Genomic DNA, 56,654 nt, shown 5'->3' on the forward strand with positions numbered 1-56,654 from the left:
GGATACAGCCTTCATGGGTCTCACCTCCTCGCGTTCTCTCACGGCTGCCCAGACGGTATCAGCCGGGGTCGGTCGGCCCAACGCATTTATCCGGAGCTCGTGGTACCCATGCCGGCCCGGAAGGGCAGTTCGGCGCGGAAGACGGGCGAGGAGATCCCGGAGCTTGTTCCCCAGCTGTGTGCCCAAGCAGGCAGTGACGTGTCCCCTGTGGATCTCGACCGCAGCATGAGTTCAAGGCGGCAGGGTCAGTTCGGTCGGGCCAGCGCTCGTTCGAGTATCTCTTTGGGCACCGGCTCATCGCTGAACGCCCGCACGGCCCTACGTGGCGTCGGTCAGTGGCTTTCGGGGGTAGGCGCGGAGCACGAGGGATGTGGTGACGGGGCCGTAACGGGCAAGGGCGTCGACAACTTCTTCGAGTCGTCCTGCCTGCGGGCAGTGGACGTCGAAGATGAGGCAGTCTTCCCCGGTGACTCTGAGGGTGGAGGCGATTTCGGGGGTCCGGGAGGCGAAGTCAAGGGCGCGTGAGAGCTGGGCGTGCGTGGTGCGCAGCCGGATGACCGCGTGAATGTTCAGCCCGAGGGCTACCGGGTCGACCACGGCCCGGTAGCCGGTGATGACGCCGTTCTTCTCCAGCCGCTGGATGCGTGCGCTGGCCGCGGGTTGCGAGAGTCCGACGCGGCGCCCTATCTCCGCGCCGGTCAGCCGGCCGTCGGTCTGGAGCAGGGCGAGGATGTCCCGGTCTATCCGGTCGAGTGATTCCATTGTCGTCCGCACCATTTTCTTTGAGATCACTTGCGCCACTGCCACCGCCCTGATGCGTCCAACAGAATCTGCGCCAGGTGCTCCCGTGATCGTAGGGAGCGACGAGTGAAGTGGGGGTGGACAGTGGCCGCGTACGTCATCGTCCCGGGCATCGACGGCTCGGACGGACAGCACTGGCAGACCTTGTGGGAGCGACAGTGGGGCACCTCGGCGGTGAGGATCTCCCCTTCCTCGTGGTCCGCCCCCGACCTGGATGTCTGGGTCGACGCCGTCCAGGAGGCGTACGACGACGCTTACCGGCAGGACAGCCATGTCGTGCTGGTAGCCCACAGCCTGGGCTGCTGGGCGGCGTCCACCTGGCTGACCAAGAACCCATCGAGTCCGACAGGCGGCGCGTTCCTGGTCGCGCCGCCCGACCCGCACGGGCCGGCGTTCCCACGCCAGGCGGCCGTGACGTTCACCGAGGTGTCGGCACGACCACTGCCGTGCCCGGCCCTGGTGGTGGGCAGCGCCGACGACCCGTACTGCACCCCCGAGGCAGCCGCCGGCTTCGCGGCGCGGTGGGAGGCGCGATGGCACCTCGCGGGCGCCTGCGGACACCTCAACTCCGCCAGCGGCCTCGGCTCGTGGCAGTACGGCCGTGAACTCCTGGACTCGCTGACCGAGCAGTGATCAACCACTTCGTTGGCACGGTCACCGTGGAGTGATCTGTCTCACGCGCTGTCACAACCGTCGAGCGCGCGGTGTCTTGAGGGCGCACGCCCGGAGACGAACGAAGGAGACACCATGACTGAGCACAGCAATGTGACCGTGATCGGTGGCGGGTACGCCGGCGTCATGGCGGCCAACCGCCTGACACAGCGCGACGATGTGACGGTGACCCTGATCAACCCGCGCCCGGATTTCGTCGCACGGCTCCGCCTGCACCAGCGGGTGGCCGGGACCCACGACGCGGTCGTCAACTACCAGGACATCCTGGGCAAGGGCATCCGGCTGGTCGTCGACACCGTGACACGGATCAACGCTTCCGGGCGCCGCGTGACCTTGGCGAGCGGCGGCAGCGTCGGCTACGACTACCTGGTCTACGCCGTGGGCAGTGGCAGCGCCGATGCGCGCGTGCCCGGAGCAGCCGAGTTCGCCTACCCGATCGCCACCCTGGAGGAGGCGCAGCGGCTGCGGCCGGTTCTCGACGCCGCGCCCGCCACGGCCGTAGTGACCGTCGTCGGAGCCGGTCCCAGCGGCATCGAGACCGCCGCCGAGCCGGCGGAGCGGGGCCGCCGGGTGATCCTGGTCTGCGGAGGTCCGCTCGGCCCGTACCTGCACCCTCGGGCGCGACGCGCGGTTGCCGAGCGGCTGGCCAAGCTCGGTGTGACCGTGCTCGACGGCCCGGACACGAAGGTGACGGCCGTGACCCGCGATGCCGTGCGGCTCAGCGATGGCCGCGAGCTTCCGAGCGACATCACCATCTGGACCGTCGGATTCGGCGTGCCGGACCTGGCCGCGCGCAGCGGGCTGAGCACCGACGCCCTGGGACGACTGCTCACGGACGAGACGTTGACCAGCGTCGACGACGAGCGCATCGTCGCGGCCGGGGACTCATCGGCGCCATCCGACCTGCCGTTCCGGATGAGCGCCTATGGCGCGGGGTGTCTGGGCGCACACGCCGCCGACACGGTGCTCGACCGGATCGCGGACAAGCGACCGGCACCCATCGACCTGTCGTTCCCCGCCATGTGCATCAGCCTGGGCCGTCGCGCCGGTGTCTTCCAGCTCGCCAACAAGGACGACATCGCGATGAAGCTCTACATCGGCGGCCGCCCCGGCACGAAGCTCAAGGAGGTCTCCTGCACGTTCAGCGTCAAGCATCTGGCGGTCGAGGCACGCAAGCCCCGTTCGCACCACTGGCCCAAGGGCGACAAGCGTCGGCAACTGCTGCATGCCAGGCGCGCCGTGGCGCCGACCACGGCCGAACGGACAGCCTAGGCGGCCGGCGGCCACGCAGGAGGGGATCGATACATGAGTAGCCACGCCACTGACCCGGCGACCGAGGCCTTCGTCGCCCACCGCAACCTGCTCTTCACCGTCGCGTACGAGATGCTCGGATCGGCGGCCGACGCCGAAGACGTCCTCCAGGAAACCTGGCTGCGCTGGGTCGACGTCGACCTGGCGCGGGTAGGCGACCAGCGCGCTTATCTGGTCCGGATCACGACCCGGCAGTCCCTCAACCGGCTGCGGAGCATGACGCGCCGCAAGGAGGCGTATGTCGGCTCCTGGCTGCCCGAGCCGATCCTCACCGCGCCGGACGTGGCCGAGGATGTCGAACTCGCCGAGAGCGTGTCGATGGCGCTCATGCTCGTCCTCGAAACACTGTCGCCGACCGAACGTGCCGTCTTCGTACTGCGCGACGTCTTCGACGTCGACTATGACGAGATCGCGGCCGCCGTCGACAAGAGCCCCGCGGCCGTCCGCCAGATCGCCCACCGTGCCCGCCGGCACGTCGACGCCCGCCGCCCCCGCAAGGTGGTCTCCCCGAGCGAGACCCGGGCAGCCCTGGAGTCGTTCCGGCGCGCGCTCGAAAGCGGAGATCTGCAGGGCGTCCTTGACGTGCTCGCCCCCGAGATCGTCTTGATGGCCGACGGCGGCGGAGTCAAGCAGGCCGCGCTGCGGCCGGTCATCGGCGCCGACAAGGTGGCCCGCTACATCCTCGGCGGCACCGGCAAGCGCGGGGGAGGGATCACCACCGAGCCCGCCGTGGCCAACGGCAACCCGGCACTCGTCGTCCGCTTCAACGGCGAGATCGACGGTGTCATGGCGGTCCGCGTCGAGGACGCCCACATCATCGGCCTCTACTACGTCCGCAACCCGGAGAAGCTGACCCGCGTCGACTCCGAGACCCCGCTCACCCTGCGATGATCACCGGTGCCCCTTCGAACCAGACATCGTGGAGGTTCTGATGCAGATCACCTCGTTGCCGCATCTGGATGAGCACACGACGGACATTGCGGCGGGAGCCGATGATGTCTGGCGCAGCCTTGCCGCAGAGCTGGACCGGTCCTTCTCTCATCCTCGGGCGGCGGGTTACGCGAGACTGGTCGGAGCGGCTGAATGCACGACATCCGGGCCGCGGCCGCTCGCCGCAGGTTCGACGTTTCCCGGTTTCCGGGTCGTCGCCGCCCTCCCTGGACGGGAGTTGGTACTCCAGGGCCGCCATCGCTTTTCCTCATACGCCCTGATCTTCCGGCTCGATGCCGACGGCCCGGGCCGATCACGGCTGCGCGCCGAAAGCCGAGCCACCTTCCCCGGCCTGGCCGGCGGCGTCTACCGATGCCTCGTCATGGGAACCGGTGCCCACGTGGTCGGCATGCGGCGACTGCTTTCGGCAATCCGTCGCCGATGCGAGTAGGCAAACCCCGACCAAGGAGTAACACCCGATGAGCCTGCGCTCCGGATTCGCACTCGCGGGTACGGCGATCGCCCTGCCCGTCCTGCTGAACCGCCACCGCGGCGAGACGATCCCCATGGACGCCCGCGCCAGGCGGGATGCGCCCGGATCCTTCGTCCGCCTCCGCCGTGGCACGACACACGTCATGGTGGACGGCCCCGAATCAGGAGAGCCGGTCCTGTTCGTCCACGGGGCGACCCTGTCGCTGTGGGTGTGGGACGGACTGTTCGAGCGGCTGGCCCGGGCCGGGTACCGGACCATCCGTTTCGACCGGTACGGCACCGGCTTCAGCGACCGTCCCGACATCGACCACGACCAGGCACTGTTCGAGGAACAGATGACCGACCTGCTGGAGGCGCTCGGCGTCGACCGCCCGGTGACGCTCGTCGCGCTGGCGTTCGGCGGCCCGATCGCGGCCGAGTTCGCCGTGCACCATCCCGAGCGGGTCGCCGGGGTGTGCCTGGTCTCTCCCGACGGGTTCGCGACCCCGCTCAACCTCGGACTGCGCCTGTCCCTGCTGCCCGGGATCGGTGGGCCGTTCTTCCGGCTGACCGGAAACCGGGCGTTGAAGTCCCGCCTGCCCGGCTACTCCCGCGACCCGCGCGTGGTCGCCCGCGTCCAGGCGCGTCTGCTGCCGGAACTGCGCTACCGGGGCTTCAAGCGCAGCCTGCTCTCCGCGCTCCGCAACGTCCCGGTCCACGGCGCCGAATACCTGTACCGGTTCCTGGACACGCGCGACATTCCCGTCCAGGTGGTGTGGGGGCGCCGGGACCCCATCACCCCGATGCCGCCGGACGAGGTCCTGCGCACCGTCTTCTCCCACGCCGACCTGCGCGTGCTAGACGGCGTGGGACACCTGCCGCACTACGAGCGCCCCGACGAGACCGCCGCGATCATCCTGGACTTCCTGCACAAGGCGGTCGCGGACCGCCATACCGCGCCCTGAACCGGGTCATAGCCACGGCACGGAACGCGACCTCGTCGTGGACGCGGGCCTGGGCGTCGCGGGCCTGCGCCGGCACATCCCCGGCATGTTCGAGCGGGACCCGCTGGTCGTCCTCACCCACGCACACCTCGACCACGTCGGCGGAGCGCACGAGTTCCGCGAACGCGCGGCCCACAAAACCGCCGCGGAGGCCCTTGCACAGGGCGTACCCGCCAGCCTGTACGGCCCCGAGCTCTACAAGGAACTCGGCATGGATCCGACCGGAGAAGACCTCCCCGGCCTGCTGATCGACGCGCTGCCCCACACCGGCTACGACCCTCGCACCTACCGCGTGGAGCCGCTCACGGTGCACCGCCCCCTCCAGGACGGGGACGTGATCGACCTGGGCGGTCGCTCACTGACCGTCCTGCACCTTCCCGGACACACACCCGGCTGCATCGCCCTCCTCGAAGAGGACACCGGGGCACTGTTCACCGGCGACGTCATCTACAACGGCCACCTCATCGACGACCTCCCCGAATCCGACCCGCCGACCTACCGGCGCAGCCTGGCACTCCTGGCCGACCTGGACATATCCATCGCCCACCCGGGCCACGGCCGCAGCTTCGACGGACACCGCCTGCGGGAAGTGGCACACAACTACCTGAGCGCGCCCCACGGGTAGGCCCGCCGCGGTGCCGGGCTTTGTCGGACGAGCGACGCCGAACGGGGTGTCTCCGTGACCGAGGCGACCATGGAGTACAGCACCAGCGCTGATCCGCGGGCCGACAGCAGCGACCTGCTCGGTCCCCTGGGCCCCAGGAGAGGAAGGTAGCGCGCAGGCCATGGTGCCTGCCGGACGCCCGACGCCAACCGGCTGGTGTTCTCCGCGATGGACCGGGGGATGGTCGTGCGGACGTCGCCGTCCGTGAACGGCGCCGACGCGTCCACCATCCCGGTAGGAACCCTTTGCGTTTTGATCTGCTGGGCCACCGGGGACGCGCGGTCGAGGCGCGCAGCCCCGCGAGGACCAGGTCGAGGTGGCGCAGGTGCGGTGTCGGTGCGGCGGCGGATCTCCTTGTTGAGCCCGGAGGTGTGCGCTGGTCGGTTAGGGTCGCCTCGTGACGGGCGAACCGGCTCCGTCGCCGTGAAATTGATCGGCCTGCGGTGCATCGTGGCTGTGCAGCAGCCGGTGATGCGTCCCCGTTGTGCCCTGATGTGCCCTCGCGCTGGGTGATCTGGGTAAAAGCGCAGGTCAGAGAGGTGTTGTGGGGGCACAATGCGATTGAGAGTGGAGTTCACCACCGAACCCTTCGATCTCGACGAGGCGCCCGCGCACGCGCTGGTCGCCCGCGAGGTCATCGAGGCGGCGAAACTGGACGCGGTCGACGTCGGTCCGTTCGGCAACACCGCGGAGGGCGGTGCCGACGCGGTTCTCACGGCCGTGGACGCGCTGCTGCGCCAGTCCCTGCAGGCCGGCGCCACCCGGGTCTCGCTCCAGGTCAATGTGATCGAGGACGGGGAGGACGACCGGTGACCGGGGACGAGCCGTTCATCGCGGCCGTGAAACCGCTGGTCGATGCCATGGGCGGGGAGATGATCCCGACGGACGAGGCCGGCCCCGAGGACGTCGTCCTCGCCTGGGAGGGCGTCGACGTCGTCGCCGTACGCCTGCCCCAGCTCGCCGACTCCCTCGATCACATCCTGGCCGCCATGGAGCGCCGTCAGGGCCGGCCGCTGGCCGATCTGGACCGCAAGGCCAAGCAGGAGGTCGTACGGATACTGGAGGCGCGCGGCGCCTTCGCCGTGCGGCACGGCGTGGAGACCGTGGCGAGCGCACTCGGGGTGAGCCGCTTCACCGTCTACAACTACCTGAACCGGGAGAAGGGGGCCTGAGCCCGGCGATCCGGGATCCGTCGAGTTACCCGGAATTTTCAACAAAGTGTTGACGCCGTGTTTCGGAGAGCGTTAGCTGTTCGCAGCCCGTTCAGCACGAAGGCCGAAACCGGCCACGGAGGCTCCCGTGACTTCGACTTCCACGCCCCCGGGCCTGGCCCGGTTCAACGACCTGGAGGAGAGCGCGGCCCGCGCCGCCCTCCACGAGGCGTGTGCCTCCACCGAGTGGGCCCGGCGACTGCTCACCACCCGCCCCTACGCCACCCCCGACGAGCTCTACGCCGCCAGTGACGCCGCCATGGCCGAGCTGAGCACCGCGGATCTCGAGGAGGCGATGGCGGGGCACCCGCCGATCGGGCGCCCCAAGCCCGGCGACCCGACCTCCGCGCGGGAGCAGGCCGGCATGGCCGGCGCCGCCGACGAACTCAAGGCCGAGATGCTCGAGCTCAACCTGGCCTACCAGGAGAAGTTCGGCCATGTGTTCCTGATCTGCGCCACCGGCCGGACCGGTGAGCAGATGCGGGACGCGGTCAAGGAGCGGATCGGGAACGCGCCGGAGCAGGAGCGGGAGATCGTCCGCACCGAGCTGGGCAAGATCAACCGCATCCGACTGGCCCGACTCGTCGAAGAGGACGCCTGACACCATGAGCACCAGCACCACCGCCTCCGTGTCCACACACATCCTGGACACCTCGATCGGCCGCCCCGCCGAGGGCGTCGCCATCCAGCTCAGCGCCCGTAGCGGCCGTGCAGCGGACTGGCAGGCGCTCGGCGGCTCCGCGACCGACGCCGACGGCCGGTGCAAGGACCTTCCGGACCTGCCGGAAGGCACCACACACGTACGGCTCGACTTCGCGGTCGAGGCGTATTTCTTGCAGTTCGAGAACAAGCAAGCCGATGCGCAGCAGGACGCCCCCGCGAATCGGGACAGCGGACCTGGCGTGTTCTTCCCGGAGGTGGCGATCACGTTCGCCGTCGTACCGGGCGAGCACTACCACGTGCCGCTGCTGCTCAACCCGTTCGGCTACTCCGTTTACCGAGGGAGCTAGCTAAATGCCCACCATCCTGGGACAGAACCAGTACGGCAAGGCCGAGAACCGAGTCGTAAAGATCACGCGGGACGGCGCCACCCACCACATCAAGGACCTCAACGTATCCGTGGCGCTGAGCGGCGACATGGAAGAGGTCCACTACTCCGGCTCCAACGCCAACTGCCTGCCGACCGACACCACCAAGAACACGGTGTACGCGTTCGCCAAGGAGTACGGCATCGAGTCCGCCGAGCAGTTCGGCATCCACCTCGCCCGCCACTTCGTCACCTCGCAGGAGCCGATCCACCGCGCCCGGATCCGGATCGAGGAGTACGCCTGGGAGCGGATCGAGACCTCCGACGCCAACTCCAAGTTCATCGGCGCCGACGAGGTCAAGCACTCCTTCGTCCGCAAGGGCCAGGAGACCCGGCTGACCCAGATCACCTACGACGGTGAGAAGTGGGAGGTCGTCTCCGGTCTGAAGGACCTGGTCGTGATGAACTCGACGAACTCCGAGTTCTGGGGCTACGTCAAGGACAAGTACACGACCCTCCAGGAGGCGTACGACCGCATCCTGGCCACCCAGGTCTCCGGCCGCTGGCGGTTCAACTGGACCGACGACGAGCAGAAGATGCCCAACTGGGAGAAGTCCTACGAGCAGGTCAAGAAGCACATGCTCCAGGCCTTCGCCGAGACGTACTCCCTCTCCCTGCAGCAGACGCTGTACCAGATGGGTGCGCGCATCATCAACAACCGCAGCGAGATCGACGAGGTCCGCTTCTCGCTGCCGAACAAGCACCACTTCCTGGTCGACCTGGAGCCCTTCGGGCTCAAGAACGACAACGAGGTCTACTACGCCGCCGACCGGCCCTACGGCCTGATCGAGGCGACCATCCTCCGGGACGGCTGTGAGCCGAAGATCCCGGTGGACATGACCAACCTCTGACCCACCCTCCTTTTCGGCACCCGTGACCGGGGAACGCGCCTCTTCGGCCTCCCCGGTCACGGCACTCAAAGCTCCTAGGGTCCTGCCGTGCCCTCCCGCTTCAGTCCACTGAGTCGAAAAGGACGAATCATGGCAGCAGACCAGCGCATCGTCATCGAGAACTGTTCGATCGCGACCGTCGACGCCGACGACACCGAGTACGCCTCCGGGTACCTGGTCATCGCCGGCAACCGCATCGAGGCGGTCGGCGCAGGCAAGCCCCCCGAGGGCCTGGAGAACGTCGTACGCCGTATCGACGCCACCGGGCATCTCGTGACCCCCGGCCTGGTCAACACCCACCACCACTTCTACCAGTGGATCACCCGGGGCCTGGCCACCGACCACAACCTGTTCGACTGGCTCGTCGCGCTCTACCCCACCTGGGCGCGCATCGACGAGCAGATGACCTACGCGGCCGCGCAGGGGTCCCTCGCCATGATGGCCCGCGGCGGTGTCACCACCGCCATGGACCACCACTACGTCTTCCCGCACGGCACCGGCGACCTGTCCGGCTCGATCATCCGGGCCGCCGCCGAGATGGGGGTCCGCTTCACGCTGGCCCGCGGCTCGATGGACCGCAGCGAGAAGGACGGCGGGCTGCCGCCGGACTTCGCCGTCGAGACGCTGGAGGGCGCGCTCGCGGCGACCGAGGCGACCGTCAAGCAGCACCACGACGCCTCCTTCGACGCCATGACCCAGGTGGCCGTCGCGCCCTGCTCGCCGTTCTCCGTCTCCACCGAACTCCTCAGGCAGGGCGCCGAGCTGGCCCGCCGCCTCGGCGTGCGCCTGCACACCCACGGCTCGGAGACGGTCGAGGAGGAGAAGTTCTGCCACGAGCTGTTCGGCATGGGCCCGACGGACTACTTCGAGTCCACCGGCTGGCTCGGCGAGGACGTGTGGATGGCGCACTGCGTCCACATGAACGACTCCGACATCGCCGCCTTCGCCCGCACGAAGACCGGCGTCGCCCACTGTCCCTCGTCCAACGCCCGTCTGGCGGCGGGTATCGCGAGGGTCCCCGACATGCTGGCCTCCGGCGTCCCGGTCGGCCTCGGCGTCGACGGCACCGCGTCCAACGAGTCCGGCGAACTGCACACGGAACTGCGCAACGCCCTGCTGATCAACCGTCTCGGCGCCCACCGCGAGGCCGCGCTCAACGCCCGTCAGGCGCTGCGGCTCGGCACCTACGGCGGCGCCCAGGTCCTCGGCCGGGCGGAGCAGATCGGCTCGCTGGAGCCCGGCAAGCTCGCCGACGTCGTGCTGTGGAAGATGGACACCCTCGCGCACGCCTCCATCGCCGACCCGGTGACCGCGCTGGTCTTCGGCGCGGCGGCCCCGGTCACCGCGTCCTTCGTCAACGGCCGGCAGATCGTCGACAACGGCCGCCTGACCGCCGTCGACGAGGACGCCATCGCCCGCTCCACCCGCGAGGAGGCCCAGCGCCTCACCCGGATCATGGCCCAGGCCTGATCCCCACCGACACGTCGGGGGCCGACTGGCCCGCCGACAAACGTGGCGGTCGCCCCGTACAGGCGGCCCGCCACAGAACTCGGCGGACCGGCCCAACGACCGGTCTGCCGGAGGCAGGTTGCCCCGTGTGGGCGGCTTGCTGGAGGACTTGGCAGGTTGCCCTGTGTGGGCGGCTTGCCGGAAGACGCGGCGGGCGCTCCGTGCGGGCGTTCGTCGAAGGTCTCGGCGGATCGGATCATGCGGCCGGTCTGCCGGAACGCTCCGGCTGGGAGGGACGGCTCCCGGCCGGGGTCCGTGGACCCGAGCGGGGTCCACGGCAGCCGCTCCGGGGCGCGTGCGGACGTACGCGCCCCGGAACGGTCACCCTCGACCCGCTCGATCGCCACCCCCGTCCCGGTCCCGCACGACCACACGCACCACCTCCATGAAACCCACGTCATCGACGACGTGTTAGCCGCTCGGAGGAGCCGCCGTGGCCGCCCATCCTGTTGACGAGAAACTCCCCGCCCTCAAAATGGCGACCAGCGGCCTGCAGCATGTGGCCGCCATGTACGCGGGAGTCGTCGCCCCACCCCTGATCGTCGGCGCGGCCATAGGCCTGTCCGGCAAAGACCTCACCTTCCTCACCGGAGCCTGTCTGTTCACCGCCGGGCTCGCGACCTTCCTGCAGACCCTCGGCTTCTGGAAGATCGGCGCCCGGCTGCCCTTCGTCAACGGCGTCACCTTCGCCGGTGTCGCCCCCATGACGGCGATCGTCGCCTCCGCCAAGGACAAGTCCGACGCCCTGCCGATGATCTTCGGCGCGGTCATCGTCGCCGGCCTCCTCGGCTTCCTCGCCGCCCCCTTCTTCAGCAAGGCCGTCCGCTTCTTCCCGCCCGTCGTCACCGGCTCGGTCATCACCCTGATCGGTGTCTCCCTGCTCCCGGTCGCCTTCGGCTGGGCCCAGGGCCCGAACCCCGCCGCACACGACTACGGCTCGACGACCAACCTCACCCTGGCCGGCACCACCCTCCTCATCGTCCTGCTGCTGCGCCGCTTCACCCGCGGCTTCGTCAAGCAGATCGCGGTCCTGCTCGGCCTGATCATCGGCACACTCATCGCGATACCCTTCGGCGGCACGGACTTCAGCCCCGTCGCCCACGCCGACGTCGTCGGCTTCCCGGTCCCCTTCCACTTCGGCGCCCCGACCTTCCACATCGCGGCGATCCTGTCGATGTGCGTGGTGATGGTCGTCTCCATGACGGAGTCCACCGCCGACATGCTGGCGCTCGGCGAGATCGTCGAACGCCCCGCGGACGAGAAGACCATCGCGGCCGGCCTGCGCGCCGACACCCTCGGCTCCGCCCTCAGCCCGCTGTTCAACGGCTTCATGTGCAGCGCCTTCGCCCAGAACATCGGCCTGGTCGCCATGACGAGGATCCGCAGCCGCTTCGTCGTCGCCGTGGGCGGCGGCTTCCTGGTCCTGATGGGCCTGTGCCCGATGGCCGCCTCGCTCATCGCGGCCGTCCCCCGCCCGGTCCTCGGCGGCGCCGGCGTCGTCCTGTTCGGCTCGGTCGCCGCGAGCGGCATCCAGACCCTGGTCCGGGCCGGGCTGGAGAAGGACAACAACGTCCTGATCGTCGCCGTCTCCCTCGCGGTCGGCATCATCCCGATCACCGCGCCGGGCTTCTACCACGCCTTCCCCGAGACCGCGAAGATCGTCCTGGACTCCGGCATCTCCACCGGCTGCGTCACCGCCGTCGTGCTCAACCTCGTCTTCAACCACCTCGGCAAGGGCAAGGAAGCCGAGGACGTGACCCACCCCATGGAGGCGGGGCAGGAACTCACGGCCGCGCACTGAGAACCGGCGCGGGGTACGGCGGCGGCCGTACCCCGCGCCGCCGTATGCGGCAGTCTTGGGCCCATGCCCATGAACGAGTCCGGCCGTGTCGAGGCCTTCAGCGACGGCGTGTTCGCCATCGCCATCACTTTGCTCATCCTGGACATCAAGGTGCCGAAGGCGGGCGAGCACGGCGGCCTGTGGCAGTCGATCGGCGCGCAGTGGCCGTCGTACGCCGCCTATGTGGTGAGCTTCCTGGTCATCGGCATCATGTGGGTGAACCACCACCAGGTGTTCAGTTACGTCGCCCGGGTCGACCGGACGCTGATGTTCCTGAACCTGCTGGTGCTGATGGTCGTGGCCGCCGTGCCCTGGCCGACCGCCATGCTCGCCGAGTACCTGCGCGAGGACACCGCCTCGCACGCGGCGGCCGCGGTCTACAGCCTGGTCATGGTCGCCATGGCCCTCGCCTTCCAGGCCCTGTGGTGGCATCTCACCCGCACCGGCCACCTCTTCGACACGCGCGTGGACACCGCGGCGGCCCGGGCGACCCGCGCCCGCTTCGCCCTGGGCTCCCTCGGCTACCCCCTGACGGTGGGCCTCGCCTTCGTCTCCGCTCCCCTGACCCTGGCCGCACACGGACTGCTCGCCCTCTACTACGGCTTCAATCAGGTAGCGGTACCGCTCCGCCGGGACCCGGCCACGCCATGAGGTTGGCCAGCAGCTCCGCCTGCTCGATCGCGTCGTCCAGGGCGTGGTGGGTGTGCCGGCGCCGGGAGAGGAGAGGGCGCGGCATCGTGCCCTTGGCCACCGCCCGCAGCGGCAGCCCGGCCTCCGGATAGCCGCACATCACCGGCTGGGCGCCCGTGCTCACCTCGCGCACCCACGCGCTGAACTCGGCGAGTGCGACGGCCGGTTCGGCGCCTCGCACCACCAGCCGGTCCCGGTCCAGGCCGCTCACCGCCAGGGCCTCGGGGACGAAGTCGTCGGAGATCGGCCGCAGTTCGCGGTAGAAGGTCAGCTGTTCGGGGTCCGCCGGGGTGAAACCGCCGGCGTCCTGCGTGCCGGCCACGGCAGCGCCGATGCTCAGCATGGAGTACGGCCCCGGGATCGGCCCGTCGGCCTCGATGTCGACGGAGATACAGCGGCTGGGTTTGACGCGTCGTGCGGACATGGCCCCGCAGCATGACAGCCACCGGCTGGGCCGCGCATCCGAATTCGGGCGCCCATCCGGCATTCAGGTGCGCATCGGCATTCGGGCGCGCATCCGGCGTTCAGGCGCGCGCGCCGCCCGCCTGGCATGGGGTGAGCGCGGGCAGCCGGCCGGTGAGGTACGACCGGGGCGGGACCCCCATCAGGGCGCGGAAGTCGGACGTCATGTGCGACTGGTCGAAGTACCCGGTGGCGGCGGCCAGTTCGGCCCAGCGGGCGCTCCCCGCCCGGGTGACGAGCGTACGCACGCGGTCGATACGGGCGTAGTGCTTCGGGGAGACACCGACGCCGTCGGTGAACAGGTTGCGCAACTGGCGTTCGCTCACGGCCAGTTCCCGGGCCACGTCCCGGACCTGGGCGGGCGCCCGGTCCTCCCGTACCGACAACGCCTCCACACCCGCCCGCAGCAGCGCCGTGCGGGCCGGATCCACGGCGTCGGAGAGCAGCCCGGGCAGCAGCTCGGCGAGGTGCGGCACCGCCTCCCGTGGATCCAGCCACCGCACCTCACGCGCGAACCGGCGTGCCGCACCGCCCGGCAACCCGTCCAGCGGCACCACCCGGCCGACCAGCCCGGCGGCCGGAACACCCAGCAACGCCCGGGCCGTACCCGGCGCGAGGCGCAGCTCCACACACGAGATATGGCCCTTGCCCTCGTGGTAGGTGGCCCGCACTCGTGGCCCGACGGCCAGCACGTCCCGCCGCCCGTCCGCCGCCACCCGCAGCACCACCTTGGTCACCGCGTCGGGCAGCTGGACGAACGTCCCCTCGGCCGGCTCGGTGAAGGTCAGGGCCCGCACCCCGGCGATCCAGGGACGCAGGGCCTCGGGTGCGGTCGGCAGCAGCTCGGCGGTGGTCATCGGCACCCTTCCACCGTAAACGCCCGGCACCGCCGTCCGGGCGGCCGGCCGTGCCGGAATTTCCAAGAGACCGGCACCTCCGGCAGCCCATCGTGGACCTCATGATTCTGGTGACGGGTGCCACGGGCACCATCGGGAGTGACGTAGTACGACAGCTGGCCGGGCGCGGTGCGAAGGTGCGCGCCCTCACCCGCGACCCGGCGAAGGCGCGGGTGCCCGCCGGGGTGGAGGCGGTGCGCGGGGACTACCGCGACCCGGCGTCCCTGGAGGTCGCGGTGGCGGGTGCGAGTGCCGTCTTCCTGCTCCGCCCGCCCGGCCCCGACGAGGGACAGGACGCGGCGCTGGTCGCCGCGGCCCGGGCCGCGGGCGTGGGCCGGCTGGTGAAGCTCTCCGCCATCGGCACCGGCGACACCGCTACCGGCTCCTCCGGGCTCTGGCACCTGGAGGGCGAGCGGGCCGTACGGGACAGCGGGGCCGCGTGGACGGTGCTGAGGCCGTCGTCGTTCGCCTCCAACACGCTGACCTGGGTCCAGGCACTCCGGGCGGGCGAACCGGTGCCCAACATGACCGGGGACGGCGCGTCGGGTGTGATCGATCCGCGCGACATAGCCGAGGTGGCGGTGCGGGCCCTGCTCGACGACGGGCACGCGGGGCGGACGTACACCCTGACCGGGCCGGAGGCCATCAGCGTCCCCGGCCAGACCGCCGTGCTCGCCGGCGTCCTGGGCAGCCCGGTCCCGGTCCGGAACCTGTCGCCGGACGAGACCCGCGCGTTTCTGCGCACCGCCTGGGGCTTCGACGGGGACCGGGCGGAGGGCATCCTGGCCGGCGTCGCGTTCGTCCGTGACGGAGGCAACGCGGTGGTCACCGAGGACGTACCCGAGGTGCTGGGCCGGTCGGCCCGGTCGTTCCGCGAGTGGGCCGAGGACAACAAGAAGAGTTTCGAGGGGAGTTGAGGAGCGGACCGGCTCCGGGCAGGAGTGGTGAGGGCGTCGGCCTGCGGCGCTACAGGCCGAACAGGGCGAGGTCCGTGGTGAGTTCCTCGAACACCTCTCGCGGATCGGTGACCAGCTTGCGCTCGTTGAGATTCAGCAGGCCCCCGACCGCGCTGATCTCGGCCGCCACTGTGCCATCGGCCTTGCGTATCTCCTGCAGGATCCGGAACGTCTTGCCGCCGCTCCACTCGAACTCACAGGTCACATCGACCTCGTCGCCCGCGAGCAGTTCGCGTCGGTAGCGGATCGTCGTCTCCAGCGCGACCGGCCCCACGCCCCGGCCGACAAGCCGCGCCTGGCTGATCCCCGCTGTCTGGAGCAGCGTCCAGCGGGCGTGCTCCGCGTAGTTGAGGTACACCGCCTGGTTGAGGTGGCCCTGGACGTCGGTCTCATAGCCGCGGACGGTCACACGGACGGAAAACGGTTCGCTCACTGGTCGCCCTTCTCGCATTCGAATCGCCGATCCACCGATCTTGACACGCGGCTCACGCCCGGCGCGGCGAAGCCAGCAGATAGCGCACCCTCGTACGCGGCTCCGTGTACTCGCCGGCCTGCCAGCCCGCGCGCTCCAGCGTGAGCGCGCAGGCCGCCAGGCTGTCCGCGTCCGGCGCGTACACGGCGACCGCCTCCGGCTGCGGGGTCGCACGCACCCGGTATCCGTCCGCGCCCCCGCCCGCCGGTCGGTGCCCGGCCGCCTCCAGGGCCAGGGCCGCCGCCCGCACCAGATGCGTGCGCTCCCAGCCGCACGGCCGGTCCACGGCGCCGTCGGGGTTCGTCATCCGCCGTAGCTCCAGCAGCCCCTGCCAGGCGCCGTGCACCTCACGCAGCCGCGCCGCAGCGTCCGCCGGCGCCGCCTCCTCGCCGCCGACCCGCGCCGCGAACACCCCCGTGTCCGGCGCCGGTTCCTCCGCCGCCGCCTCGGGCACCGCCTCCCGTATCCGATGGCCCGCCGGGGTCAGGAAGTGCTCGTGCGGTGGCCGCGGGTGCCGGAAGGCCAGCCCCCGCTTCACCAGGGCCGCCAGCTGCGCCTCCGTACCGCGCAGCCGCCCGGTCACCGGATCGGCGGCCTCGATCACCCGCCGCAGCGCGGCACTCGGCGCTCGGGTCACGGCGCGCTCCTTCCGATGCCGTCTCCTGTCCCGGGACGCCCGTCCGGCGGCCCACTTCGCAGAGTACGGTCCGGGTCCGACAACGTGGACTTCGTCCTTCCAGGCCCCCTACTCCAGCGGGCGGATGTTCCACCCCGCCACCACCGGCCGCCCATGCTCCGTGCCCAGCCGGCACAGGGCTCCCGTCGCCAGCTGGAACAGGGCCCCGTGCTGGGGCGGGAGGCCGAGGCGGCGGGCGGCGAGGACCCGGAGGAAGTGACCGTGGGCGATCAGGACGACGCCGCCCTCGGTGTCGGCGAGGGCGGCGTCGGCCTTGGCCAGCATCCGGTCGGCGCGCTCGCCGACCTGCTCCGGGGTCTCGCCCGGATGCTCCGGCGGTCCCGGCGCGACCCCGTCCGTGAACAGGAACCAGCCGGGCCGGGTCCGCTGGATCTCCACGGTGGTCACACCCTCGTAGCCGCCGTAGTCCCACTCGCGCAGGTCGGCGTCGACCCGCGCGTCCGGGATCCCGATGAGCTCGGCGGTCTCCCGGGCCCGCCGCAGGGGGCTGACGAACGCGGCCCCGATCCGGTGCGAGCGGATCAGCGGCACCAGCCGGCGTGCCTCCTCCCGGCCGTGCGCGGTGAGGGGCACGTCGGTCCAGCCGGTGTGCCGTCCGGACCGCGACCACTCGGTCTCGCCGTGCCGGACGAGAAAGAGGTCACCCACGTCAGCGCCCTTCCCGCTCGTCTGTCAGCACGGTGTCACAGGGCACCGGCGCAGCGCAGGACGGACTCCGCCAGACGGCCGTTCTCCAGGGCGGCGCCCACCCCGGAAGGGAAGCCGAACCGGCGCCGGGTGTAGGCGTACGCGATGCCGTTCGCCGGGTCCGCGAAGCCGAGCGAGCCGGTCGCGCCGGCGTGCCCGAAGGTGCCGGCGGCGAGGTGCGGGTAGATCGCCGGCAGGTACTCGAAGCCGCGCGCGAAGTGGTCCGCGCTGCCCGTGACCAGGTCCGGCCCGCCCGGGGTGCGGAGCGCGCCGAACAGGGCCGCGGTCGCGGGCGTGAGCAGCGGCGGCCTGCCGTCCACCGTGCTGATGGCGGCCGCGTACATCCCGGCGACGCCGCGCGCGTTGCCCACCCCGCCCGAGGACGTCGGCCCGAGCGCCTTCACCCGGGGGTGATTGGCGAAGGCCACCAGGTCGGTCGGCTCCGGTCCGTGTGCGTTGAGGGCGATACCCCGGATGCTGTCCGGAGCAGCCGCCCGCTCCTTCAGCAGCGCGGCCTCCTCCGGGGTCGGCACCAGCGGCTGCACGTCCACGAAACGCGGCTCCGCGGCCGCGGGCAGGCCCAGGTAGTAGTCGAGGCCGTACGGCGCCCGGATCCGCTCCTCGTACAGCTCCTGGATCGACCGGCCGGTCACCCGGCGCACGACCTCGCCGGTGAGGGCGCCGATGACCAGGGCGTGGTAGCCCCAGGCGGTGCCCGGCTCCCACAGTGGCCTGCACCCCGCCAGCCGGGCGGCGGTGATCCGGTCGTCGGCCAACTCCTCGACGGTGAAGGGCCGTTCGGCGTCGCCGACGAGTCCGGCCCGGTGCTCCAGCAGCTCGCCCAGGGTCAGCCGGTCCTTGCCGTGGACGCCGAACTCGGGCCAGTACGCGGCGACTTCACGGTCGAGGTCCAGCACCCCGTCCTGCACCAGGAGCGCGACGACGAGGTGCGCCGCTCCCTTGGCGATGGAGTACAGGGTCGTGAGCGAGTCCCCGTCGATGCCGTCCCCGCCCCACAGGTCCACCACGCGCCGCCCGTGCCGGTACACCACGAGCTGTGCGCCCGGATCGTCCCGCTCCTCGGCGAGCGCCGCCGCGAACTCCTCGCGTACGCCCTCGAATCCCTCCGCCACCGTTCCGTGCACGTCGACCGGCATGCGTCGTCCCCTGTCTGGTGATCGCTGTCTGGTGATCGGCAACAGAGAACGTCAACGGCCGGACACCGCCGGGCATTCCCCGGAGCGCGAGCGCCCCTGACCCGTACGACGGCGGGGCGGCACTCGTGCGGTGCCCCCTCCAGTGCCGGTCAGGTGCCCGGCGGGACCAGCGTGTTCTCGGTGCCGAGGGCCTTGGCGCCGGTGTTGGCGTACAGCGAGGTCTCGCCGTCGGACCAGCGCACGACCAGGTCGTTGCCGGTGTGGTCGGAGGTGAGGTCGCCGGTGGTCATGACCTGGGCGTGCTGCCAGGTGCCGTTCGGGCCGACCAGCCGGGACCGGGTGCCGAGCCCGGCGGCCGAGACACCGGTGTAGCTGTCGAGTGAGCCGTCGGACCAGCGCACGAGCACGTCCGCGCCGGCCGTGCCCTTGAGGGCGCCGCCGGTCAGCAGCGCGGCCTTGGTCCAGGTGCCGTTCGCCCCGAGGATGCGCTTGCCGGTGCCGAAGGAGCCGGAGCGGATCGCCGTGTACAGGACCAGGCTGCCGTCGGTCCGGCGCACCAGCAGATCGGTCGCGCCCTTGGCGCCGTGGAACTGCCCGGCCGTGAGCTGTACGGCGTTCTTCCAGTCGGAGTTGGGCTTGGCCATCTGCACCTCGCGGCCCACGCCGGAGGCGCCGAGGCCCGGGTACAGGGTGACCTCGCCGTCGGACCAGCGCACCAGCAGGCCGGGCCGGGTGCCGCCGAAGGTCCCGCCGGTGATGCTCCGGGCGTGCGTCCAGGTGGAGTTGGCCTTCATCAGCCGCTTCTCGGCCCCGAACGCGCCCTTGCCGTCCCCGGGATACAGCGTGACCCCGCCGTCGGACCAGACGACGAGCAGATCGCCGAGGTGGTCGCCGGTGTAGTCGGCGGAGGTCATCAGCGTGGCCTTCTGCCAGCGGGCCGCGCCACCGGGCAACTGCAGGCCCTGGTACGGCGGCAGGTTCGCGGGCGGGTCCTGGCCGGCCACCGCGTCCGCGAGGAGGTTCGCGGCGTCGGTGCCGAACGCCGGGGCGTAGCTGATGTAGTCGACGTTCGCGTCGTTGCCGCCGCCGTTGTAGCCGCCCAGGTTGCCGATGACGTGCCCGCTGCGGCCGTCGTCCTGGTAGTCGGTGATCCACGGGCTGCCGGAGGTGCCGCCGTAGTAGCCGCCGCAGGTCATGGACAGCTGCCGGTAGCCGGGGAGCTGCGTCGTCGGCACGGTGCACTTGACGGCCTGTCCCGTGCTGTTGTGCTGGTACGAGGGGTAACCGACGACGGTGACGTTCTTCTGCGTGTAGGTGCCGGGCCGGGTGAAGGTCAGCCCGCCGCCCACCGCGTCCTGGAGGGTCTGGCCGTTCTGGTTGGGCGAGACCCGGGCGAACGCGGTGTCCAGGTCGGACCAGGGCTTCTTGGTGGTCGACGAGCCCGGGTCGGGGATATAGCGCGGGTCGATGTAGACGTGCTGGATGTGGAAGATGCCGTACGGCTGCTGGTCGGGGCCCGCGCCCTGCACGAACCGCGGGACGAAGACGTAGTCGCCCTTCATGTTCAGCGCGCAGTGGGCCGCGGTGAGGACGACGTTCCGTACGGAGGTGTCGATGACGCTGCCGGTGCAGTGCCAGGTGGTGCCGCTCGGCCCGTCGGACCCGAAGAAGGTCCCCACCAGCCGGGTCCCCTTGAACAGGGTGCCCTGAGGGCGGCCCGCCGCCGCGACCCCCGGTCCGGTCCCGCCCGGTGCCGCCCGGCCGCCGTCGAGCGGCTTGGCGTCCGCCATGCGCTGCGCGGTCCAGAACCGCGCGGCCTGCCGGGCCTCCTGCCCGGCGGAGGGCGTCGGCGCCCCGGTCGTCCTGGCCTGCGCGGCGGGCGCCGCGAGCCCGATGGGCGCCGCACACAGCGCGGCCACGGCCACCCGGCCTATTCGATACGAGAACAACGGTGATCCCCCTGATCCGATGAAACACGTGATCTTCGCACACGTTCGCGAAGCCGGGGCAAGGGGACCCACCGGGGCGGTGCGCGGCTTCTTGTAGCGCCCGGCCCGCCGTCCGTCAAGTAACGAACAGTCGGGGCTGGGGCGCCTCCTCGCTCGCGGGGGACGGTGGCAGCCGACCGTCCGTACGACCCCGCCGGAGCGGACGCCGACCGGAAGGAGGCGGGATGTACCGCTGGCTGGGCGCCTTCGCCACCCGCCGCCCCCGATGCGTGCTGTTCGCCGCCCTGGGCTTCCTCGTCCTGTCGCTGGTCGTCGGCGCGTCGGCGACGAGCCGGCTGAAGACCCAGGGGTACGACGACCCCGCCTCCGACTCCAGCTTCGCGGCCCGTGTGACCGCCCCGTACCCGGGCACCTCCGCGAACCTGATCATCGTCGTGCGGGTCCGGCACGGCGGCGTCGACGATCCCGCCGCACGCGGCGAGGGACGCGCACTGACCCGGCGCCTGGCCGCCCAGCCGTACGTGAGCGACGTGTCCTCCTACTGGAACGGCGGGGCGGCCGGGCTGCGCGGCAGGGACGGCCGCTCGGCGCTGCTGCTGGCGCACGTCGACGGCGGGGCGGAACAGCTCGGCCCCCGCGCCGAGCGGGTGCGCGCGGCGCTGACCGGCGATCCGGAGCTCACGGTGCGGGTGGGCGGCCCGGCCCTGGCCGACAGGGAGATGCAGCACCTCGCCGCCGACGACCTGAAACGGGCCGAGGCCGTGGTCCTGCCCGGCACCCTCGCACTGCTGATCCTCGTCTTCGGCAGCGTGGTGGCCGCGGCCCTGCCCCTGCTGATCGGCGTCCTGGCGATCGGCGGGACCCTGCTGACCCTGAGCCTCCTCGGCAGCGTCACCGATGTGTCGGTGTTCGCGCTGAACCTCACCACCGCGCTCGGCCTCGGCCTGGGCATCGACTACGGGCTGCTGGTCGTCTCCCGGTTCCGGGAGGAACTCACCGCCGGGCACGAGCCCCGCGAGGCCGCCCGGCGCACGGCGTGCACCGCGGGCCACACCATCTTCTTCAGCGCCGCCACGGTCTGCGCGGCGCTGGCGGCCCTGCTGCTCTTCCCGCCGTACTTCCTGCGCTCCTTCGCCTACGCCGGCATCGCCGTGGTGGCCGTCGCCGCGGCCGCGGCCACCACGGTGCTGCCGGCGCTGCTGGCGCTGCTCGGCCCGCGCGTGAACGCCTGGGCGGTGCCCTGGCGCCGCCGGGCCCGGGCCGGCTCCCCGTCGCGGCTCTGGGAGCGGCTGGCGCGGGTCGTCGTACGCCGCCCGGTGCTCGCCGCACTGCCGGTGCTGGCCCTGCTGACGCTGCTCGCGGCACCCTTCACCCACGCGGGGTTCGCCACCCCCGACGACCGGGCGCTGCCCCGGACCACGTCCAGCCGTCAGGTCGGCGACCTGCTGCGCGACGACTTCGACCGCGGCAGCGGCGGCGCCCTCACGGTGTTCCTGACCAGCCCCACGCCGCAGACCGCGCTCGACTACGGACCCCAGCTGTCCCGCCTGCCCGGCGTGGCCGAGGTCGTCGGCCCGTACGGAGTGTGGCGGGAGGGCAAGCGGGTGGCCCCGCCGGGCTCCGCGGAGACCCGCCTCCTGCCGTCCGGTCCCGGCGCTCCCGCGCTGTTCTCGGTCGTGCCTTCGGTCGACCCGCGCTCGGGCACCGCCCAGAGCCTGGTCCGCACCATCCGCGGGACACCGACGCCCGTGGGAAGCGAGATCCACGTCGGCGGTCCGAGCGCGGCGCTCGTGGACGCGAAGGACACCATCGCCCGGCGGCTGCCGATCGCCGCCGCCGTGATCGCCGCCAGCACGTTCGTGCTGCTGTTCCTCTTCTCCCGCAGCCTCGTCCTGCCCCTGAAGGCGATCGCGCTGAACTGTCTGAGTCTCGCCGCGGTCCTCGGCGCCATGGTGTGGGTCTTCCAGGCCGGGCACCTGAGCACCCTGCTCGGTTTCACGCCCGGGCCGCTCAGCACGACCATGCCGGTCCTGCTGTTCTGCGTCGTCTTCGGGCTCTCGGTCGACTACGAGGTCTTCGTCCTGGCCCGCATCAAGGAGGCGCACGACGCCGGGCACGACACCGCCGGCGCGATCGTGAACGGCGTCGCCCGCACCGGCGCCATCGTCACGACCGCGGGTGCCCTGCTCGCCTTCACACTCCTCGCCTTCGGCACCTCCCAGGTGGCCCTCCTGCAGTTCTTCGGGATCGGGGCGGGCCTCGGCATCCTGCTCGACGCGACCCTCGTGCGCGGGGTCCTCGTACCGGCGCTCATGCGCCTCGCCGGCGGACTGAACTGGTGGGCGCCGTGGCCGTTCGCCGGACGGCCCCCTCCGGCCGCGCCTCTCCCGGGGCTGTCCGGGGAGCATCCCCCGCCACCCCCGCCGCACCCCCGGCCCGTCAAGGCGTGACACCGGCACCCCTCATCTCCTTCCCCCCACCGCGCCCCACTGCGCCCCACTCGAACGAACCAGGTCCCCCCATGAACGACATCGCCATCGTCGGCATCGGCTGCCGCTTCCCCGGCGCCCGCGACAGCCAGGCCTACTGGAAGCTTCTCCTCGGCGCGGAGAGGCAGTTCGCCCCGGTCCCCGAGGACCGCTGGAACCACGCCACGTTCCACGAACCCGGCGACCGCGGCGCGCCCGACGCCGCCTACACCGACCAGGTCGCCTTCCTGGACGCGGTGGACCGCTTCGACGCCGCGCACTACAGCCTCCCGCCCCGCCGCGTCGAGGCCATGGACCCGCAGCACCGGCTGATGCTCGACGTCACCCGCGAGGCCCTGGACGACGCCGGACTGGGCCGGGGCGGCTTCGACCGGGAGACCACCGGCGTGTTCTTCGGTCTGTCCGTGTCCGACTACAAGGAACGGATGACGGCCCGCCTGAGAGCCCTCTGCCTGGCGGACGGGTCCCTCGGCGCCCCCGCCGACCCCGGGCTGCTGCGGGCGCTCAAAGGCCGGGCCCTCGAACACCTCGGCCCCGTCGAGGCGTTCACCCTGCCGGGGAGCCTGCTCAACATGGCACCCGCGACCGTCAGCCGGCACTTCGGCCTCGGCGGCCCCAGCCTGGCCGTCGACGCGGCCTGCTCCAGCTCCCTGGTCGCCCTCGACCAGGCGGTGCACCACCTGCGCCAGGGCACCTGCGGTACGGCCGTGGTCGGCGGTGTCTACCTCAGCCTCACCCCGGACAGCCTCGTCGGCTTCGCCCGGCTCGGCGCCCTGTCGGCCGACGGCGTGTGCCGGCCCTTCGACCAGCGGGCCGACGGCTTCGTCCTCGGCGAGGGCGCCGGCGCGGTCGTCGTACGGCCGCTGCGGGACGCGCTCGCCCACGGTGACCGTGTCTACGCCGTCATCAAGGGCATCGGCTCGGCCAACGACGGCACGGCCCCCGGTCCGCTGTGCCCGACCCCCGAGGGACAGCTGCGGGCCATGCGCCGCGCCTACGCCGACGCGGGCGTGCCGCCGTCGGCCGTCGGCTTCATCGAGGCCCATGGCACGGGCACCTCGGTGGGCGACCGCGTTGAGGTGGAGGCGCTGCGCCGGCTGCGGACCGGGCACCCGGACGGGCAGCCGGACGGGAACCGTCCGTGCTACCTCTCCTCGGGCAAGGCCCTCATCGGGCACGCGCTGTCCGCGGCGGGCATCGCCGGCCTGATCAGGACGGCCCTCGTCGTGCACCACCGCACGGTCGTGCCGCAACCGGACACCGACCCCCACCCGGGGCTCGGTCTGGACGCCGCCGGCCTGCGCATCGCCGCCACCGCCCGGCCGTGGCCGGACGGCGACACCCCGCGCTGCGCGGCCGTCAGCTCGTTCGGCTTCGGCGGTACGAACGTCCACGTGGTCCTCCAGGAGGCACCCGCACCCGCCCCCGGGCGGCGCCCGCAGCCGACCAGGCCCGAGCCCGAGCCCCAGCTCGCCCTGATCTCGGCGGGCGGACCGGAGCGGTTGCGGGAGCACATCGACGAACTGCTCCAGGCCCTGGAGCACGCCCCCACCCCGTCGATGGCGGCGCTGGCCCACACCCTCGGCGGGCGAGCGCCGCTGCGCAGCAGGCTGGCGATCGTGGCCGCCGACCCGGCCGAGTTCACCGAGCGGCTGCGCCGGGCCCGCCGCCGGCTGGCCGACGGGGCCTGGGGCGACCTCGGCGACGGTGCCTTCGCGGCCGAGGCCCCCCGGCCGGCCGGCGAGCGCCGCGTTGCCCTCCTCTTCCCCGGCCAGGGCAGTCAGCGGCCGGGCATGCTGCGGGACCTGCACGAGCGGTTCCCCGGCTTCCGCCGGACCGTCGGCGCGCTCGGCGCCGCGGCCGGTGTCGACGTGGCCGGTCTGCTCTACGGCGCTAAAGCCGGCGGGGCCGACGAGGACGAGGCGGAGGCGAGGCGGCGGCTCGCCGCCACGGAGGTGTGCCAGCCGCTGCTCGGCACCGTGCAGATCGCCGCGACCCGGCTGCTGGCCGCGTGCGGTGTCGCTCCGGACCTCGTACTCGGCCACAGCGTGGGGGAGTTCGCGGCGGCCGCGGCGGCCGGCGTCCTCACCGGCAAGGAGACCGTACGACTGCTCGCCCACCGGGGTGCCCTGCTGCGGGCGGCCGAGGCCGAGCCGCGTGGCGGGATGCTGGCGGTGCAGGCCGACGAGGACACCTGCCGGCGGCTTGTCCGGGGCGTCGACGGCGTGTGGCTCGCGAGCTTCAACCAGCCGCGGCAGGTCGTGCTGAGCGGCGCTCTGGAGGGGCTCGACGCGATACGGCGGGCCTGCGCGGAGGCCGGCATCGCCGCGACCGCGCTGGAGGTGTCGAACGCCTTCCACTCGCCGCGCATGGCCTCGGCCGACGACGCGATGCGCACGGACCTCGGCCGGCGTCCCCTCGCCGCTCCCCGGCTGCCGTTCGTGTCGTCCGTGAGCGGCACGGTATGCGGCGAGCCCGAGCCGCTGCGCGAGCTGTGGTCCCGCCACGCGTCCGCGCCGGTCCGCTTCGGCGATGCCGTGCGCAGCGCCTACGACGCGGGCGCCCGTGTCTTCCTCCAGGTGTCGGGCGGCGGTTGCCTCCTCACCTCCGTCCGGCGCAACCTCGCCGGCCGTGCCGACGTCCACGCCGTCGCCGTGGACGGTACGGCGCCGGACGAGGGGCGTACGTTCCTGCGCGCCCTGGCCCGCCTCGCGGTCCTCGGCGTACCGGTGGACCCCCGGCCGGCGGTGCGGGAGGAGGACCGCCGGCTGCTGGACCTGCCGGTGGCGCGGCTGGACACGCGGTCGTACTGGCTGCGCCGTCCCGATCCCGGGAGCAGGCTCCGGGCGCTCCCGACCCCGACCGACCCGACTGAGCCGACCAACCCGACCGCCCCGATCCACGACTTGACCAAGGAGTTTCCGATGCGCGAACTGCTCGACCTCATGCGGCAGCAGGTGGCCGTCCTCAGCCGGCTCAGCGAAACGCTGCCCGCGGTACCCACGGCGCCGCCCCGGGCCACGCCCGGCTCCGCCGACGGGTCCTCCCCACCGGGCACCGGGCCGGATACCGGGATCGAGAATGCCGTACTCGGGCAGATAGCCCGCATCAGCGCCTTCCCGGTGGACCATCTGCGGTCCGATCAACTCCTGGTCGAGGACCTGGGCTTCGACTCGCTGATGCTGACCGACCTGTTCACCTCGCTCAAGGGCCGCTGGCCCGCGCTGAGGATCGACGAGCGGTGCGCCCGGCCGACCGTCGCCGGCGTCACGGCGATGATCACGGACAGCGCCGGAACGGCCGAACCCCTGCCCTCGCCGGACGCGACCCGCATCGAGTGCTTCCCCGAGGTCACCACCCACCAGGAGCGCATGAGGACCCTCGGCCGACTCCGGCTGCCGAACCCGTACCTCCTGATCCACGAGGCCGGCATGACGGACCGCACGGTCGTCGGCGGCCGGGAACTGATCTCCTTCTCCGGCTACAACTACCTGGGCCTGGCCGCGCATCCCACGGTGCACGAGGCCGTCAAGAAGGCCGTGGACCGGTACGGCACGTCGGCCTCCGCGAGCCGGCTGCTGTCCGGCACCCGTCCGCTCCACCAGGACCTGGAGAGCGAACTCGCCCGCACCCTGGGGAGCGAGGACGCGATCACCATGACCAGCGGTCACGCCACCAACGTCACCGTGATCGGACACCTCGTCGGGCCGGGCGACCTGATCGTCCACGACGCGCTCGCCCACGACAGCATCCTGCAGGGCTGCAAGCTCTCGGGCGCGACCCGGCGGCCCTTCCCGCACAACGACGCGACCGCCCTGGACACACTCCTCACCAGGATCCGCCACCAGTACCGAAGGGTGCTGGTCGTGGCCGAGGGCGTGTACAGCATGGACGGCGACATCGCCGACCTGCCCGCCCTGGTCGCGGTCAAGCGTCGGCACGGGGCGCTGCTGATGGTCGACGAGGCGCACAGCATCGGCGTACTCGGCGCGGGCGGGCGCGGCGTCGGCGAGCACTTCGGCGTCGAGCGCGCGGACGTCGACCTGTGGATGGGCACCCTGTCCAAGTCGCTGGCCGGGTGCGGTGGTTATGTCGCGGCGGACCGTGCCGTCGTCGACTACCTCCGCTACACGGCGCCGGGCTTCGTCTACAGCGCGGGCATGACCCCCGCCGACGCGGCCGCCTCGCTGGCCGCGCTGCGGCTGATGCGGGCCGAGCCGGAGCGGCTTGCCCGGCTCGGGGAGAACGCGGCGCTGTTCGTGCGCCTGGCCCGCCGGGCGGGCGTCGACACGGGGAGCAGCGAGGGCACGCCGATCGTGCCCTGCGTCGTGGGGGACTCGGCGAAGACGCTGCGGCTGGCCCGGGCGCTCTTCGAGCAGGGCGTCAGTGTCAACCCGATCCTGCATCCGGCGGTCCCCGAGGAACTGGCCCGGCTGCGGTTCTTCCTCACCTGCGAGCACACGCCGGAGCAGATCCGGTACACGGTCGCGGCCCTGGAACGGCAGCTGCGCGCTGTCGGCGGCGCGGACATCGCCCCCGCGGCGTGAGGAGAGGAGCCCGTCATGCCGTACACCGCGTTCCCCGGGATCATGCCGGGCCGGGTCCACCGCTGGAGCGGGGCGACGTTCCTGGTGGCCCGGCGCGATGCCCTCGACCGGAAGGCCTCCTGGTCACCGCTGCGGCTGCTCACCCCCGCCGAACGGCATGTCTTCCACGGCCTGCCACCGTGGCGGCAGGCCGAGTGGGGCGCCGGCCGCTTCCTGGCCAAGACCCTGGTGGCCGCCCTGACCGGCCTGCAGGTCACCGAGGTGGAGATCCTCCCCCGCGAGGACGGCAGCCCCCGCGTCTCGGTCCCCGGCCTCCACGTCTCCCTCAGCCACACGACCCACCACGTCGCGGCGGCCGTCGCGCCCGGCGCGATCGGAGTGGACCTGTGCGAGACGGCCTCCGCCCCCGCCGTACGCCGCGCCGCCGCCCACGTCCTCGCGCCCGAGGAGCGGCAGCTCACCGACGGGCGCCCCGAACTCCTCACGGCGGCCTGGGCGTTGAAGGAGGCGGCGGTGAAGGCCGACCGCCACAGCCTGTTCGGCGAGGCCCCACGCCGCATCCGCATCCTCACCCTGACCCCGCCCACCCTGTCCGGTGACCGCCGGGCCCTGGTCGGCAGCGCGGGTACGGCGACCCTCGCCGTCGTCCTCGGCGACGGGCGGCGTACGTGACGAAGCCGGTCCGCTGCCGGGGCCCCGGCGGCTACTGCCGGTACCCGCCGAGGAACCGCCCGATCCGGCCGATCGCCGCCTCCAGGTCCTCCGCGTGCGGCAGGGTCAGGATGCGGAAGTGGTCGGGGGAGGGCCAGTTGAAGCCGGTGCCCTGGACGACCTGGATCTTCTCGCGCAGCAGCAGGTCGAGGACGAACTTCTCGTCGTCGTGGATGCGGTGCACCTTCGGGTCGATGCGCGGGAACGCGTACAGCGCGCCCTTGGGTTTCACGCAGGACACGCCGGGGATCTCGTTGAGCTTCTCCCAGGCCACGTCGCGCTGCTCGTACAACCGGCCGCCGGGCCGGGTGAGTTCGCGGATGGACTGGCGGCCGCCGAGCGCGGCCTGGATGGCGTACTGGGCGGGGGCGTTGGCGCACAGGCGCATGGAGGCCAGCATGGTCAGGCCCTCCAGATAGTCCTTCGCGTGCTGCTTGGGACCGGTCACCACCAGCCAGCCGGAGCGGAAGCCCGCCACCCGGTACGTCTTCGACAGGCCGCAGAAGGTGAGGACGACCAGGTCGGGGGCGAGGGCGGCGGCCGAGTGGTGGACGGCGTCGTCGTACAGGATCTGGTCGTAGATCTCGTCGGCGAACACCATCAGGCCGTGCCGGCGGGCGAGGTCCAGGATGCCCTCGACGACCTCCTTCGGGTACACCGCGCCGGTCGGGTTGTTCGGATTGATGATCACGACCGCCTTGGTCCGGTCCGTGATCTTCGAGGCCATGTCGGCCAGGTCCGGGTTCCAGTCGGCCTGCTCGTCGCAGAGGTAGTGGACCGCCTTGCCGCCGGCCAGGGTGGTCGCGGCCGTCCAGAGCGGGAAGTCCGGTGCGGGGATCAGGATTTCGTCGCCGTCCTCCACCAGGGCCGTCACGGCCATGGAGACCAGCTCCGAGACGCCGTTGCCCAGGAAGACGTCGTCCACGCCGACTTCGAGGCCGAGGGTCTGGTAGCGCTGGGCGACCGCCCGGCGGGCGGAGAGGATGCCGCGGGAGTCGGTGTAGCCGTGCGCCCGCGGCAGCATCCGGATCATGTCCTGGAGGATCTCCTCCGGCGGCTCGAAACCGAAGGCCGCGGGGTTGCCGGTGTTCAGGCGCAGCACGCTGTGCCCCGCCTCCTCCAGCGCGTTGGCGTGTTCGATCACCGGGCCGCGGATCTCGTAACAGACCTCGCTGAGCTTGTTCGACTGCCGGAACTCCATGCGCCCCTCCGGAAACTGGTGTTGCTTGGTTTTACCAAGTAGACGCTTGGAAAGTCCAACATCTTGTCTAGACTGCGTCGCATGCCACCTCGCCGAAGCTACGACCAGTACTGCTCCGCAGCCCGCGCCCTCGACCTCGTCGGCGACCGCTGGACCCTGCTGATCGTCCGGGAGCTGCTGGCCGGCCCCCGCCGCTACACGGACCTGCACGCGGACCTGCCCGGCGTGAGCACGGACGTACTCGCCTCCCGGCTGAAGGACATGGAACGCGACGGCCTCACCACCCGCCGCCGGCTGCCCCCGCCGGGCGCGGCCTACGTGTACGAACTCACGGACCGGGGACGGCAGTTGCTCCCGGTGCTCCAGGCGCTCGGCACATGGGGCGAGGCAGAGCTGGGAGAGCGGCGGCCCACCGACGCCGTCCGGGCCCACTGGTTCGCGCTGCCGCTGCTTCGGGCGCTGGAGGGGGAGGGCCTGGTCGAAGTCCGGTTGGAGGAGGGGGACTTCCACCTGCGGATCGGCGCGCAGGAGGGCCCGGTGTACGGCGACGGCCCGGCCCCCGACGAGCCCGACGCCCGACTGACGATGGACGCGGCGACCTGTGAGGCGGTTGCCCGGGGCGAGTTGGGGCTGCCGGAGGCGGTACGGGAGGGACGGGTGACGGTGACGGGGGACAGCACGCTCGCCAAGGTGCTGAAGGAGACGTAGGAACGAAAAAGGGAAGGCCCGCCGGCCGGCGGGCCTTCGACCCCGTCGGCAGGCGGGCCGACCCCGTCGGCTCACACGTTCGGCGGCACCCGTGAGGGCCGTCCCGACCCCCGCGTCAGCGCATACCCCCCGATCCCGGCGAGCGCCGCCAGCACGCCCCCGATCGCGGTCCACACCCACCGGTCGGACCACCAGCCCGACGACCAGCCGTCGCCCCTGCCGAAGCTGGACAGCACCGCCTTCTTCGAGCCGTCCCCGCTCGCCTCGGACGTGACGGCGATCCCGGGAACCAGCGGCTTGGCCAGCGAGCCGTCCACCGCCGCCGCGCCGCCGATGTCCTTGGAGTCGACGCGGACTTCGGCGCCGACCGGCTTGCCGAGGTCGGCGGGGCCGAGGTCCACCACCGTCAGCCGGACGTAGTACGTGCCGGGCAGCGGGTCGTTCGCCCACGGCTCCGACCAGCCGCGCACGGTCCGCAGCACACACGCCAGCTCGGCGGAGGACGTGCCCTGCTCGGCCGTGCGGGTCGCCGCGCCGTACTGGCAGGCCTGGCGGCGCCGCAGTCCGTCGTACACGTCGAGCTGCCAGGTCTGCGCCCCGTGCGTGGCGGGAAGCTTCACCGTCGCCTTGACGGTGGGCCGCTGCCCGGTGTCCGCCGGGAACGACCAGTACAGATAGTCACCGGTGGAGGCGGACGCGGTGGCCTGCTGCCCCTGCTGGAGCTCCGTCGCCGTACGGAAGGACGTGCCCGCCCGGGTGGGCGCCGCGCCGTCGGCGGAGGCGCTCGGCGACGGGGAGGAGTCGGCCGCGGCCGGTCCGGCCGCGATCCCGAGCGCCAGCAGCGCGGCGCCCAGTACACGTGTGATCCGCATCAGTTCGTCCTCCAGACCGCGACCCGCCAGCGCGACAGCCAACCCCACAGCAGACCCGCCAGGAAGCCGGTCAGCACCAGCGCGCCCAGCAGCCACCAGCCCCGGCCGAGACCGAAGGACGCCACGTCGTGGTGGCCCGAGGGCCCGTCCACGACGTCGACGGTCAGCTCCAGCGGCAGACCGGGCGTGGTCTTGACCCCTGCCGAGGCCGAGAAGGAGTTGGTGACCTGCAGGCACACCGTCTCCGCGGGCGCGTTGTCGTCGTCGCTCTCCGGCTTCGGGTAGCGCAGGCCCGTCGAGATCACGTCCGTCCGGCCCGTGCCGGCGGCCTCACCGCGCACGATCTCCCGTCCGTGCACGGTCACCGCCCGCAGCAGCACCCCGTAGTCCGGGTTCACCGCACGGTCGTCGGCCACGCCCACCGAGGCGCGCAGCTCCTTGCCGGGGGCGACGTCGACCTTGTACCAGCGCTGCTGCCCGAACTCCTCACGGTCGGTGTACAGCCCGGACTTCAGCGCCGGGGCCTTCTCACAGCTCGCGGCGCCCTCGGTGGCCACCGGCGTCACCACCGGATCGGCCGCCCGGTCGACCAACTGCCCGACCCGGCTGCTCAGTTCCTCCTTGTGCCGTACGTCGGTGTAGGTGCCGCCGGTCGCGTCCGCGATGCAGCTGAGCTGGTCGCGGGTCTTGGCGTCCGGCACCAGGCCGAGGGTGTCGATGGTCAGACCGATGCCCTTGGCCGCTATCTCGCGGGCGACCTCGCACGGGTCGAGCGGCTGGCAGGTGTCCTCGCCGTCGCTGATCAGGACGATACGGCGCGTTCCGTCGCCGCCGTTCAGGTCGTCCGCCGCCTTCAGCAGCGCCGGCCCGATCGGCGTCCAGCCGGTGGGCTGCAGCGTGGCGACCGCCGTCTTCGCGTCGGTGCGGTTCAGCGGGCCGACCGGGTAGAGCTGCGCGGTGTCCTTGCAGCCCTCCTTGCGGTCGTTGCCGCGGTAGTTGGCGCCCAGGGTGCGGATGCCCAGCTGGACCTCCTGCGGGGTCGCGTCCAGCACCTCGTTGAACGCCTGCTTGGCCGCGGCCATCCGGGAACCGCCGTCGATGTCCCGCGCCCGCATCGAACCGCTGACGTCCAGCACGAGTTCGACCTTCGGGGCGGCCGCCTGCGTCTCGTCGGCGACGGCTCCGCCGGGGAACGCGATCCCGGCCGCCAGGGCGGCGAGCAGAGCACAGACGCCCGCCGCCAGCCGTTGTCTTGTGATCATCGGCGGATCTTATTGATCAGAGGGGTCGGGCTCCAAAACGAGCGGGTTCGGCAACGACATCCACTGGTCGCCCGGCGTCCGCGGGGACAGCCGCATCAGGGTCAACGCCTTGGCCGGCAGCGGGCCTTCGCGCAGGGCGCGCAGGTCGGCGCCGTCCGGCAGGTCCGCCGCGGCGGCCGACAGCGCCGCCCCCAGCGCCGGGCCCGAGCCCGCCGTACCGGCCAGGGCGCCCGCCACCAGGGAGCCGAACAGCTTGCGGCGCAGAGCCGTCTCGTCATCGGTGATCAGACGGCCGGTGAGCGGGGGCGGGGTGATGCCGTGCCGGGACAGGCGGGCCGGACTGATCCGGATGTCGGCGAGATCGCGGTAGACCAGCCGCAGCGGGGTGCCGTCGGTCCCGAGGATCACCAGCAGGTTCTGGCCGTGCGCCTCCAGGGCCACGCCGAGGCCGAGCAGCCGCAGGCCCACGGTCAGCGTCAGCCGGGTGAACGCGGCCAGCCAGTCCGGCGAGTCCGGCAGGCCGGTCAGGGCGAGCGCGGCCACCGGAACGACCCGTTCGCCCGGGCCCGCGTACACCTCCGGCGGCTCCCGCAGCAGGGCGGCCAGGTCGGGGGAGTGGGCCGAGACCGCGGCCCGTGTGCGGGTGATGTGCAGCAGCCCGTCGGTGCGCGCCGCCAGCTCCTCGCCGAGGGCGGACAGGGGCGCCGCGGCCCGCACCGAGTACGGCGATATGTCCCGCACGGAGGACGTCAGCCGGGCGCTCAGCGCGGTCTTCACATGCGGCCCGTCCGGCAGCGCGAGCGTGCGCAGGGACAGCAGCGGCTGCGCCGGCCGCCAGGGGTCGTACGACCGCTTCAGGACATGGGCGGCCTGCCACGGGTGCACGGGCACCAGCACCCGCTCGCCGTCGCGCAGCTCCTCCGGCCAGTCGCCGGTCACCAGGCACCCGTCCGCCGGCACCGGCACCGTCCCCAGCTCCACCACCGGCCGGTGCTCCGGGGCGTAGGCCAGCTGGTCCGCCACCGAGAAACCGGGCCGGGAACGGCAGTTGGGGTGGAACGGATGCCCATCCGTCACCCGCTGCTCCCACTCCCACACCTTCCCCCAGCGTTCGGCCGGGGGGACCCTGACCGGCCACTCCTTCGGGTGATCCGCGTCGGCCCGCGACAGCGCCAACGAGGCCACACTGCCCGCAAGTTCGGCCGCGAAGGCGGCGCCGTGCGGCACCGCGAGGGCGGTCATCAGCCCGGCCGGATCGACGTGGCGTTCGCGGTCCAGGCGGACCCCGGTGACGTAGGCGCTCGTGGCGTACGGGTCCGCGTGCGGCCCGTACAGCGTCCGGCCGTCGGCGAGGCGCAGCGCGAGGCTGTGCGCGCCGTGCGTCCGGCCGGTGACCCAGGGCAGCGGCTCATGGGCCAGCGCCCGCCACAGCCGGGTCAGCACCGCGGCGCGGGCGCCCGGCAACTCCGCTGTGTACCGGGGCAGCAGCGCGGGCCGCAGGGCGGTCAGCTCCTCGGCGACCTCGGCCTCTGCGGTGGGGGGACGGTGCACGGTCGGCTCCTCGGGTACACACGGCTCGAACGACGATTGTCGGCGACGACAGACATACTGATCGCGAGCACATCGGACGAAACGAATGGATCGCGTGGACTCCTCACCCTCCTTCGGCGCACCCGACACCGGAGCCGTCGGGCGCCGGGCCGACGCCTACGCGGCCGCGCCCCTGCTGAACTGCCTGCTGCGCGAGGTGGCCGAGCCGCTCGCGGACCCCGGTGACCCGTGGGTCCACCGGCTGCCGAGCGGGCGGCTGCTGCGCGTGCGGGCCGGCCGGCGCCCCGCCGATCCCGAGGTCCGCACGGCCGGGACCTGGCAGCCCGTCGGCCACACCGAGCTGGTCAAACTCGTCGCCGAGGAGCTGCGCCGGCACACGGGGCTGCCGGGCGGCGACCTGCCCGCCGAGATGGTCGACAGCCGGGACGCGGTCGCCGCGCTGCTCACCGCCCGCGCCCGGGCGACCGCACCCGCGGACCCCTATCTCCGCTCCGAGCAGTCCCTGATCACCGGCCACCCGTACCACCCGGCGCCCAAGGCGCGCGGCGGCGGCCCGGTCGCGTCCTGGCTGCCGTACGCCCCCGAGGCGCACGCCCGCTTCCCGCTGGTGCTGCTCGGCGTCCGCGAGGACCAGGTGGCCGAGGAGGGCGACACCCGCGCCCTGGACGCGCTCGGCACGGCCCCGCCCGGCTACCGGCTGCTGCCCGCCCACCCCTGGCAGCTGGACCTGGTGGGCCAGGAGCTGGCGGAGGCCTTCGCGGACGGCCGCCTGCTCCGCCTCGGCACGACCGCCTGCGACACCTGGCCGACAGCGGCGATCCGCACGGTGTACGAGCCCCGGCGCGACCTGTTCCTGAAGTTCAGCCTGGATGTCCGCATCACCAACGACATCCGCCGACTGTGGCGCCACGACCTGCGCAAACTGCGCCGCACGGACACGGCCGCCCAGCGTGCCTTCGCGGCCGTGGGCCCGCCCGCGGCCTGGCTGAGCGACCGCGGCTACCGCACGGCCGCCTTCGCCTTCGAGGAGCTGGCCGTCCTCGTCCGGGACGGGCTGCGCGGCCACCTGCTGCCGGACGCCACCCCGCTGCTCGCGGCCGGGCTCGCCGAGGGCTTCGACGGCAGCCCGCTGGCCGCAGCGGCCGACCCGGGCGCCTGGTGGGAGGCGTATCTGCGCCAGGTCGTGCCGCCCGCCCTCGCGGCGTTCGACGGCCACGGGGTCGTCCTGGAGGCCCATCTGCAGAACACCCTCGTGGCCGTGGACCCGGCCGGCCTGCCCGTCCAGGCGCTGTTCCGGGACGCCGAGGGCGCCAAGCTGCTGCCGGACGTGACCCGGGCCGCCGGCTGGGAGCGGCTGGTGTACTGCCTGGTCGTCAACCACCTCACCGAGATCGCCGCCGCCCTCGCCGAACACCACCCGGGCCTGGACCCCTGGCCCGCCGCCCGCCGCGAACTCGCCCGGCACGACCTGCCCGAGATCCCCGCCCTGCTCACCTCGCCCACGCTGCCCGGCAAGACCAACCTGCTGCTGCGCTGGACCGGCGCGGACGGCGCGGACGCCCGCTATCTGCCCCTGCCGAACCCGCTGGCGGGCCGCTGACCCGCCGCGGGGCTCACCGGGGTGTGCCGAAGTCCTGGGTCCAGTAGCTGCCCGGCTGCGCGAGACCGACGCCGATCTCCTTGAACGAGCAGTTGAGGATGTTGGCCCGGTGCCCGGGGCTGTTCATCCAGCCCGTCATGACCTGGTCCGCGGTGGCGTAGCCGTAGGCGACGTTCTCGCCGTAGGCGCTCCAGCCGTAGCCGGCCCGCGTGATGCGGTCGCCCGGGGCCGAGCCGTCGGAACCGGTGTGCGACATGTTCCGGTGCGCCGCCATGTCCGCGCTGTGCGCCTGCGCCGCCTTGGTCAGCTCCGCGTTCAGCGTCAGGGGATGGCAACCCACCTTGGCACGCTCGGCGTTGACGAGCTGCAGGATGCGCGCGGTGACACCGGACGCGGTGGCGGTGGGCGTCGGGGCGCTGGAGGCGGTGGCGGTGGGCTTGGGAGTGCTGCGAGTGCTGGGAACGGCGGTGCTCTCGGGCTTGTGCGCCGTGGCCCGGTGCGTGGGCGACGCGGTGACCCGCGGCGTGCCGGCGTGGTGGTGGGCGTTGCGATGGTGATGCCGGTGGCCGTGGTGCACCGGCTGCTGGGCCGTGGTCGTCGCGGCCACATCGGCCCGGTCCGTGTGGTCCGCCCTGCCGTTCGGCCAGTCGGAGCAGGCCAGGGCGAGGGACGGCACGCCCACGGCTCCGATGGCGACGGCGGCGATGACTATTCGCCGGAAACGCTGCGTCTTGCGGTGCTTGGACATGCGTGAACCTCACTCGGTGATCGCCGAGCGCTCATTGTCGGGACGGCCTCACAGGAAGCGCAAAGGGCCCTTCTACTGCCTTGCCTCGTAGACCGGCGCGGGTCTTGTCAGGCGTGCGGGAAGATGCCGTCTTCGCGCCCGCGACGTTTGCTGATGGCTGGCGAACCGTCAGAAGAGGCTTGTTTAAGAGGAATAGGAGAGCGCGTCGGGCGGGGGGCATTCCGGTGCCGTCGGGGCAGCTCATGTGCACGGCAAGACGGACAAATCCCATATTGTCACCGGAGCCGTAACTACTACTCGGCATGCTCAGGTGCCGAGTACGGCGTGATGCATGTCACGCCCTCCTCCCGCTCCGGGCTCCTCGCCGGTTTCGCCGAACCGCCCCGCATGCCGGGGGCGTGACCGGAACCCGGGTTTGTGGTTTTCTGATGCCTACACTCGACTCCGAAGTGTGATCATCGCGGGTCGGAGGACGCGGCATGAGTGCACCCGGGACTCCTCGGCGTGAAGTGGTCACCGCAACGCCGCCGGACCCCGGCACGGGCCGCGGGACCCTTCCCCACGCCCGTCCGGTCCGGGCGTACGAGCGGGCCCCCGCCGTCGACTCCCTCGCCCTCAACGCGTTGATGCGCCGTCAACTCCGGCTCGGCCTCGCCGCGTTCGGCCCGCTCGTCGCCCTGCTCGGGCTGCTGCCCCTCGCCTTCCGGGCCCTGCCCGACACCTGGCCGGGCCGCGCCCTGACCGTCTGGGCCGTCCTCGGCGTGGCCGTCTACCCCGCACTCGTACTCATCGGCCGGTGGTACGTCGTACGCGCGGAACGCAACGAACGGGACGCCGCGGACCTCGTCGAAGGGACCTGACGGTGACCGGCGTCCAGTCGCGCGCCGGGCGTGCCCCCGGGGCCGCCGGGTGAACCAGACGTACGGCATCGTGGCCGTGTCCGCGGCTGTCGTCGCGACCCTGGTCATCGGCTCGACGGGACTGCGCATCTCCCGCACCACGTCGGACTTCTACGTCGCCTCCCGCACCGTGCCGCCGTACCTCAACGCCATGGCCGTCAGCGGCGAATACCTCTCGGCGGCCTCGTTCCTCGGCATCGCCGGACTCGTCGCCGCCCAGGGCGTCGACATGCTGTGGTTCCCCGCCGGATACGCCGCCGGCTATCTCGTCCTGCTCGTGTTCGTGGCCGCCCCGCTGCGCCGGTCCGGGGCCTACACCCTGCCCGACTTCGCCGAGTCACGCCTTCGGTCCAGGGCCGCCCGGCGCGTCGCCGGCGTCCTCGTCGTCGGCATCGGCTGGCTCTACACCATTCCCCAACTCCAGGGCGCGGGACTGACCTTGGGCCTGGTCACCAGCGCACCGCGGTGGCTCGGCGGCGTGCTCGTCGCCGTCGTCGTCACGTTGGCCGTGGCCGCCGGCGGCATGCGCAGCATCACCTTCGTCCAGGCCTTCCAGTACTGCCTGAAGCTGACCGCGCTGCTCGTGCCCGCGATCTTCCTGGCCCTCGCCTGGCACGGCGGCCCAAGCCCCGGCGCGGCCCTGGACGAGCCGCCGACCTTCCGCCAGCACACCCGGGTCACCGTCGAGAGCACCCTGCATATCCGGATCCAGGACCCGCTGCGGGCCGTCGCCACCGGTGCCGTGGACGGCAAGGACTACCGCGACGACCGGGTGGTCCTGGACCCCGGGGTGCACGAGGTGCGCGCCGGAACCACACTGCGGTTCCCGCCGCGGACCCCGGTGCCCGAGCGCGTCACCGACGGCGGCCGGCGCACCGGCGCCTCCAGCTGGGCGGCACCCCTGTCGGGCGGCGCGGACGATCACCCGCTGTACACGACGTACGGGCTGATCTTCGCCACGTTCCTCGGCACCATGGGACTGCCCCATGTGCTCGTCCGCTTCTACACCAACCCCGACGGCCGCGCCGCCCGGCGCACCACGGTGATCGTCCTCGCCCTGGTCGGCGGCTTCTACCTGCTGCCGCCCCTCTACGGCGTCCTCGGCCGGATCTACGCCCCCGACCTGCTGCTCACCGGCAACACGGACGCAGCCGTCCTCGTCCTGCCCGCACGTCTCGTCGGCGGCTTCGGCGGCGATCTCCTCGGCGCCCTGATCGCGGCCGGTGCCTGTGCCGCCTTCCTGTCCACCGCCTCCGGGCTCGCCATGTCCGTCGCGGGCGTGCTCAGCCAGGACGTCCTGCCCCCGCTCGGCGTCCGCAACTTCCGGTCGGCGACCGTCCTGGCGATCGCCGTGCCCGGCGTGGTGAGCGTGGCCGTCGGCGGACTGCCCGTCGCCAACGCCGTGGGACTCGCTTTCGCGGTGGCCGCCTCGTCCTTCTGCCCGCTGCTGGTGCTCGGCATCTGGTGGCGCGGACTCACCGCACCCGGCGCGATCGCGGGGCTCCTCACCGGCGGGGGCAGCGCCCTGACCGCGGTCGCCCTCACCATCGCCGGACCCCTGGCGGACGGCTGGGCGCACACCCTGCTCGCCTGGCCGGCCGTCTGGTCCGTCCCGCTCGGCTTCCTGACCATGGTCCTGGTCTCCCTCGCCACCAGGAACCGGATCCCGGCCGGCACGGAGGCCGTCATGGCCCGCCTCCACCTGCCCGAACGCCCGGCCGCTGGCCTGGGCGCCACCGCCGCCACTCGCCGAGGAGTGACGCCCCGATGACGCACCCCCGGCCCGCCGCCGTCCGGACCGGCGCATGAGCGGGCTCGCCCTCGTCGCCGTCGGCGTCCTGCTGTTCGCCGTGGGCCTCGCCGCGGGACGGATCCTTGCGCGCCGGTCCGCCCAGGACCGAACGGATCTCGGCACCTCCGTGGAACGCGCCACATTCCACACGCTGCACACCGCCTCCGTCGCCGCGCCGCCGCTGCGTGCCGGGCTGACCGAGGACGCGGCCCGCAAGGCGGTACGCCGGCTCCGTCCGCTCTTCGGCACGGCCGCGCTCGGCCTCACCGGTGAGGACCGGCTGCTGGCCTGGGACGGGCCGGGCCGGCACCACGAGGACCGGGCCCTGGACCGGGTCCGCCAGGTGCTGGCCACCGGCCGCACCCAGACCTTCGCCGTCGGCTGCCCCGACCCGCACTGCCCGGTGCGCTGGGGCGCCGCCGCACCGCTCACCGTCGACCGGCGCGTGCTCGGCGCGCTCGTCGTGCTCGGCGCCACCGAGTCGGCCTCCGCGGTCCGGGCCACCGAGGAGGTGGCCCGCTGGATCTCCGTACAGCTCGAACTCGCCGAGCTCGACCGGACCCGCACGGGACTGATCGAGGCGGAGATCCGCGCGCTGCGCGCCCAGATCTCCCCGCACTTCGTCTACAACTCCCTCGCGGCGATCGCCTCGTTCGTGCGCACCGACCCCGAGCGGGCCCGTGAACTCCTGCTGGAGTTCGCCGACTTCACCCGCTACTCGTTCCGCCGCCACGGTGAGTTCACCACGCTGGCCGAGGAGCTGCGCTCGATCGAGCAGTTCCTGGAGCTGGTTCGGGCCCGGTTCGGGCAGCGGCTGGAGGTGACCTTGCAGATCGCCCCCGAGGTGCTGCCCGTGGCCGTTCCGTTCCTGTGCCTGCAGCCGCTGGTGGAGAACGCGGTCAAGCACGGGCTGGAGGGCAGCGTCGAGCGCAGCCGGATCACCCTCGCCGCCCAGGACGAGGGCGCGTCGGCCCGTATCGTCATCGAGGACAACGGAGTCGGCATGGAACCGGACCGGCTGCGCCGCATCCTGCGCGGCGAGGACAGCCCCTCGACGGGCATCGGGCTGCGCAACGTGGACGAGCGGCTGCGGCAGGTCTACGGCGACGAGCACGGCCTCGTCATCGAGACCGGCGTCGGTGCCGGGATGAAGATCACGATCCGGATCCCCAAATACCGCCCCGGGGTGCACAGCGGCCCCCCGCGCACCGCATCCGGGAGCGCATGATCACCCGCTCCGGCCGTTCACGCTCGGTTACTATGCCAGTCAGGGCTGATCGTGGGACGAAACCGCCGGGGAGCCAGGGAAGATGCTGAGGGAGGTCACCGCAGACCGCTACATCGCGCCCCTGCGGTCCGGCGGCTCCGTCCCCGGGGTCGTCGAGGCCGACGACCTCGGTACGTACGTCGTGAAGTTCACCGGCTCAGCGCAGGGACACAAGGCGCTGGTCGCCGAGGTGATCGTCGGCGAGCTCGCCCGCGCGCTCGGCCTGCGCTTCCCCGAGCTGCTCCTCGTCCACTTCGACCCCGCGATCGCCGCCGCCGAACCGCACCAGGAGGTGCGGGAGCTGCACGGCGCGAGCGCGGGCGTGAACCTCGGCATGGACTACCTGCCGGGCGCCCGGGACTTCACTCCGGAGATCGCCGAGACCTTCCCCGTGGATCCGCTGGAGGCGGGCCGGATCGTCTGGCTGGACGCGCTGACCGTCAACGTGGACCGCACGGTCCACAGCTCCAACCTCATGATCTGGCCCACGCTCGGTACCACCCCGCCGCACCTGTGGCTCATCGACCACGGCGCCGCCCTCGTCTTCCACCACCGCTGGGACACCACGACCCCGGGCAAGAAGTACGACCTCCGCCACCACGCCCTCGGCCACTACGGCCCCGACGTGCGCGCCGCCGACGCCGAACTGGCCCCGAGGGTGACCGAGGAACTGCTGCGCGGGATCGTCGCCGAGGTGCCGGACGCGTGGCTCGCCGAGGACGCCGGGTTCGCGACACCGGACGACGTCCGGGACGCGTATGTCGACTACCTCCTCGCGCGCGTACGGCTGTCGCCCGAGTGGCTGCCCACCGACTTCCCGAGCCGCGAGGAACTCGCGGCCGAGGAGGCCGCCCGCGCGCAGAAGACCCAAGCGGGCCGTCCGGCCTGGCTGAAACGGGTCCCCGACCTGCACGGCAAGCCGACGACGGAACAGGATGGGGCGGTGCATCCCGGATGACCCAGCGCGTACAGATCGAATACTGCACACAGTGTCGCTGGCTGCCCCGCGCGGCCTGGCTGGCACAGGAACTGCTCACCACCTTCGAGGCCGAGCTGACCGAGCTGTCGCTCAAGCCCGGCACCGGAGGCGTCTTCGTCGTCCGGGTGAACGACGAGGTCGTCTGGGACCGGAGCGAGCAGGGCTTTCCCGAGCCCACGGCGGTGAAGCGGGCCGTACGCGACCGAGTGGCCCCGGGAAAGCCCCTGGGCCACTCGGACAAGCCCGCGTAGGCGTCAGCCCCTGAGCTGCTCGTACGCCGGCAGGGTGAGGAAGTCGGCGTAGTTCTCGTCCAGGGAGACCTTCAGCAGCAGGTCGTGGGCCTCCTGCCAGTGGCCGGCGGCGAAGGCCTGCTCGCCGATCTCCCCCCGGATGGCGGACAGTTCCTCGGCGGCGACCTTGCGGGCCAGCTCGGGCGTGGCCTGGTCGCCGTTCTCGAACTCGACGCCCGCGTTGATCCACTGCCAGATCTGGGAGCGGGAGATCTCGGCGGTGGCCGCGTCCTCCATCAGGTTGAAGATGGCGACCGCGCCGAGCCCGCGCAGCCAGGCCTCGATGTACCGGATGCCGACCTGGACGGCGTTGACGAGGCCGTTGTACGTCGGCTTCGCGTCCAGCGAGTCGATCGCGATCAGGTCGGCGGCCTCGACGTGGACGTCCTCGCGCAGCCGGTCCTTCTGGTTCGGCTTGTCGCCGAGGACCCGGTCGAAGGACTCCATGGCGATCGGGACGAGATCGGGGTGCGCGACCCAGGAGCCGTCGAAACCGTCGTTCGCCTCGCGGTCCTTGTCGGCGCGGACCTTCTCGAAGGCCACCTTGTTGACCTCGGCGTCCCGGCGGGACGGGATGAACGCCGCCATGCCGCCGATCGCGTGCGCGCCGCGCTTGTGGCAGGTGCGGACGAGGAGTTCGGTGTACGCCCGCATGAACGGGGCCGTCATGGTGACCGCGTTGCGGTCCGGGAGGACGAACCTGGCGCCGCCGTCACGGAAGTTCTTCACGATGGAGAACAGGTAGTCCCAGCGACCGGCGTTCAACCCGGAGGCGTGGTCGCGGAGTTCGTAGAGAATCTCCTCCATCTCGTACGCGGCCGTGATCGTCTCGATCAGGACGGTGGCGCGGATGGTGCCCTGCGGGATGCCGACGTAGTCCTGCGCGAAGACGAACACGTCGTTCCACAGGCGGGCCTCGAGGTGCGACTCGGTCTTCGGCAGATAGAAGTACGGGCCCTTGCCGAGGTCCAGCAGCCGCTGGGCGTTGTGGAAGAAGTACAGGCCGAAGTCGACGAAGGCGCCCGGGACCGGCGAACCGTCGGCGTCGACCAGGTGGCGCTCGTTCAGGTGCCAGCCGCGCGGCCGCATGACCACGGTCGCCAGCTCGTCGTTCGGCCGCAGGGCGTAGGACTTGCCGGACTTCGGGTCGGTGAAGTCGATGCTGCGGGTGTAGGCGTCGATCAGGTTGATCTGGCCGAGGACCACGTTCTCCCAGGTGGGCGCGGAGGCGTCCTCGAAGTCGGCGAGCCAGACCTTCGCGCCCGAGTTGAGCGCGTTGATGGTCATCTTGCGGTCGGTGGGGCCGGTGATCTCGACGCGCCGGTCGTTCAGCGCGGCCGGGGCCGGGGCGACCTTCCAGGAGTCGTCCGCGCGGATCGCGGCCGTCTCCGGGAGGAAGTCGAGCGTGGAGGTGCGGGCGATCTCGGCGCGGCGCTCGGCCCGGCGGGCGAGGAGTTCGTCACGGCGCGGGGTGAACCGCCGGTGCAGCTCCGCCACGAAGGCGAGCGCCGCGTCCGTGAGGACCTCTTCCTGCCGGGGCAGGGGCTCGGCGTCGACGATGGCCAGCGGGGACGGCGCTGGTGCGGACATGAGCTGTCACTTCCTTCAGCGGTGGCACCAAGTGCCAAGTGGCACGAATAGGGCAAACAGCGCCAGCTGTGCGGTCAGGCGCTTCTGAACAGTGGATACTAGTTTTCTCATTGTGGAACTTCAATGGTTTGTTGATGTCGAGATTCTCTGAGTCGAGGCAAGGTGGCGCCCAGTGCCACCCCCCTCACTCAAGGTGGCGCAGGTCGGCTTCCGTGTCGATGTCGTACGGCTCGGCCACGTCCGCGCACTCCACGAGCCGGATCCGCCCGGCGTGCTCCTTGAGGTAGTCCCGCGCCCCGCGATCTCCGGTGGCGGTCGTCGCGATGCCCGCCCAGTGGGCCGCGCCGAAGAGGACGGGATGCCCGCGCAGACCGTCGTAGGCGGCCGAGACCAGCGATGTCTCGTCCCGGTACGCGCCCAGCACCCGCGCCACGGCCGCCGCCCCGATGCCCGGCTGGTCGACCAGGCTCACCAGGGCCGCGCGCACGCCCGTACCGTCCAGCGAGGCCAGCCCGGCCCGCAGCGAGGTACCCATGCCCTCGGCCCAGTCGGGATTGTCCACGAGCACACAGCCGCTCAGATCGGCCCGCGCCCGCACGTCCTCGGCACGGGCGCCCAGCACCACGTGCACCCGCTCGCATCCGGCCGCGCGCAGCACCCCGACCGCGTGCTCGACCAGCGGCCGCCCCCGGTGCTCCAGCAGCGCCTTGGGCCGCCCGCCGAGCCGTCTGCCCCCGCCGGCGGCGAGCAGCAGTCCGGCGACGTCCTCGCGATGCTTGTCCGTCATGCGTCCTGCATACCTGACGGGGGCGCGGGCGGCCGCTTTCGTTGGGCTGAATTTCGGTCCGCCCTGTGGCGCTCCCGGACACGGTGGCGTTTACTGGCCCGCGCACGACGGAGTGTGAGGGGGAGGGCTGTGTTGCGGAGCTTGGGGCAGAGGCCAGTGACCGGCAGCGACGAGGATCCGAGGGTGGCGGAACTGCGGACCGCGGTGTCCCGGCTGCGCCGCGAACTCGCCGCGCTCCCGACCGACTTCCCCGACCGCGCCATAGCCGAGGACGAACTGGCCGCCCTCGCGGCGATGGCCACGGGCGGCCGCCCGGAGATCCCCCGCCTGCGCGGCTCCCTGTTACTGATCGCGGGCGCGATCGGCTCGGTGAGTGCCCTGGCGAGGGGTTTGAGCGGGGTCCGAGAGGCGGTGGATCTGTTCGGGGAACCAATGCAGCGGGGTTGACTGTGCCCACCCAGGGGCGCGGGGAACTGCGCGAGAAACCACGAAGTACCCGCAGTCGCCCACGCGCCGAAAGGGCACCCCCCTTAGGCGCCCGAACTGGCCAACGCCTGAGACAACTCAAGGGCAATCTGCTGCAGCACGGGCACGATCTTGTCGGTAGCCGCTTCGGTGACACGCCCGGCCGGCCCGGAGATCGAGATCGCCGCAGCCGTCGGAGACTCCGGCACGGACACCGCGAGGCACCGAACCCCTATCTCCTGCTCGTTGTCGTCCACGGCGTACCCCAGCTGCCGCACATCCTCCAGCGCCGCCAGGAACCCCTCGGGCGTGGTGATGGTCTTCTCGGTCGCGGCCGGCATGCCCGTACGGGACAGCAGTGCACGGACCTCCTCGTCGGGCACGCCTGCGAGCAGCGCCTTGCCCACCCCGGTCGAGTGCGGTAGCACCCGGCGCCCCACCTCGGTGAACATGCGCATCGAGTGCTTGGACGGCACCTGGGCCACGTACACGATCTCGTCGCCGTCCAGCAGTGCCATGTTCGCCGTCTCGCCGGTCTCCTCGACCAGCCGCGCGAGATACGGCCGCGCCCACGTGCCGAGCAGCCGGGACGCCGACTCGCCGAGCCGGATGAGCCGGGGGCCGAGCGCGTACCGCCGGTTCGGCTGCTGGCGGACGTAGCCGCAGGCGACCAGCGTGCGCATCAGCCGGTGGATGGTCGGCAGCGGGAGGCCGCTGGTCGCGGACAGTTCGCTCAGACCGACCTCGCCGCCCGCGTCCGCCATCCGCTCGAGCAGATCGAAGGCGCGCTCCAGGGACTGGACCCCGCCTCCGGCGGAGGGCTTGGCGGAGTCGGTGGTGCTGGCGCTGGACGTCGGCACGGCGCGTTCCTTTCGGGACTGGCAGGGGGCAGAAGCCTACCGGGCAGCCGGTTGACTCCCTGCTTGTGCGTAGCTACGTTCTGCCTGCTGGAATTCTAATTCCGCGTTGTGGAAACGTCCAGAGTGAGTGCGGGTTGCCCGCCGTCCGGAAGTGTGCCCCTTGACGGCGGGGGAGCGGGAGTGAAGACTCCTTCAACAGAACGTTGAATTCCGTTACGTGGGTGTAAATCCCGTTTCCAGGGCGTAAAACGGCCGTACAGAGAGGGGTTCGGGTGTCCGACGCTGAACTGGTCCTGCGCTCGACGCGCGTCATCACGCCGGAAGGGACGCGGGCCGCCACGGTCACCGTGTCCGCCGGGAGGATCACGGCGGTCCTGCCGTACGACGCGGAGGTCCCGGCCGGTGCGCGGCTGGAGGACTTCGGCGACGACGTTCTGCTGCCCGGTCTGGTCGACACCCACGTGCACGTCAACGACCCGGGGCGCACCGAGTGGGAGGGCTTCTGGACCGCCACCCGCGCGGCGGCGGCCGGTGGCATCACCACGCTGATCGACATGCCGCTCAACTCCCTCCCGCCGACCACGACCGTCGAGAACCTGCGCGTGAAGCGGGAGGTGGCCGCCGACAAGGCGCACATCGACGTCGGCTTCTGGGGCGGCGCCCTGCCGGACAACGTCAAGGACCTGCGCCCGCTGCAGGACGCCGGTGTCTTCGGCTTCAAGGCGTTCCTGTCCCCGTCCGGCGTGGACGAGTTCCCGCACCTCGACCAGGACCGGCTCGCCCAGTCCATGGCGGAGATCGCCGGCTTCGACGGCCTGCTGATCGTGCACGCCGAGGACCCGCACCACCTCGCCGCCGCTCCGCAGCAGGGCGGCCCCAAGTACGCCGACTTCCTCGCCTCCCGCCCGCGCGACGCCGAGGACACGGCCATCGCGAACCTCATCGCGCAGGCCCGCCGCCTCCACGCGCGCGTGCACGTACTGCACCTGTCCTCCAGCGACGCGCTGCCGCTGATCCGCGCCGCCCGCGCCGAGGGCGTGAAGATCACCGTGGAGACCTGCCCGCACTACCTCACCCTCACGGCCGAGGAAGTCCCGGACGGCGCCAGCGAGTTCAAGTGCTGCCCGCCCATCCGCGAGGCCGCCAACCAGGACCTGCTGTGGGAGGCGCTGGCGGACGGCACGATCGACTGTGTCGTCACCGACCACTCACCCTCCACCATCGACCTGAAGACCGCCGACTTCGCCACCGCCTGGGGCGGCATCTCCGGCCTCCAGCTCAGCCTCCCCGCCGTATGGACCGAGGCCCGCGAGCGCGGCCACGGCCTGGAGGACGTCGTGCGCTGGATGTCCACGAAGACCGCCGCCCTGGTGGGCCTCGACGCGCGCAAGGGCGCCATCGCACCCGGCCACGACGCCGACTTCGCCGTCCTCGCCCCCGACGAGACCTTCACCGTCGACCCGGCCGGTCTCCAGCACCGCAACCGGGTCACCGCGTACGCCGGCAAGACCCTGTACGGCGTCGTGAGGTCCACCTGGCTGCGCGGCGAACGCATCGTCGCGGACGGCGAGTTCACGGCCTCGAAGGGCACGCTGCTCGCCCGCCCCCAGTAAGCCCCCCCGCACCCGCACCCGGCCGACTCCAGAAAGGACCCCCTGATCACCGTGACGGCGCTGCATCAATCTAGTTGGGCCAGCTTCACCGGCGACGCGAACCCCTACGGAGGCGGCGACCCGTACGCGGACTACCGCACCGCCGACTTCCCCTTCACCCAGTACGCCAACCTCGCCGACCGGCAGCTCGGCGCCGGTGTCATCGCCGCCAACGACGAGTTCTTCGCCCAGCGGGAGAACCTGCTGGTGCCCGAGCCGGCCGAGTTCGACCCCGAGCACTTCGGGCACAAGGGCAAGATCATGGACGGCTGGGAGACCCGCCGCCGGCGCGGTGTGTCCGCCGACCACCCTTGGCCGACCGCCGAGGACCACGACTGGGCGCTGGTCCGCCTCGGGGCGCCGGGTGTCGTGCGCGGCATCGTCGTCGACACCGCCCACTTCCGCGGCAACTACCCGCAGGCCGTCTCCATCGAGGGCACGTCCGTACCCGGCTCGCCGTCCCCGGAGGAACTGCTGGGCGACGACGTGAAGTGGACGACGCTCGTCCCGCGCACCGCCGTCGGCGGTCACGCCGCCAACGGCTTCGAGGTCTTGGTCGAACAGCGCTTCACACACCTGCGCGTCAACCAGCACCCCGACGGCGGCATCGCGCGCCTGCGGGTGTACGGCGAGGTCGTCCCGGACCCGAAGTGGCTGTCCGTCCTGGGCACCTTCGACGTGGTCGCCCTGGAGAACGGCGGCCGGGTCGAGGACGCCTCCAACCTCTTCTACTCGCCCGCCACCAACACCATCCAGCCGGGCCGCTCCCGTAAGATGGACGACGGCTGGGAGACCCGCCGCCGCCGTGACCAGGGCAACGACTGGATCCGCTACCAGCTGGCCGACCAGGCGCAGATCCGCGCGATCGAGATCGACACCGCCTATCTGAAGGGCAACAGCGCCGGCTGGGCGTCGGTGTCGGTGAAGGACGGCGAGAGCGGCGAGTGGACCGAGATCCTGCCGCGCACCCGCCTGCAGCCCGACACCAACCACCGCTTCGTACTCCCGGAGCCGGCCGTCGGCACGCACGCGCGCGTGGACATCTTCCCCGACGGCGGCATCTCCCGACTGCGCCTGTACGGCTCCCTGACCGAGCAGGGCGCGGCGGGCCTCGCCGCCCGGCACCAGGAACTGGGCGGCTGAACCACCCCGCACGCGCGCGGGGCGCCCCGGCCTGGACAGCACCGGGCGCCCCGCGTGTCCCCCACAAGGACCCGTTTCCGGTCTCCCGGAACTTACGGGTCTGTCTCCCGCGTTCTCCCGGCGTGACCCTTCAGCAAGAGATCGTCGGCAACGCCATGCAGATGGCGGTCGTCAACCTGCAGCCCGGCCAGACCGTGTACTGCGAGGCCGGAAAGTTCCTGTTCAAGACGACGAACGTGACCATGGAGACGCGGCTGTCCGGCCCGTCCGGAAACAGCGGGCAGCAGCAGAGCGGCGGAGGCGGCGGCATGGGCGGCATGCTCCGCCAGGCCATGGGCACCGCCATGCAGGTGGGCCAGCGCATGCTCGCGGGCGAGTCGCTGGCGTTCCAGTACTTCACCTCCCAGGGCGGTGAGGGCACGGTCGGCTTCGCCGGAGTGCTCCCCGGCGAGATGCGCGCCCTGGAACTCGACGGCACACGCGCGTGGTTCGCCGAGAAGGACGCCTTCGTGGCCGCCGAGTCCACCGTCGAGTTCGGCATCGCCTTCGCCGGCGCCCGCACCGGCATGAGCGGCGGCGAGGGCTTCGTCCTGGAGAAGTTCACCGGGTACGGCACGGTGATCATCGCCGGCGCGGGCAACTTCATCGACCTCAACCCGGCGGACTTCGGCGGCCGGATCGAGGTGGACACCGGCTGCGTGGTCGCCTTCGAGGAGGGCATCCAGTACGGCGTCCAGCGCGTCGGCGGCCTCAACCGGCAGGGGATCATGAATGCCGTGTTCGGCGGCGAGGGCCTGTCGCTGGCCACCCTGGAGGGCAACGGCCGGGTGATCCTGCAGTCCCTCACCATCGAGAGCCTCGCCAACGCCCTGAAGAAGGCCCAGGGCGGGGACAAGCAGGGCCCGACCGGCGGGCTGTTCTCCACCCACGCCGGCTGAGCCGGGAATTCTCCCGGTGCGCGCGGCTCGAACCGATGAGTTGCGGGTGCGTGCGGGGTCTGAGCTGATGACAGCAGACCCCGCACCCGGAAGAAGGCACCCGCCATGGGCAAGCTCGTCTCCACCATCTTCGTCACCCTCGACGGTGTGTACCAGGCGCCCGGCGGCCCCCAGGAGGACCCCAGCGGCGGCTTCACCCACGGCGGCTGGAGCTTCGTGTACGGCGACGAGGACTTCGGCCGCTTCGTCGCCGAGGTCTTCGACCGCGCCGGCGCCTTCCTGCTCGGCCGTCGTACGTACGACATCTTCGCCTCCTACTGGCCGAAGGTGACCGACCCGGCCAATCCCATCGCGTCCAGGCTCAACGCACTCCCGAAGTACGTCGTCTCCTCCACCCTCCAGTCGCCCGAGTGGTCCGGCACCACGGTGATCGGCGGCGACCTCGCCAAGGAGGTGCAGGCCCTCAAGGAGCGCACGGACGGGGAACTCCAGGTCCACGGCAGCGGCGCCCTGGTCCGCTCCCTGCTCGACCTCCGGCTCCTCGACACCCTGCATCTGCTGACCTTCCCGGTCGTCCTCGGCACCGGCCGCCGCCTGTTCACCGAGGGCGCGGTCCCCACCGGCTTCCGGCACACCGGCGGCCGCATCACGGGCAAGGGCGTCTCCATCCAGTCGTACGACCTGGCGGGCAGCCCCGAGTACGGGTCGTACGAACTGCCCGAAGACGCCTGAGCCGGGCACGAACCACCTGCACAAACCCCTGGCCGAAGATCGTCCTCGCCGGTACGGTGATCGCGCCCCGTGCGAGCCGCCGATGTCTCCGCACCCCTTTCGGAGACCGGGACCGCCCCATGTCATCGATCGCCGTACCGGGCGCCGCCCTCGCGCCCCGCCGCCGGATTCCCGCCTGCCTGGCGACGCCTGGCACGCACTCCCCCAGAGGGGGCGCCCCCACCCGCGTTGCCGAACCGCCCACGTGGCTCCGCCACGAGGGCGCTCCGGCGCCTTGCGATCGCACGCACCAGACGCCGCCAGGCCCGCCCTCCGGGCGGACGACGGGAATCCGGCGGCGGGACGCAGCGCCCCGCCGTGCCTGGCACACCGATCTGCCCGTCCTGCTCGTCGCCGTCTGCTGGGGCGCCAGCTACCTCGCGGCCAAGGACATCACCACAGCCCGTACGGTGCTCGCCGTGCTGGTGCTGCGGTTCGCACTCGCCGTGCCCGTGCTGGCCGTCGCCGGCCGCCGCGGCCTGCGGGCGCTCACCGGCGCACAGTGGCGCGGGGCGGCCCTGCTGGGCCTGATCCTCAGCGGGATCTTCCTGCTGGAGACGTACGGCGTGGTGCACACCTCGGCGACCAACGCCGGTCTGATCATCAGCCTCACCATGGTCTTCACCCCGCTCGCCGAGGCCGCCGTCACCCGCACCCGGCCCACCCCGGCCTTCCTCGGCGCGGCGCTGCTGTCGGTGCTCGGTGTCGTCCTGCTCACCCAGGGCGGCGGCTTCACCCGGCCGAGCACCGGTGACCTGCTGATGCTGCTCGCCGCGCTCGCCCGTACGCTGCACGTCCTCGCCATGTCCCGGCTCAGGGCCGTCCAGGGCGCCGACGCGCTGCCGCTGACCACGGTCCAACTCGGCGCGGCGGTCGCCGTGTTCGCCCTCCTCTCGGCGGTCTCCGGCGGCCATGGGCCCTGGACGGTCGCGGCGGACTTCGGCGCGCGGGACTGGGCGGGGCTGCTGTTCCTGTCCGCGCTGTGCACGGTGTTCGCCTTCTTCGTGCAGATGTGGGCGGTCCGCCGTACCTCACCGTCCCGCGTCGGTCTGCTGCTCGGCACCGAGCCGCTGTGGGCCGCCGCGGCCGGTATCGCGCTCGGCGGGGAACGGCTCGGCGCACTCGGCCTCGCGGGCGGCGCGCTGGTACTTGTGGGGACCGCGTGGGGGCGCAGGACGGCAGGTTAACTTCGCGAAAACTCATCGGACTTGAAAGGAAAATCTTCAATCTTGTCGTTGACATGCCAACGTCTACGCGCGTCATCATGACGGCATGAGATTCCCCCCACGCGCAACTCGCATCGGCGCCGCAGCCGCGCTCCTGTCCGCCCTTCTCGTGGGCGGCACCGTCTCCGCCACCACGGCGGACGCCGCAGCGGACTCGGTCGGCAGCATCTGCTACAGCGCCCTGCCGTCGCAGGCCCACCACACCCTGGACCTGATCGCCCAGGGCGGCCCGTACCCGTACTCGCAGGACGGCACCGTCTTCTCCAACAAGGAAGGCGTCCTGCCCAGCGAGGGCTACGGCTACTACCACGAGTACACCGTGGTCACGCCCGGTTCCCCCACGCGCGGTGCCCGGCGCATCGTCACCGGTGAGCAGGACCAGGAGGACTACTACACCTCCGACCACTACGCCACGTTCAACCTGGTCGACTTCGGCTGCTGAACCGGTCGGCCGGACCCGAGGGAACAGCGCGACAAGCGTGACCCGCACGTTCGGCACCACCAGCGGGCCGCCGGGAACCGTCCCGGCGGCCCGCTGTCGTCCCCAGTCCCGAGGGGGTGGCTCATGGGCCGCCCACCGCGCGTGTGCCGCCGAAAGTCCATGAGTGCGCGACTTTGGTAGCCGATCGCGCGCACGGTGCGGCCGACGCCCCGCGTCCTGCGTAGATTTGTCGACCGTGACAGAGAACGGGCTTGGCCCCACCATGGCGCGCGGGGCGGGGCTCCGTCGCTGGATGCTGCCCTCGGCCCTGCTGCACGGGCTCGATCCGGACTCCGGCCCCGACGGCCGGCCGCCCCGGCGCACCGCACGGGACTGGGTCGTCGACACCTGCTGCTTCCTGTTGGCCGTGTTCGTGTTCCTGGCGGCCGCCGCCGTCCTGCTGCGGCAACAGCACGTCCCCCGGGGCCTCGCCGTCGCCGACGTGCTGATCGGCGGCCTGTCCACCGGCGCCGTCTGGCTGCGCCGCCGCTGGCCGGTCGGCCTCGCCGTAGCGATGGTCCCCGTCGGTTTCGTGTCCTCCACCGCGGGCGGTACCGCCATGGTCGCCCTGTTCACCCTCGCCGTGCACCGGCCCTTCCGCTACGTCGCCTGGATCGGCGGCGTCAACCTCGCCCTCGTACCCGTCTACTACTGGCTGCGCCCGGACCACGACCTCTCCTACGCGGGGTCCGTCGTGTTCGCCGTGCTGCTCTGCGTCTCCGTCATCGGCTGGGGCATGTTCGTGCGCTCCAAGCGGCTGCTGATGCTCAGCCTGCGCGAGCGGGCCCGCCGGGCGGAGACCGAGGCGCGGCTGCGGGCCGAGCAGGCGCAGCGGCTCGCCCGCGAGGCCATCGCCCGCGAGATGCACGATGTCCTGGCCCACCGGCTCACCCTCCTCAGCGTGCACGCGGGCGCCCTGGAGTTCCGGCCGGACGCGCCGCGCGAGGAGATCGCCCGGGCCGCCGGAGTGATCAGGGAGAGCGCCCACGAGGCACTCGAGGATCTGCGGGAGATCATCGGCGTGCTGCGGGCCGGCGAGTCCGAGGACGCGGCCGGCGAGCGCCGCCAGCCGACGCTGGCCGGGCTGGACGCCCTCGTCGCCGAGTGCCGCGAGGCGGGCATGAAGGTGAGCCTGGACCACCGCGTCGCCGACCCGGCCGCCGTCCCCGCCTCCGTCGGCCGCACCGCCTACCGCATCGCCCAGGAGGCCCTGACCAACGCCCGCAAGCACGCCCCCGGCGCCGAGGTCACGCTGAGCCTCACCGGCACCCCGGGGGACGGCCTCACCCTCACGGTCACCAACCCGCCGCCCACCACCGAGCCCACGCCCGTCCCCGGCTCCGGCCAGGGCCTGATCGGCCTCACCGAACGCGCCGCCCTCACCGGCGGCCGCCTCGAACACGGCACCACCGCCGACGGCGGGTTCGAGGTACGGGCATGGCTGCCGTGGGGACAGGCCGGACCGACACCCTGACAGCGACAGCGACAGCGATGGCAATGGCAATGGCAACCGCGACGCCGTGCGCCGATACGGCCCCCACGCGCCGCCCACACCGTGATTACGTAAGGCCCATGAAGCCGATCAGACTCCTCCTCGTCGACGACGACCCGCTCGTCCGGGCCGGACTGGCCCTGATGATCGGCGGGGCCGAGGACATCGAGATCGTCGGGGAGGCGGCCGACGGCGCCCAGGCCGGGGAACTCGTCTCGCGCACCCGGCCGGACGTCGTCCTCATGGACATCCGGATGCCGTCGGTGGACGGGCTCACCGCGACCGAGCGGCTGCGCGCCCGGCCCGACGCTCCGCAGGTCGTGGTGCTCACCACCTTCCACGCCGACGAACAGGTGCTGCACGCCCTGCGCGCGGGCGCCGCGGGATTCGTGCTGAAGGACACCCCGCCCGCCGAGATCGTCGACGCCGTGCGCCGGGTCGCGGCCGGCGATCCGGTCCTGTCGCCCGCCGTCACCCGGCAGTTGATGCGGCACGCGGCCGGCAGCGCCGCCGACGCACGCCAGGCACGCGCCCGCTCGCGGCTCGCCGTCCTCAACGACCGTGAACGCGAGGTCGCCGTCGCCGTCGGCCGCGGCCTCACCAACGCGGCGATCGCCGCCGAACTGTTCATGAGCGTGGCCACCGTCAAGACCCATGTCTCCCGCATCCTCGCCAAACTCGGCCTCGACAACCGGGTGCAGATCGCGCTGCTCGCGTACGACGCGGGATTCCTGGAGGAGGACGGGCACTGACCGGGTGTCCCGGACGTTGTCGGTGCACGGGGTGCTGTCTGGCCTCGGGGGCCGCAAGGGGAGGACGGGAAGGTCATGGAGCCGATCGATCTGGGGGAGTACGGCGACGAGCTGCGCCGGAGCCCGCACGCGGTGTACGCCCGGCTGCGCGAGCGGGGCCCGGTCCACCGCGTCCGCCCGCCGGGCGCCGACGAGGGCTACGCGAGCTGGCTCGTCGTCGGGTACGAGGAGGCGCGTGCCGCACTCGCCGACCCCCGCCTGTCCAAGGACGGAAGCCGGATCGACGTGCGTTTCCTCGACGAGGACATGATCGGGCCGAACCTGCTGACCGTCGATCCACCGCAGCACACCCGGCTGCGCGGCCTCGTCGCCCGCGCCTTCACCATGCGCCGGGTGGAGCGGCTGCGCCCGCGTGTCCAGCAGATCACCGACGACCTGCTGGCCGAGATGCTCCCGGCCGGCCGCGCCGACCTCATAGGCTCCCTCGCCTACCCGCTGGCCATCACCGTCATCTGCGAACTGCTCGGCGTCCCCGAGATGGACCGGGACGAATTCCGCAAACTGTCGACGGAGACGGTCGCACCGACCAGCTCGCAGAGCGAGTACGACGCGGTCGTCCGCCTCGCCGGGTATCTGACCGAGCTGATCGAGGACAAGCGGTGCGCAGGTCCGGCCGACGACCTGCTCAGCGAGCTGATCCGCACCACCGCCGAGGACGGCGACCGCCTCTCGCCGGAAGAACTGCGCGGCATGGCCTTCCTGTTGCTGATCGCCGGCCACGAGACCACCGTGAACCTCATCGGCAACGGCGTCCTGGCCCTGCTCACCCACCCCGGCCAACTCGCCGCCCTGCGCGCCGACATGGGCCTGCTGGACGGCGCGATCGAGGAGATGCTGCGCTACGAGGGCCCGGTGCAGACCGCCACGTTCCGCTATGCCGTCGAGCCCCTGGAGATCGGCGGAGTCCGGATCGAACGGGGCGAGCATGTGATGGTCGGCCTCACCGCCGCCCAGCGCGACGGCGCCCGCTACGCCGAACCGGACCGCTTCGACATCCGCCGCGACCCGCGCGGCCACCTCGCCTTCGGCCACGGCATCCACTACTGCCTGGGCGCACCCCTGGCCCGCCTGGAGGGCCGCACGGCCATCGGCACGCTCCTCCGCCGCGCCCCCGCCCTGACCCTCGACACCCACCCCGACGAATGGCTCCCGGGCCTGCTGATGAGAGGCGTCCGCAGGCTGCCGGTGCGTTGGTAGCCGCCGCCCCGCCGAGGTCGACGGCGGGCCCGGGCTACGACGCCCGGGGCCGGTCCGGGATCTCGGCCAGGGGCACCGGGCGCCGCTCCCGCCGGGAGAGCTCGCAGGCCTCGGCCACCCGAAGGGCCTGCAGGGCCTCGTGGCCGTCGCACGGGTTGGGGCGCTCGCCGCGGATCACGTCCACGAAGGCGTTCAGCTCGGCCTCGTACGCGGGCCCGAACCGCTCCAGGAAGCCCGTCCACGGCTTGTCCGCGGGCGGCGGCCCGGTCGGCTCGGTCGACGCGAGCGGGGTGCGGTCGTCCAGGCCCACCACGACCGTGTCCCGCTCCCCGGCCAGCTCCATGCGCACGTCGTACCCGGCGCCGTTCAGCCGGGTCGCCGTGGCCGTGGCGAGCGTGCCGTCGTCCAGCGTGAGCAGCGCCGCACCCGTGCCGACGTCGCCGGACTCGCGGAACATCGCGGGCCCGGCGTCGGACCCGGTGGCGTACACGTCGGTCACCTCACGGCCCGTCACCCAGCGCAGCACGTCGAAGTCGTGGATCAGCGTGTCCCGGAACAGGCCACCGGACAGCGGCAGCCACTCGGCCGGAGGAGGGGACTGGTCGCAGGTCATCGCGCGTACGGTGTGCAGCCGGCCGAGCCGTCCCGAGCCGACGGCTTCACGGGCGCCGGCGTATCCCGCGTCGAAGCGCCGCTGGAACCCCATCTGCAGGACCGTTCCCGCCGTCTCCACCTCGGTGAGCGCCTGCAGCGTGCCCGGCAGGTCGAGCGCGATCGGCTTCTCGCAGAAGACCGGCAGACCCGAGCGCGCCGCCCGGCCGATCAGCTCGGCGTGGGCCGGCGTCGCCGTGGTGATCACCACCGCGTCCACGCCCCACTTGAAGATCTCGTCCACCCCCGGCGCCACCGTCTCGCCCAGCCGGTGTGCCAGTCCCTGCGCCCGCGCCGGATCCGCGTCCGTCAGGATCAGCGATCCGACCTCGCGGTGACGGCTGAGCGTTCTCGCGTGAAGGGTGCCGATGCGGCCCGTACCGATGACCCCGATGCGCATGGAAACAAAGTGAGGGCGGAGCCCGTACGCTGTCAATGCGCATGTCCGGACAACCGGACTACACAACTTCCCGTCAACCGATCACGGGACTACGCTCGAGCCCGTGCCGAAACCAGATGTGGACCCGACCGTGTCGCTCGACCTCCGTGTGGACCGTAGCTCCCCGGTGCCGTTGTACTTCCAGCTCTCCCAGCAGCTGGAGGCCGCCATCGAGCACGGCACCCTCACCCCGGGCAGCCTGCTGGGCAACGAGATCGAGCTGGCCGCGCGGCTCGGTCTGTCCCGGCCGACCGTGCGCCAGGCCATCCAGTCCCTGGTTGACAAGGGACTCCTCGTGCGCCGCCGCGGCGTCGGCACGCAGGTGGTGCACAGCCAGGTCAAGCGCCCGCTGGAGCTGAGCAGCCTGTACGACGACCTGGAGGCGGCCGGCCAGCGCCCCGCGACCAAGGTCCTGGTCAACACCGTGCTTCCGGCCTCCGCCACCGTCGCCGCCGCGCTCGGCGTCCCCGAGGGCGGCGACGTGCACCGCATCGAGCGGCTGCGCCTCGCGCACGGCGAGCCGATGGCCTACCTGGTCAACCACCTCCCGCCCGGCCTGCTCGACCTGGACACCGCCCAGCTGGAGGCCACCGGCCTGTACCGGCTGATGCGCTCCGCCGGGATCACCCTGCACAGCGCCCGCCAGTCCATCGGCGCCCGCGGGGCCACGGCCGCCGAGGCCGAGCGGCTCGGCGAGGCCGAGGGTGCCCCGTTGCTCACGATGCAGCGCACCACCTTCGACGACACCGGCCGCGCGGTCGAGTTCGGCGACCACACCTACCGGCCGACGCGCTACTCCTTCGAGTTCCAGCTGCTGGTCCGGCCCTGACCGGCGACCCAGGTTCTGTCGCAATGTCCGGACAATCGATCGGGCAGAT

The 56,654-nt window shown here is 72.2% G+C and carries 53 protein-coding genes; 36 read left to right on the plus strand and 17 right to left on the minus strand.

Features of this window, described 5'->3' with window-relative positions; translation table 11 throughout:
- Nucleotides 1–318: 318 nt before the first annotated feature.
- The gene (locus ACWC0C_RS36345) at nt 319–762 is read right to left on the minus strand and encodes an Lrp/AsnC family transcriptional regulator (RefSeq protein WP_449200476.1); all 444 of its coding nucleotides are present in this window, start codon (nt 760–762) and stop codon (nt 319–321) included.
- A gap of 105 nt (nt 763–867) precedes the next feature.
- Between ACWC0C_RS36345 and ACWC0C_RS36350 the strand changes: the two genes are divergently transcribed.
- The 14 genes from ACWC0C_RS36350 to ACWC0C_RS36415 all read left to right on the plus strand — a co-directional run bounded on the left by ACWC0C_RS36350 (nt 868) and on the right by ACWC0C_RS36415 (nt 13,041).
- Nucleotides 868–1,434 (plus strand): RBBP9/YdeN family alpha/beta hydrolase, encoded by a 567-nt coding sequence (locus tag ACWC0C_RS36350; RefSeq protein WP_450868536.1) that lies wholly within the window; start codon nt 868–870, stop codon nt 1,432–1,434.
- 114 nt (nt 1,435–1,548) lie between these two features.
- Nucleotides 1,549–2,745: an NAD(P)/FAD-dependent oxidoreductase gene (locus ACWC0C_RS36355; protein WP_450868537.1), complete on the plus strand. Its 1,197-nt coding sequence runs from the start codon at nt 1,549–1,551 to the stop codon at nt 2,743–2,745.
- A 33-nt stretch (nt 2,746–2,778) separates the two neighbouring features.
- The gene (locus ACWC0C_RS36360) at nt 2,779–3,675 is read left to right on the plus strand and encodes an RNA polymerase sigma-70 factor (protein ID WP_450868539.1); all 897 of its coding nucleotides are present in this window, start codon (nt 2,779–2,781) and stop codon (nt 3,673–3,675) included.
- A gap of 40 nt (nt 3,676–3,715) precedes the next feature.
- Nucleotides 3,716–4,165: a hypothetical protein gene (locus ACWC0C_RS36365; protein ID WP_450868540.1), complete on the plus strand. Its 450-nt coding sequence runs from the start codon at nt 3,716–3,718 to the stop codon at nt 4,163–4,165.
- Between the two features lie 28 nt (nt 4,166–4,193).
- Nucleotides 4,194–5,150: an alpha/beta fold hydrolase gene (locus tag ACWC0C_RS36370; protein ID WP_450868541.1), complete on the plus strand. Its 957-nt coding sequence runs from the start codon at nt 4,194–4,196 to the stop codon at nt 5,148–5,150.
- Nucleotides 5,151–5,187: 37 nt separating this feature from the next.
- Nucleotides 5,188–5,814 (plus strand): MBL fold metallo-hydrolase, encoded by a 627-nt coding sequence (locus ACWC0C_RS36375; RefSeq protein WP_450868542.1) that lies wholly within the window; start codon nt 5,188–5,190, stop codon nt 5,812–5,814.
- A 594-nt stretch (nt 5,815–6,408) separates the two neighbouring features.
- Nucleotides 6,409–6,666, plus strand: a complete 258-nt coding sequence (locus tag ACWC0C_RS36380) for a hypothetical protein (RefSeq protein ID WP_449200483.1) — start codon at nt 6,409–6,411, stop codon at nt 6,664–6,666.
- 47 nt (nt 6,667–6,713) lie between these two features.
- Nucleotides 6,714–7,025 carry a helix-turn-helix domain-containing protein gene (locus tag ACWC0C_RS36385; RefSeq protein ID WP_449200559.1) on the plus strand — a complete coding sequence of 104 codons (312 nt, stop codon included), beginning with the start codon at nt 6,714–6,716 and terminating at the stop codon, nt 7,023–7,025.
- Nucleotides 7,026–7,152: 127 nt separating this feature from the next.
- Nucleotides 7,153–7,665: a 2-oxo-4-hydroxy-4-carboxy-5-ureidoimidazoline decarboxylase gene (uraD, locus tag ACWC0C_RS36390; RefSeq protein WP_449200484.1), complete on the plus strand. Its 513-nt coding sequence runs from the start codon at nt 7,153–7,155 to the stop codon at nt 7,663–7,665.
- A 4-nt stretch (nt 7,666–7,669) separates the two neighbouring features.
- Nucleotides 7,670–8,074 carry a hydroxyisourate hydrolase gene (uraH, locus tag ACWC0C_RS36395; protein WP_449200485.1) on the plus strand — a complete coding sequence of 135 codons (405 nt, stop codon included), beginning with the start codon at nt 7,670–7,672 and terminating at the stop codon, nt 8,072–8,074.
- A 4-nt stretch (nt 8,075–8,078) separates the two neighbouring features.
- Entirely contained in the window at nt 8,079–9,002 is a 924-nt protein-coding gene (gene pucL / locus ACWC0C_RS36400; protein ID WP_449200486.1) for a factor-independent urate hydroxylase, read from the plus strand.
- A gap of 129 nt (nt 9,003–9,131) precedes the next feature.
- On the plus strand, nt 9,132–10,511 hold the full coding sequence (locus ACWC0C_RS36405; protein WP_450868543.1) for an 8-oxoguanine deaminase: 1,380 nt from the start codon (nt 9,132–9,134) through the stop codon (nt 10,509–10,511).
- Between the two features lie 472 nt (nt 10,512–10,983).
- Nucleotides 10,984–12,351 carry a nucleobase:cation symporter-2 family protein gene (locus ACWC0C_RS36410; RefSeq protein ID WP_449200488.1) on the plus strand — a complete coding sequence of 456 codons (1,368 nt, stop codon included), beginning with the start codon at nt 10,984–10,986 and terminating at the stop codon, nt 12,349–12,351.
- 63 nt (nt 12,352–12,414) lie between these two features.
- Complete coding sequence (locus ACWC0C_RS36415; RefSeq protein ID WP_449200489.1) at nt 12,415–13,041, plus strand: TMEM175 family protein; 627 nt, start codon at nt 12,415–12,417, stop codon at nt 13,039–13,041.
- Here ACWC0C_RS36415 and ACWC0C_RS36420 read toward each other — a convergent pair.
- Nucleotides 12,995–13,504, minus strand: coding sequence for an exonuclease (locus tag ACWC0C_RS36420; RefSeq protein WP_450868546.1), 510 nt, complete (start codon nt 13,502–13,504; stop codon nt 12,995–12,997). The genes ACWC0C_RS36415 and ACWC0C_RS36420 overlap by 47 nt on opposite strands.
- A gap of 100 nt (nt 13,505–13,604) precedes the next feature.
- Complete coding sequence (locus ACWC0C_RS36425; RefSeq protein ID WP_449200560.1) at nt 13,605–14,399, minus strand: helix-turn-helix domain-containing protein; 795 nt, start codon at nt 14,397–14,399, stop codon at nt 13,605–13,607.
- Nucleotides 14,400–14,491: 92 nt separating this feature from the next.
- On the opposite strand from ACWC0C_RS36425, the gene ACWC0C_RS36430 reads away from it, so the two are divergent.
- Entirely contained in the window at nt 14,492–15,355 is an 864-nt protein-coding gene (locus tag ACWC0C_RS36430) for an NAD(P)H-binding protein (protein WP_450868547.1), read from the plus strand.
- Between the two features lie 49 nt (nt 15,356–15,404).
- Here the strand turns inward: ACWC0C_RS36430 and ACWC0C_RS36435 are convergent, their stop codons facing one another.
- The 5 genes from ACWC0C_RS36435 to ACWC0C_RS36455 form a co-directional block, all read right to left on the minus strand.
- The gene (locus ACWC0C_RS36435) at nt 15,405–15,827 is read right to left on the minus strand and encodes an acyl-CoA thioesterase (RefSeq protein WP_450868549.1); all 423 of its coding nucleotides are present in this window, start codon (nt 15,825–15,827) and stop codon (nt 15,405–15,407) included.
- Nucleotides 15,828–15,879: 52 nt separating this feature from the next.
- Complete coding sequence (locus ACWC0C_RS36440; protein WP_450868550.1) at nt 15,880–16,503, minus strand: hypothetical protein; 624 nt, start codon at nt 16,501–16,503, stop codon at nt 15,880–15,882.
- Between the two features lie 108 nt (nt 16,504–16,611).
- Entirely contained in the window at nt 16,612–17,211 is a 600-nt protein-coding gene (locus ACWC0C_RS36445) for a histidine phosphatase family protein (protein ID WP_450868552.1), read from the minus strand.
- A 35-nt stretch (nt 17,212–17,246) separates the two neighbouring features.
- Nucleotides 17,247–18,407, minus strand: a complete 1,161-nt coding sequence (locus ACWC0C_RS36450; protein ID WP_450868553.1) for a serine hydrolase domain-containing protein — start codon at nt 18,405–18,407, stop codon at nt 17,247–17,249.
- Between the two features lie 149 nt (nt 18,408–18,556).
- Nucleotides 18,557–20,356, minus strand: coding sequence for a trypsin-like serine peptidase (locus ACWC0C_RS36455; protein WP_450868555.1), 1,800 nt, complete (start codon nt 20,354–20,356; stop codon nt 18,557–18,559).
- A 224-nt stretch (nt 20,357–20,580) separates the two neighbouring features.
- Between ACWC0C_RS36455 and ACWC0C_RS36460 the strand changes: the two genes are divergently transcribed.
- The 3 genes from ACWC0C_RS36460 (at nt 20,581) to ACWC0C_RS36470 (ending at nt 28,064) form a co-directional block, all read left to right on the plus strand.
- Entirely contained in the window at nt 20,581–22,806 is a 2,226-nt protein-coding gene (locus tag ACWC0C_RS36460; protein WP_450868556.1) for an MMPL family transporter, read from the plus strand.
- A 71-nt stretch (nt 22,807–22,877) separates the two neighbouring features.
- Complete coding sequence (locus ACWC0C_RS36465) at nt 22,878–27,392, plus strand: type I polyketide synthase (protein WP_450868558.1); 4,515 nt, start codon at nt 22,878–22,880, stop codon at nt 27,390–27,392.
- A gap of 15 nt (nt 27,393–27,407) precedes the next feature.
- Nucleotides 27,408–28,064, plus strand: a complete 657-nt coding sequence (locus tag ACWC0C_RS36470; protein WP_449200499.1) for a 4'-phosphopantetheinyl transferase family protein — start codon at nt 27,408–27,410, stop codon at nt 28,062–28,064.
- Between the two features lie 31 nt (nt 28,065–28,095).
- On the opposite strand, the gene ACWC0C_RS36475 is transcribed toward ACWC0C_RS36470, so the two are convergent.
- Nucleotides 28,096–29,304 carry a pyridoxal phosphate-dependent aminotransferase gene (locus ACWC0C_RS36475; RefSeq protein WP_450868560.1) on the minus strand — a complete coding sequence of 403 codons (1,209 nt, stop codon included), beginning with the start codon at nt 29,302–29,304 and terminating at the stop codon, nt 28,096–28,098.
- An 81-nt stretch (nt 29,305–29,385) separates the two neighbouring features.
- Here ACWC0C_RS36475 and ACWC0C_RS36480 point away from each other — a divergent pair, with 81 nt between their 5' ends.
- Nucleotides 29,386–30,012 (plus strand): winged helix-turn-helix transcriptional regulator, encoded by a 627-nt coding sequence (locus ACWC0C_RS36480; protein ID WP_450868562.1) that lies wholly within the window; start codon nt 29,386–29,388, stop codon nt 30,010–30,012.
- 71 nt (nt 30,013–30,083) lie between these two features.
- Here ACWC0C_RS36480 and ACWC0C_RS36485 read toward each other — a convergent pair whose 3' ends face one another.
- Genes ACWC0C_RS36485 through ACWC0C_RS36495 form a run of 3 tightly spaced genes read right to left on the minus strand, consistent with a single transcriptional unit; the run spans nt 30,084 to nt 33,697 of the window.
- On the minus strand, nt 30,084–30,884 hold the full coding sequence (locus ACWC0C_RS36485; RefSeq protein WP_450868564.1) for a hypothetical protein: 801 nt from the start codon (nt 30,882–30,884) through the stop codon (nt 30,084–30,086).
- Nucleotides 30,884–32,146, minus strand: a complete 1,263-nt coding sequence (locus ACWC0C_RS36490; protein ID WP_449200503.1) for a VWA domain-containing protein — start codon at nt 32,144–32,146, stop codon at nt 30,884–30,886. The genes ACWC0C_RS36485 and ACWC0C_RS36490 overlap by 1 nt, the downstream gene beginning before the upstream one ends.
- 9 nt (nt 32,147–32,155) lie before the next feature.
- The gene (locus ACWC0C_RS36495) at nt 32,156–33,697 is read right to left on the minus strand and encodes an IucA/IucC family protein (protein WP_450868566.1); all 1,542 of its coding nucleotides are present in this window, start codon (nt 33,695–33,697) and stop codon (nt 32,156–32,158) included.
- 85 nt (nt 33,698–33,782) lie between these two features.
- Between ACWC0C_RS36495 and ACWC0C_RS36500 the strand changes: the two genes are divergently transcribed.
- On the plus strand, nt 33,783–35,297 hold the full coding sequence (locus ACWC0C_RS36500) for an IucA/IucC family protein (RefSeq protein ID WP_450868568.1): 1,515 nt from the start codon (nt 33,783–33,785) through the stop codon (nt 35,295–35,297).
- 13 nt (nt 35,298–35,310) lie between these two features.
- On the opposite strand, the gene ACWC0C_RS36505 is transcribed toward ACWC0C_RS36500, so the two are convergent.
- Nucleotides 35,311–36,045, minus strand: a complete 735-nt coding sequence (locus ACWC0C_RS36505; protein WP_450868570.1) for a CAP domain-containing protein — start codon at nt 36,043–36,045, stop codon at nt 35,311–35,313.
- Nucleotides 36,046–36,524: 479 nt separating this feature from the next.
- On the opposite strand from ACWC0C_RS36505, the gene ACWC0C_RS36510 reads away from it, so the two are divergent.
- The 5 genes from ACWC0C_RS36510 to ACWC0C_RS36530 all read left to right on the plus strand — a co-directional run bounded on the left by ACWC0C_RS36510 (nt 36,525) and on the right by ACWC0C_RS36530 (nt 41,233).
- Complete coding sequence (locus ACWC0C_RS36510; RefSeq protein ID WP_449200507.1) at nt 36,525–36,905, plus strand: hypothetical protein; 381 nt, start codon at nt 36,525–36,527, stop codon at nt 36,903–36,905.
- Between the two features lie 49 nt (nt 36,906–36,954).
- Nucleotides 36,955–38,715 (plus strand): sodium/solute symporter, encoded by a 1,761-nt coding sequence (locus tag ACWC0C_RS36515; protein WP_450868571.1) that lies wholly within the window; start codon nt 36,955–36,957, stop codon nt 38,713–38,715.
- A 34-nt stretch (nt 38,716–38,749) separates the two neighbouring features.
- On the plus strand, nt 38,750–39,964 hold the full coding sequence (locus tag ACWC0C_RS36520; protein ID WP_450868573.1) for a sensor histidine kinase: 1,215 nt from the start codon (nt 38,750–38,752) through the stop codon (nt 39,962–39,964).
- Nucleotides 39,965–40,046: 82 nt separating this feature from the next.
- Nucleotides 40,047–40,961: a HipA family kinase gene (locus ACWC0C_RS36525; protein ID WP_450868575.1), complete on the plus strand. Its 915-nt coding sequence runs from the start codon at nt 40,047–40,049 to the stop codon at nt 40,959–40,961.
- Nucleotides 40,958–41,233, plus strand: a complete 276-nt coding sequence (locus ACWC0C_RS36530) for a SelT/SelW/SelH family protein (protein WP_449200512.1) — start codon at nt 40,958–40,960, stop codon at nt 41,231–41,233. The genes ACWC0C_RS36525 and ACWC0C_RS36530 overlap by 4 nt, the downstream gene beginning before the upstream one ends.
- A gap of 3 nt (nt 41,234–41,236) precedes the next feature.
- Here the strand turns inward: ACWC0C_RS36530 and aceB are convergent, their stop codons facing one another.
- Nucleotides 41,237–42,862 carry a malate synthase A gene (gene aceB, locus ACWC0C_RS36535; RefSeq protein WP_450868577.1) on the minus strand — a complete coding sequence of 542 codons (1,626 nt, stop codon included), beginning with the start codon at nt 42,860–42,862 and terminating at the stop codon, nt 41,237–41,239.
- A gap of 184 nt (nt 42,863–43,046) precedes the next feature.
- Nucleotides 43,047–43,649, minus strand: a complete 603-nt coding sequence (locus tag ACWC0C_RS36540; protein ID WP_450868579.1) for a nucleotidyltransferase family protein — start codon at nt 43,647–43,649, stop codon at nt 43,047–43,049.
- A 129-nt stretch (nt 43,650–43,778) separates the two neighbouring features.
- Between ACWC0C_RS36540 and ACWC0C_RS36545 the strand changes: the two genes are divergently transcribed.
- A complete protein-coding gene (locus ACWC0C_RS36545) occupies nt 43,779–44,096 on the plus strand; it encodes a DUF5955 family protein (RefSeq protein WP_449200515.1) in 318 nt (105 codons plus the stop codon).
- Between the two features lie 83 nt (nt 44,097–44,179).
- Here the strand turns inward: ACWC0C_RS36545 and ACWC0C_RS36550 are convergent, their stop codons facing one another.
- Nucleotides 44,180–44,974: an IclR family transcriptional regulator gene (locus ACWC0C_RS36550; protein ID WP_449200516.1), complete on the minus strand. Its 795-nt coding sequence runs from the start codon at nt 44,972–44,974 to the stop codon at nt 44,180–44,182.
- 272 nt (nt 44,975–45,246) lie between these two features.
- Between ACWC0C_RS36550 and allB the strand changes: the two genes are divergently transcribed.
- The 9 genes from allB (at nt 45,247) to ACWC0C_RS36595 (ending at nt 54,686) form a co-directional block, all read left to right on the plus strand.
- Nucleotides 45,247–46,587, plus strand: coding sequence for an allantoinase AllB (allB, locus tag ACWC0C_RS36555; RefSeq protein ID WP_450868581.1), 1,341 nt, complete (start codon nt 45,247–45,249; stop codon nt 46,585–46,587).
- A 42-nt stretch (nt 46,588–46,629) separates the two neighbouring features.
- The gene (gene alc, locus ACWC0C_RS36560) at nt 46,630–47,769 is read left to right on the plus strand and encodes an allantoicase (protein WP_449200561.1); all 1,140 of its coding nucleotides are present in this window, start codon (nt 46,630–46,632) and stop codon (nt 47,767–47,769) included.
- A 122-nt stretch (nt 47,770–47,891) separates the two neighbouring features.
- On the plus strand, nt 47,892–48,707 hold the full coding sequence (locus ACWC0C_RS36565; RefSeq protein WP_449200518.1) for an AIM24 family protein: 816 nt from the start codon (nt 47,892–47,894) through the stop codon (nt 48,705–48,707).
- A gap of 105 nt (nt 48,708–48,812) precedes the next feature.
- Nucleotides 48,813–49,439 (plus strand): dihydrofolate reductase family protein, encoded by a 627-nt coding sequence (locus ACWC0C_RS36570; protein ID WP_450868583.1) that lies wholly within the window; start codon nt 48,813–48,815, stop codon nt 49,437–49,439.
- Nucleotides 49,440–49,558: 119 nt separating this feature from the next.
- Complete coding sequence (locus ACWC0C_RS36575; protein WP_450868585.1) at nt 49,559–50,665, plus strand: DMT family transporter; 1,107 nt, start codon at nt 49,559–49,561, stop codon at nt 50,663–50,665.
- Between the two features lie 85 nt (nt 50,666–50,750).
- The gene (locus ACWC0C_RS36580) at nt 50,751–51,146 is read left to right on the plus strand and encodes a ribonuclease domain-containing protein (protein ID WP_449200521.1); all 396 of its coding nucleotides are present in this window, start codon (nt 50,751–50,753) and stop codon (nt 51,144–51,146) included.
- Between the two features lie 262 nt (nt 51,147–51,408).
- Nucleotides 51,409–52,659: a sensor histidine kinase gene (locus ACWC0C_RS36585; RefSeq protein ID WP_450868628.1), complete on the plus strand. Its 1,251-nt coding sequence runs from the start codon at nt 51,409–51,411 to the stop codon at nt 52,657–52,659.
- Nucleotides 52,660–52,757: 98 nt separating this feature from the next.
- Nucleotides 52,758–53,429 (plus strand): response regulator, encoded by a 672-nt coding sequence (locus ACWC0C_RS36590; protein WP_449200522.1) that lies wholly within the window; start codon nt 52,758–52,760, stop codon nt 53,427–53,429.
- Between the two features lie 75 nt (nt 53,430–53,504).
- Nucleotides 53,505–54,686 carry a cytochrome P450 family protein gene (locus tag ACWC0C_RS36595; RefSeq protein WP_450868587.1) on the plus strand — a complete coding sequence of 394 codons (1,182 nt, stop codon included), beginning with the start codon at nt 53,505–53,507 and terminating at the stop codon, nt 54,684–54,686.
- Nucleotides 54,687–54,720: 34 nt separating this feature from the next.
- Here the strand turns inward: ACWC0C_RS36595 and ACWC0C_RS36600 are convergent, their stop codons facing one another.
- On the minus strand, nt 54,721–55,737 hold the full coding sequence (locus tag ACWC0C_RS36600) for a Gfo/Idh/MocA family protein (protein WP_450868589.1): 1,017 nt from the start codon (nt 55,735–55,737) through the stop codon (nt 54,721–54,723).
- A 130-nt stretch (nt 55,738–55,867) separates the two neighbouring features.
- Between ACWC0C_RS36600 and ACWC0C_RS36605 the strand changes: the two genes are divergently transcribed.
- Nucleotides 55,868–56,605 carry a GntR family transcriptional regulator gene (locus ACWC0C_RS36605; protein ID WP_449200563.1) on the plus strand — a complete coding sequence of 246 codons (738 nt, stop codon included), beginning with the start codon at nt 55,868–55,870 and terminating at the stop codon, nt 56,603–56,605.
- The last annotated feature ends 49 nt before the right edge of the window (nt 56,606–56,654 follow it).

This window comes from Streptomyces sp. NPDC001709 (assembly GCF_053596375.1).

Coding starts and splice junctions, on each gene's coding strand:
- ACWC0C_RS36345 (WP_449200476.1), bottom strand. CDS start 762: ATGGAATCACTCGACCGGATAGACCGGGACATCCTCGCCCTGCTCCAG.
- ACWC0C_RS36355 (WP_450868537.1), top strand. CDS start 1,549: ATGACTGAGCACAGCAATGTGACCGTGATCGGTGGCGGGTACGCCGGC.
- ACWC0C_RS36360 (WP_450868539.1), top strand. CDS start 2,779: ATGAGTAGCCACGCCACTGACCCGGCGACCGAGGCCTTCGTCGCCCAC.
- ACWC0C_RS36365 (WP_450868540.1), top strand. CDS start 3,716: ATGCAGATCACCTCGTTGCCGCATCTGGATGAGCACACGACGGACATT.
- ACWC0C_RS36370 (WP_450868541.1), top strand. CDS start 4,194: ATGAGCCTGCGCTCCGGATTCGCACTCGCGGGTACGGCGATCGCCCTG.
- ACWC0C_RS36380 (WP_449200483.1), top strand. CDS start 6,409: ATGCGATTGAGAGTGGAGTTCACCACCGAACCCTTCGATCTCGACGAG.
- ACWC0C_RS36385 (WP_449200559.1), top strand. CDS start 6,714: ATGGGCGGGGAGATGATCCCGACGGACGAGGCCGGCCCCGAGGACGTC.
- uraH (WP_449200485.1), top strand. CDS start 7,670: ATGAGCACCAGCACCACCGCCTCCGTGTCCACACACATCCTGGACACC.
- pucL (WP_449200486.1), top strand. CDS start 8,079: ATGCCCACCATCCTGGGACAGAACCAGTACGGCAAGGCCGAGAACCGA.
- ACWC0C_RS36405 (WP_450868543.1), top strand. CDS start 9,132: ATGGCAGCAGACCAGCGCATCGTCATCGAGAACTGTTCGATCGCGACC.
- ACWC0C_RS36415 (WP_449200489.1), top strand. CDS start 12,415: ATGCCCATGAACGAGTCCGGCCGTGTCGAGGCCTTCAGCGACGGCGTG.
- ACWC0C_RS36420 (WP_450868546.1), bottom strand. CDS start 13,504: ATGTCCGCACGACGCGTCAAACCCAGCCGCTGTATCTCCGTCGACATC.
- ACWC0C_RS36425 (WP_449200560.1), bottom strand. CDS start 14,399: ATGACCACCGCCGAGCTGCTGCCGACCGCACCCGAGGCCCTGCGTCCC.
- ACWC0C_RS36450 (WP_450868553.1), bottom strand. CDS start 18,407: ATGCCGGTCGACGTGCACGGAACGGTGGCGGAGGGATTCGAGGGCGTA.
- ACWC0C_RS36460 (WP_450868556.1), top strand. CDS start 20,581: ATGTACCGCTGGCTGGGCGCCTTCGCCACCCGCCGCCCCCGATGCGTG.
- ACWC0C_RS36465 (WP_450868558.1), top strand. CDS start 22,878: ATGAACGACATCGCCATCGTCGGCATCGGCTGCCGCTTCCCCGGCGCC.
- ACWC0C_RS36470 (WP_449200499.1), top strand. CDS start 27,408: ATGCCGTACACCGCGTTCCCCGGGATCATGCCGGGCCGGGTCCACCGC.
- ACWC0C_RS36475 (WP_450868560.1), bottom strand. CDS start 29,304: ATGGAGTTCCGGCAGTCGAACAAGCTCAGCGAGGTCTGTTACGAGATC.
- ACWC0C_RS36480 (WP_450868562.1), top strand. CDS start 29,386: ATGCCACCTCGCCGAAGCTACGACCAGTACTGCTCCGCAGCCCGCGCC.
- ACWC0C_RS36485 (WP_450868564.1), bottom strand. CDS start 30,884: ATGCGGATCACACGTGTACTGGGCGCCGCGCTGCTGGCGCTCGGGATC.
- ACWC0C_RS36490 (WP_449200503.1), bottom strand. CDS start 32,146: ATGATCACAAGACAACGGCTGGCGGCGGGCGTCTGTGCTCTGCTCGCC.
- ACWC0C_RS36500 (WP_450868568.1), top strand. CDS start 33,783: ATGGATCGCGTGGACTCCTCACCCTCCTTCGGCGCACCCGACACCGGA.
- ACWC0C_RS36505 (WP_450868570.1), bottom strand. CDS start 36,045: ATGTCCAAGCACCGCAAGACGCAGCGTTTCCGGCGAATAGTCATCGCC.
- ACWC0C_RS36510 (WP_449200507.1), top strand. CDS start 36,525: ATGAGTGCACCCGGGACTCCTCGGCGTGAAGTGGTCACCGCAACGCCG.
- ACWC0C_RS36520 (WP_450868573.1), top strand. CDS start 38,750: ATGAGCGGGCTCGCCCTCGTCGCCGTCGGCGTCCTGCTGTTCGCCGTG.
- ACWC0C_RS36525 (WP_450868575.1), top strand. CDS start 40,047: ATGCTGAGGGAGGTCACCGCAGACCGCTACATCGCGCCCCTGCGGTCC.
- ACWC0C_RS36530 (WP_449200512.1), top strand. CDS start 40,958: ATGACCCAGCGCGTACAGATCGAATACTGCACACAGTGTCGCTGGCTG.
- aceB (WP_450868577.1), bottom strand. CDS start 42,862: ATGTCCGCACCAGCGCCGTCCCCGCTGGCCATCGTCGACGCCGAGCCC.
- ACWC0C_RS36540 (WP_450868579.1), bottom strand. CDS start 43,649: ATGACGGACAAGCATCGCGAGGACGTCGCCGGACTGCTGCTCGCCGCC.
- ACWC0C_RS36570 (WP_450868583.1), top strand. CDS start 48,813: ATGGGCAAGCTCGTCTCCACCATCTTCGTCACCCTCGACGGTGTGTAC.
- ACWC0C_RS36575 (WP_450868585.1), top strand. CDS start 49,559: ATGTCATCGATCGCCGTACCGGGCGCCGCCCTCGCGCCCCGCCGCCGG.
- ACWC0C_RS36580 (WP_449200521.1), top strand. CDS start 50,751: ATGAGATTCCCCCCACGCGCAACTCGCATCGGCGCCGCAGCCGCGCTC.
- ACWC0C_RS36585 (WP_450868628.1), top strand. CDS start 51,409: ATGGCGCGCGGGGCGGGGCTCCGTCGCTGGATGCTGCCCTCGGCCCTG.
- ACWC0C_RS36590 (WP_449200522.1), top strand. CDS start 52,758: ATGAAGCCGATCAGACTCCTCCTCGTCGACGACGACCCGCTCGTCCGG.
- ACWC0C_RS36595 (WP_450868587.1), top strand. CDS start 53,505: ATGGAGCCGATCGATCTGGGGGAGTACGGCGACGAGCTGCGCCGGAGC.
- ACWC0C_RS36600 (WP_450868589.1), bottom strand. CDS start 55,737: ATGCGCATCGGGGTCATCGGTACGGGCCGCATCGGCACCCTTCACGCG.